A 57,671-nucleotide genomic window follows, 5' to 3' on the forward strand; every position below is an offset into this window, starting at 1 on the left:
ATAACTGAAATATTATTAGATTTAAATATGACTATAAATAACTTTATGTCAAACCAAAGTATAGGAACATATATTTTAATATTTAACAAGTTCTTCTTACTAGGTGCTGGGCTTAATTTTTCTTTAGATGAAATAGAGTCATCTTATTTAAATAAAAATGAAATAAATCACAAAAGGCAAAATGAAGGCTATTAAATAATTATTGCTATATTAGGGCACACTGTTCTTAAGGACGGTGATTTTATGTGGGGCATAATTTTCTCACTGATAGCAGGTATCACTATGAGTGTTCAAGGTGTATTTAATACTAAGCTATCTGAAAAAATTGGTTTATGGGAGACTAATGTTCTTGCCCAAGGTATAGCTTTCTTGGTAGCAATTATTGCAACTTTTTTCATTGGAGATGGTAGCTTCAGAAGTATAAGAAACGCTAATAAACTTTATTTATTAGGTGGAGTTCTTGGTGCTGTTATTACTTTCACAGTTATGAAAGGTATGTCAGCCCTTGGTCCAACGCTTGCTGTTGCCGCTATATTGATAGCACAGCTTACAGCTGCAGCTCTTATTGACCATTTTGGTCTCTTTGGAGTTCAATGTATAAAGTGTGGACTCAAACAATTTATTGGAGTTGCAATAATGATATTAGGAATTGTAGTTTTCAAATGGAAAGGATAATTTATTATCTTTTCTATTTTTTTAAGTATATAAATTTTTATTGTAAAATACTCTACTAACAGAGATAATTATATTAAGATGACATAATTACTCAAATAATTAATTGGGGGGAACCTTATGGATTTTAAGCAACTTGAAGCCTTTATAACTGTTGCTAAACTAAGAAGTTTTTCTAAGGCTGCAAACGCTATATATTTGTCACAGCCAACTATTAGTTCACATATCTCTAGTTTAGAAAGAGAATTAAATATTCAGCTTTTTGATAGAACTTCTAAAGAAGTTAATTTAACTCCTGCTGGAGAATCTTTTTGGCAATATGCAAACGATATAATAAATACAAGAAATCATGCAGTTATGGAACTTTCAAATTTTAATACCAACATTTCTGGTAGTATAAATATTTCTGCCAGTACAACGCCTTGTAATTCTATTTTGCCTACCCTTATAAACAAATTTAATGAGCTTTATTCTAATGTAAAGTTTAATATAAAAGAGCAAGGTTCTGTGGGCATCATAAAGGACATTATCGAATTGAATTGTGAAATTGGGTTAGTTGGTACTATAATAGATAATTCGAAAATTAAAAGCTACAAAATAACTGAAGATGAACTTGTTGTTGTTTCTAGTCCTAATTTAAACCTACCTGATATTATATGTTTAGAAGAACTGATAAAATATCCTTTCATTATGAGAGAAAAAGAGTCTGCTACAAGACATACTTTAGAAAATCAATTACATAAAAAAGATATTGCACATAATAAAATAAAGACTTTTTGCGAAGTGAATAGTGTACATGCTCAACTTAAATTTATTACTCTTGAAGCTGGTATATCTATAATGAGTAGGAGTATTTGCGATGACTACGTAAAAAATAATATGGTAAAAATAAGTACCGTTTCAGATATAGATTTAAAGAGAGATATTTTTTTAGTTATTAGCTCTAAAAGAACCATTACCCCTATAGCTACAGCTTTCTTTAATATGTGCAAAGAACTTTATAATCTTTAACTAAAGTCCTATAAATTAGTTGGACTTCACTGTTTATAATTAATGATATAAAACCTTAATTATAAATAATTTAATTTATCTATAACATTTATTTAATCCTTCTCATATACTAGTAAGTGTAACAGGTATGGGGAGGATTTTATGTTACTTTTTAATAAAAAGATTGATCCTATTCTTAAAGATGTATTAAATAGAAATTTATATAGTAAACATAGAGTGTTAATTAAATATAATAACATTAAAGAATCTATTGAAAAAAAGATTAAGTCAAATAAATGTAAAGTCATTTTTAACATAGAATCTGTTAACTGTTTATGTGCGGTACTTAGTAACAAAGCTATAAAATCAATTATAGAACTTCCCGAAGTAAAATATGTATGCTTAGATGAATTAGCATTTTTGTGTGGTAAAAATGTTTTATTATCCAATGGTGTATATACTCAAGGATCCAAAAGCGAATTATTATCTGAAAAAGGTTTTACAGGCAAAGGTATTGGTATAGGTATCATAGATAGCGGTGTTTATCCACATCCTGATTTGGTAAATCCTATAAATAAGATTAAATACTTTATGGATTTGGTTAACAATTTATCCTACCCCTATGATGACAATGGTCATGGTACTTTTATATCTGGTGTTGTTAGCGGTAGTGGCACTAGTGGAAAAGCAAAAGATAGAGGAGTTGCTATAAATAGTCATATTGCTATGATAAAAGCTTTCAATAGCTCTGGAAAAGGATATATTTCATCTACTCTATATTCACTAGAAATATTGTATGGTCTTATAGCCGAATATAATTTAAAGGTAATTTGTGCCCCTTTTGAAGTTATAACTATGAATTCTTTTATCTTAGATTTATATGACAAATTATTTACTAGTTTTAAAGATAAAAAAGTTGTTGTTGTAGTTCCTAGTGGGCATAACGAAGCTAGTGAAGATACTATTAAAGGCATTGCTATATCAAATAAGGTTTTAACTATCGGTGGAATGAACACTCATTCTTATTATTCTATAAGTCCTTATTCCTGTTGTGGTTCTAATAAGGTACTTCATAAACCTGATTTTATGGCAGCCAGTGACAATATTATGTCTCTTAATTCAGATATATCCTATATTTCTGAGCGAGATGGAGTGAAGCTCTATCCCCACAGCTTTAAAACACCATATACGGAATATAGCGGTACTTCTATATCTTGTGCCTTCATAGCTGGAGTTTGTGCACTGCTATATGAGATAAATAGTGAATACACTTATGAAGATATTTACTCTCTACTTAAGTTAAATTCAATTCTAATAAATGATAAAAAATATAAACAAGGTAATGGATATATAAAATTATATGAGCTGCTGAATATAAAAAAATAAGACATTCAACTTTGTAGTTGTATGTCTTATTTTAAAATTATTATTTATTATTTATTAATTCTCTTCTAAGGGCATCTAATAAAATACTAGTAGTTCTTTCTCGAATTTTCTGTCTGTCTCCACCTAGTTTTAATTCCCTTGTGGTAACTTCACCTTTATAATATACTCCAATATATACAAGTCCTACTGGCTTTTCTTCTGTTCCACCACCAGGACCTGCAACTCCTGTTGTTGATAATCCTATATGTGATCCTGAAGCCTTGGCTATGCCTACAGCCATCTCTTCAGCCACTTCATGGCTTACAGCACCAAACTTTTCAAGAGTTTTGCTTTTAACTCCTAATCTTTGCATTTTAGCTTCATTACTATAAGTTACCATTCCTTCTAAGAAACTTGATGATATACCTGGATAGTTAATAAGTCTAGCTGACACCATTCCTCCAGTACATGATTCTGCAGTTGATATAGTTAGTTGATTTTTTATTAAAATATCTCCTAAAACCTGTTCTAGAGTTACATCTCCTTCTCCATATACATCATCACCTAGTCTTTTCCTTATTTCCTCTTCCACAGGCTCTATTAAAGCTTTGCAATCCTCTTCATTTTTGCCTTTAGCAGTGATTCTAAATGTAACTTCACCATCCTTAGCATAAGGTGCTACAGTAGGGTTTTCATTATCAAGTAAATCTTCTAGTAATTCTGCTGCAGTGCTTTCTCCTATGCCAATTATCCTAAGTACCTTTGACACTAAAATTTCATTAGAGAACTTCTTTAAAAAAGGAATTACCTCATCCTCAAACATAGGCTTCATTTCTCTTGGTGGTCCTGGAAGCATTACTAATATTTTATTATTTTCATTAATAATACAACCTGGAGCAGTACCATTATTATTCTCTAATACTATAGCCTCTTCTGGAAAATATGCCTGTTTCTTATTGGATGCTCCCATAGGTTTTCCTAATTTATCAAAATATCTTTTTATTCTTTCGTAAGATTCCTCATGTAAAATAGGTTCTTTTCCAAAATACTCAAAAGCAATTTCTTTAGTTAAATCATCTTTAGTTGGACCTAATCCTCCTGTTGTTATAACTAGGTCGGCTCTAGAGAATGCAATCTTATAGGCATCTTTTAATCTATCTTTATTATCTCCTATAACTGATTGATGGTACACAAATATTCCTATATCGCTCAATCTTTTAGCTATATATTGTGCATTTGTATTTACTATATCCCCCAATAACAACTCTGTTCCTACTGCAAGTATCTCACACTTCATATCTTTTACCCCTTTAATTAAATACACTATTTATATTTTTAAATACATCCTTATTTTCTTTTATTTTTTTATCGTTTCCTAACACTGCAATAAAGTTCCTTCTCATTACTTCATTTAATAGTTCACTGTAATTATTTATATCTCCTACAGTAGTGCTAAGAACTTCTTCTCTCTCCTTCTGCCTATCTTCTTTTGTTATTCCCCTTATATACATACTTATAGCTCTATCACCTTTCATCGAAGGCGTAAGTGGCATATCAAAATCACTAATAGTTCCTATTATATATTTTGTCATCTCTCTGTCTGTAGTTTTAAAGTCTCGTAAAAATTTATATGCTTCATTATAAGTTTCTAAGGTTTCTTTTAAATTAGGATCTCTATAGGATGCAAATGCTAAATTACCACTTCTTACTATATTAGCAAAGGCACCATATGCACCACCCTGAACTCTAATTTTATTCCATAAATAATCTAATCCTATAACAGTCTTTAAAACCATCATTTTACCACAATATTCGTATCCTAATTCTTTAAAATTATATCCTTGAGCTACATATTGTACATTTGATGGTGTCAATAATCCTTCATTTTTCTTTTCTTCTCTAAAGTTATATTCCTTTAAAGTAACTCTATCATTAGATAATACTCTTTGCACTTTTATAAGATTTTCTTCTAATACTTTTAGCTCTTCTTCTTCCCCTGTTAAGGCCACAGTTAAATTATTTTTATTAAATATAGTCTTCATTATTTCATATAATTTATTTTTAATAAAATCTATTTTTTCATCAAAATTATTTTCTAAATCCTTTAAAAATTTATAGAATTCATAGCCAGATGTCTTTTCTATATATTGAGAAGGAGGCGAAAAATATGATGCTAATCTTGTTATAACTACCTGATGTCCTCTATCAATTAATCTCATTTCTATTCTAGATATTAGCTGTCTAATTAATTCTCTCATCCTCTTAACATCTTCAAACAGTGAATTTTCTATAATCTCACTTAATATATCTAAGGCCTTAGGTAATTTATCCACCATAACTTTGCAATGTCCCTCTAGGTATGGATAATATTTAAATAATTCTTTATCATCTCCATAAACTTCACTTTTAAAGTAAATTCCTCCAGTATTTATTAATACTTCATTAGATAATTCCGAATAATTATAATTTTTAGTATTTACCTTTCCAAGCATTGTACTCAATAAACTTATATATGGAATATCCTCTTCCTTTATCACCTTTGCATCAAACATAAAGTTTATATAAGCTATTTTGCTTGTAAAAGTATTGTGCATTAATATTTTACTTCCTTGAAATTCAAAGCTTTTAACCTCTAGTTCATCTACACCCTTATCTATATCATCTAATGACAGCATAGGAATAGTCTCTAATACTTCCTTAGAATCTGGTGTAGTCTGTCTTACCATTAATGCCCTTGTTTCATCAACAATCCTCTCTAAATCTTCCTCATTTAAATTTTTCTTATAGCTATAAAGCTGTTCTTTAAGTTCTTCCTCTTTTCTATGAGCTAATCCTTTATCAGGTTTTAAAACTAATAAAGAGCTATGAGGATTATTTAGTATATACTTATCAATGATGTTCTCAAAATATTTACTTTCATGAGCAGTTTTTATTTTCTCTAAAATCTTTTCATATCTCATATGAATTAATGGATCTCCACCATAAAGCCAACTATCCATAGCCGTCATATAATAGAATAATCCTTTAGGAAAACCTTGAAAATCTGCCTCTCTTAGCTTAAATTCAGTTATGTTTATACAACCTTCAATAAGTTTTTTATCTATCCCATCTCTAACTAAAGTTGTTAGTGTATCAAAAACTACCTTCTTAAATTCTTCTCTCTTATTTTCCTCACTATTTTTTACTACTATGCTAAAAACAGGTTGAAGAATTCCATTATCAAAGCTTCCATATACATCTTTACCTATTCCTGAATCAAGAATTGCTTTTTTTAATGGAGCTCCTTGAGCCTCTAATAATATATATTCTAGTATATCTAGTGCTAAATATAATTCTTCATCCACTGATTTTCCTGTAACAAAGTTTAATGATAGGAATGTTTTCTCCTCTTCATTATCATCTTCTGATATTGAATAATTCTCTATTACTTCCTTCATCTCTTTGTAAGCCTTTTGCGGATTTATTGTAGCATCTATTTGTTTTTTATCGAAATTAACCAAATAATTGTCATTTATAAAAGAAAGCATCTTATCTAGATTACCATCTCCATATAAGAATATATAACTGTTAGATGGATGATAATACTTTGTATGAAAGGCTAAGAACTCATCATAGTTTAATTCCGGAATGAAATCAGGATCTCCGCCAGATTCAAATCCATAAGTATTATCTGGGAACAAAGTTTCCTGAATCTTTCTCATTAAAACTCCATCTGGAGAAGAAAATGCACCTTTCATCTCATTATAGACTACTCCTTTATAGGTTAAATCACTTTCTTTATCTTCTAAATCATAATGCCATCCTTCTTGCATTAATATTTCTTTTGTATTATATATGTTAGGATAAAATACTGCATCTAGATATACATCCATCAAATTAAAAAAGTCTTTTTCATTTTTGCTTGCTATTGGATATATGGTTTTATCACTAAAAGTCATTGCATTTAAGAATGTATTTAATGATCCCTTTATTAGTTCCACAAATGGCTCTTTTGTAGGAAACTTTCTTGACCCGCAAAGTACACTATGTTCAAGAATATGTGCAACTCCAGTGTCATCACTTGGGGGAGTTTTAAACCCTATAGAAAAGACTTTATTACTATCATCGTTTTCCATATGTAAAAGTTTAGCACCAGTATTTTCATGCTCGAAAATTCTAGCTTTCGAGTTAATCTCTTCAATATATTCTTCATGCTTTAATATAAAACCATGGTAATTTTCTCCTAGTTTATAATTCATAACAAACCTCCTCATATCTTTTATATAATAATTCTACTACTATTCTTTGTTAGTAAGATTTTAATATTCAATTAATAATTTTTTACACACCGTTCTCTTTAAGACTTATAAAATTCATTTTTAAAGGATTAGCATAATATTTGAGTTATGCTAATCCAAACTTGAATTACACTTTAATAAATTTAAAATAAACTTTCCTAAAGTATTTACAAAATTTAATTCATCGAAATTAAATTCTTTCTTTTGAGCAGACACAGATAAATATAACACTGCTATAGTTTTATCTCTATTCTTTAATGGTAATACTATAATTGATTTCCAATCCGGAATATCTGTAATAATATCTTGTTCTAATATATTATCCCAATCTACAATACATATGTTTTCCCCTGTAGTAATAACCTTTTGTATATTATCTAGATTATATATATTATAACTATTCTGCTTTAAATTATTACTCTTAGATAAATACTCATCTACTATATTTGTACCTTCTATAATAAATAACCCTACATCGTCACATTCTATTATTTCTGTAATTTTATCTAATATATATGATATTTTTTTTTCGAATTCTATATCTTCATTTAGTAAATCAATAAATTCTATTAAAGTAGATACGTTTTTGTAATCTTGATTTCCTGTCCCAACTAATATCCCACTTAATTTATTTGTAGTATTTCCCTTTAGTTTGTATTTTTCATTCCACACCTTTACTGCATTTCTTCCAATATTCTTTGCTTCATATAGTGCTTGATCTACCTTTTCTATAAGCTCTTCATAATTAGTACTATGCTCGGGATAATTAGCTACTCCTAAACTTACAGTTACAGGTCTCTTATCACCAAGAATTTTTTTACTCTCTATTTTTTGTCTTATTTTCTGAGCTACTATCTCTGCACTCCTAACATCTGTATCTGGAAGTATTATGATAAATTCCTCTCCACCATATCTCCCTATTATATCCGTTTGCCTAATATTATTTAAAACAACCTCACATATTTGCTTTAAAACCTTATCTCCACTTCTATGTCCAAAGTTATCATTGATATCTTTAAATTTATCAATATCAAACATAACTATAGAGAATTGGTTATTTAGTTCATAAGATCTATCTATTTCATCTTGAATAGATTTTTCTAAGTACTTTCTAGTAAATGTTCCTGTCAATTTATCGATAGTAGAGCTTATTTTTATATTGTGCTTATCTAATATAATCCCTAATATTTTTGATATAGTTATGCACTGTTCTTTACTATAGTCATTTATATTGTGTAAAATTCTATCACTCTCAATATATATATATCCTAGTACATTGTCATTGTATATAAAATCTGAGTTCCTACTTCCATACTTGCCTATATCTCTCTCACTTTCTAAAATTATAGGTATACACATAACTGCTCTAAGATTATTTTTTAGTTTTTTCCACCTATGTATATTTAAATTGTCATTTTGACTCTCATTAAATATGATAGGTTTAACTTTATTTATACATTGCTTTACAATGGTCATATCATTAGGTAACTCCATAGTCTTATTACTACTAGCGATTACATTACACTGATTATCTTTATCTATAATAATGCTTACTCTACTAGCTAATGTAATGTAGCATATATACTGAGATATAAGCTCTAGATTCTTTAAATTTTCATTACCTAATTTTTTTATTAGATCTTCTAAATTATTTATATCCTTTAATGACATGGTAGAGAAATTTTTTAATGACTCAACAAATTCATTATTTAATACACTTTCTTTATTTAGGTTGTTAAATAATAAATTTATATCCTGTTGATTATTAATTTTTAATGGAATTTCACTAATATTTTTAATATGACAATAATATGTTTTTACTTTATTAAATTTTTTAAAAGGTTCCAATAACTGAATATTTTCTTTGAAAAATTTAACTCTATAATCTAATGGTACTTGTCCAACAACATCGCTTATTATGGCACACGCCTCAAAAAAATATATAATAGAGTAGGAATATTCACCTTTATTATAATAGTAATTTCCAATTTCTAAGTGAATTCGCCAAAGCACCTTAAACTGATCTTCTTTTTTACAATAGTCTAATGCTACATCTAATAATTCTTTATTTTTTTCTACTGACAATACATATTCAATGTAATTTAATAGTGGAATATTAAAGATATTGTCCGTTTCTCTTATCCACTCTTTTATCTTATCAAGCAGTTTTTTAGCCTCTATAAAAAAGCCCCTTTCGATGAAGCTTAGGATGCATTGACATATCAGTTTAACCCTAAAGTTTATGTTTAGTATCTTTTCTCCAATGATAATCAAGTTATTTACTATATCTATATCATTATCATTTGGCCTTAAAATGTGCGCCTTGAGTAGCCTAAATATATCTATATTCCATCTTATGATACAATCTATATCCTTATAAACCTCATGAGCTTTATCTAAATATTCATAAGCTTTTTCTATCTCTCCAAGTTCTTTATTAAGTTCCCATAAGAATAGATAATAATCGCCTATATTTTTACCTTGATTTGGAGCCTTTCTTAATTGGTCTTCACACAATAAATAATACTTATAGGCCTCTTCATAGTTACCCATAATAGTCATTATATAACCTAAATAAGTATAACTATAAAATAACAATGATAGATTTTGATATTTATAGGATTTCTCTACAGATTCCTTGAAATAATTATATGCAGATATTCTATCTAAGTTTATAAAGTGTATAAATCCTATATTCGATAATCCTATTACTTCATAGAATGTATTATTGTTTTCTTTACTTAATTTATATACTTTTTCAAACCAAATTAGAGCTTCATCAAAATCTTGTATATAATCACTATATATAACTCCAATATCATTAAGTATTTTATTTATTCCTTTATTATTTCCAAAATCTTTATATCCCTCTAAGAACTCAGTATACATGTCTAATACTTCATATATTTTATCTTCTAACATCAAAGCAGTGCAGTATATTGTTTTAAAATTCACTTCAAAATCTATATTTCTCTTTTTCGAAAGCTCTAATCCTTGGCTACTAATTTCCTTTACCTTTTCATATTGTTGATTATTTAATAACATTCGACAGAGATTTAGTTTATAATGTAAAGTTCCTTGTATATAATCTACCTTATAAACTAGTTCTCTAGCTTCATCTAAATAACTAATAAAAACCTCTTCATCACCTTGTTCTTCATGAATGCCAATAATTTTGAAGATAAAATCAATTTCCTTCTCCTTTAAATCAATTTTTTTACATAACTCTTTACCCTGTAAGTAATATTTTAAGGCTATACTCTTATCACTATTAAAACTATATAAATCTCCTAATTCCATAAATGTAATAATTATTGTATATAAAAAATTATGTTTATCTTCAAAAGAATTTATTATTTCTAAAACTTTTAAATTATATTTTATAGCTTCATCTACATTCTTTAAAAACACTAACCTTTTAGCGTTTTCTGCATAGTAATGCACTAATTCTCTTTTATTATCTGATTGTTCTAAGTGATGTATAATTTCTTCTAAGTACATATACTCATCTTGCTTATAGTTAGTACATAATATTTTAGCTGCTAACCTATGCTTTTCTCTCTTTTCATCTTTTGAAATATCATTGTACATATAATTTTTTAAAAACTTATTATAAAAGTCAAAAACAAATCCATTATCAGATATCTTTCTACACAGTATACCTTTATCCATTAAGAAATTCATTGTATGACTTATACTTAATATATCTGATGTTGTTGTCATACTTTTTATTATTTCTACAGAAATTGGTGTGTAAAATACAGACACTATTTGAAGTATTTCTAGAGAAAAACTCTCTAATTTTTCTATTTGATTTTTACATGTTTCATCCATATTCCTAGGCATGTAAATCTCATTTTCTGAGTCTTTATACCATGATCCTGTTTTGCTATTAATGTATATTTTTTTTCTAGCTAATAAATCTTTAAGAATCTCTTCAACAAATAAAGGATTACCCATGGTATTTAGATATAACTTATCTGTGAATTTATTGGTAATTTTAGATATATCAAGGATTTCCTTTATCATTAAAACCACTTTTTCTTTATTTAGTGGTTTTAAAATTAAGTCTAACTTTACAAATTCTCTTATGTTTGATAAGAGCTCCATGAATTTTTTGTTTTCTAAACATTCTCCATCTCTATAAGACAATATTATCATTAGCTTTCTGCTATCATTAGAAAGCTTTGTTATAAGATATTGTAATAAATCTATAGTAAATTCATCGCATTTATCTATAGCATCTATTATTATTACTCCTTGCTTATCTGCATAGAATTCTCTTATGAACGATGATATTTTTCCTATTATTACGTATTTTTTTTTATTTTCAGGTAATTGTTTATAATCTTGTAAATCTAAGTTCTGTTTTTTTATCTCAGGTGCAAAATAACTTAATTCGTTTTGATATTTTACTACTAACTCTTTATCTGCATTTGGAATCATTTGTTTTAAAATACTAGACACAACATTTGAGACATCTACTGTTGAGTCAAGACGGGTTTGAACTATTTCTCTATTTAATTTTAAAATATAATCCATATGAGTCAGTAATCTAGTTTTTCCTATACCTATCTCACCATGTATAGTTACAATATTTTTACTATCTTCATTTTTAAATATAAATTCTTTAACGCCTATTAGAGAGTTGATTTCCTCATCTCTCCCAATTATAGGTATGTTTAAGTTTAGCTTTTCTACCTCATCTTTTTTATATATTGCATAATCTTTCTCATATAATTTATTTATTTCTAATATAATATCCTCTATGTTTTTATATATGCTATCTTCCTTATTTACTAAACAGTTATATATTATATGATACAGCTTTTCTCCTAACAGCTCAGAATGACTAGTACAAACACTACTATTTTTACAATTTATAGCTTCTATAATATTACTAGCTTCAATGTCATATCTTAAGATTTTTAATGTCAACCTTAATAATATAACTCCTAAGGAATATATATGGTAATGAATCTCATCTATTTTACCATCATAGTTTGGATTTAGATTTAAAAATAGTACATCATTTTCCTTTACGGAAAAATCATTAATATTCTCTAACTTAAATGTTATTAAATCTTTTATTTTTATTTGGCCATTTTTATCTAAATATATATCATCTAGACTTATCAGTATTTTTTCTTTATTGGACATAAAATATCTTTTAGATATTCTACATATGTCTGAAAAATATTCTATAAGTTTCTCTTCATGAATAAATTGCACTTGGTTTTCTATTTTAAATTCATCACTTATATATTGAGTCGTATAGAAATAATTCTTATGCAATATCTTTTTATTATCTATGTTAGATATAACTCCAAAATCTAAAACTTCGATACCACATTCATTATTAATTCCAGTTAGGCGCTCTAATTTGCTAATACAAAAATTCACAAACTCTTGTGATATATAATTAGAGTTTAGAATATATAGCTTTACTCTTAAAAAATCCTTCATAATATCAATACATTCATAGACGGAATACACTCTATTTTGCTCTAAATTTTCAACTACTCTATATCTATTGTTGATTATTTGCACCTAACCACCCTCCTCTGCTTAAAATTTCAAAGTACTTTTATTTTATCATACCTAAAACTAAACTTAAATATTTTATGTAAATATTTTACATTAGAGAGCATGTTATGTTAGTATTTCATAGCCTGTTTCTGTTACTCTTATGGTATGCTCCCATTGAGCTGATAATGAACCATCTTTAGTAACTGCTGTCCAATCATCTTCTAGTACAATAGCTTCTGGTGCTCCTTCATTGATCATTGGCTCTATAGTAAAAGTCATATTAGGTAATAATATCATACCTTCTCCTCTGTTTCCTATATGAGGAACAAAAGGTTCTTCATGAAACTCGTTTCCTATTCCATGTCCGCCATAATCATATACTACTGAATATCCCTTACTTTTTGCATATTCATTTATTACATATCCAATGTCTCCTAAGGTTTTAAACGGCTTTACTTCTTCAATCCCTCTTCTTAGACATTCCTTTGCAGTTTCAACTAAATCTCTTGCTTTTTCTGATCCATTTCCTACAATAAAGGTTCTATTTGAATCTCCATAATATCCATCTAATATACTAGTTACATCTACATTCACTATATCTCCATCTTTTAATACAATATTTTCACTAGGAATACCATGACATATAACATTGTTTATTGATACACATGTGCTCTTTGGAAATCCATGATATCCAAGTGGCGCTGGATATGCTCCATTAGCTACAGTATATTCATGTACCCATGTGTTTATTTCCTCTGTTGTAATTCCAACTTTTATTTTACTCTCAACCATATCAAGAATTTCTCTAGTTAATTTACAACTTTTTCTTATACCTTCTATATCCTTTTCCCTCTTAATCATTTCCTTAGGTATTACATATCCTAATTCTTCTCCTAATCTATCTAAATATTCATCCTGATTCATGTGGCATTTTTTATATTTTAAACCGCTTCCACACCAACAATTATCATTTCTACTTATTTTATTCATAATCAACCTCCAATAATCTTAATGAAAGTACACCTGTTGCGTATTTTCCTATAAGATTCGCTTTTTATTATATTCTATCATATTTATTATTTTTTATTTCTAACGTAGTAAAAGGTCTTATAGAATCATTCTATAAAACCTAATTTACTCTAAAAAGTATATATATAGATATATCTTTCAGCTTTGTTCTGTAATAATTTCATATACTCATATAGAGATACATTTTTTCTATTCGCAGTATGCTGGGCAACAAAAACATCATATTTCCCAGAGGAAATATTATAATGTTTTCCATGAACTACTTGTGAATGATATGGTAAATTATTATTTTTTATATTACCATACTGAATAACATCTCCAATTTGTATAGAATTATATATGTTCTCAAAATTCTTTAGTGCTTCTTCAACTGTTAATTCTCTATAACTTCTTGCTGTATTGTTTCCTATTCCATTTTCATTTCCCCAGTACTTTCTAAAATATCGGCTACTTCTCCATGTAAGAGAAACTTTCCGAAGCAACTTATAGTCATTTGTATAGCAAAACCAATTTGAAAAACTAGTATAATCTTTCCCTACCACCTCTAAACCACCAGCTCTTAACACCTGAGATACAAAATTAGTGCAATCATCTCCATTATAATGTGGATATTCTTTAATATTCGGTGACTCAGCATAGGCTTCAGCATATACTCTAGCCGCATTTCTATCATATCTAGCTATCTTTCTAATAGTTTTTTTATTACTGCGTAGTGGGGTAATTATGCTCTTCTTTATAATAGCCTTTATTTTATCACTTCTCACAATTTACCTCCTACTAAATACAACTTTTGTATTAGTATATCTTTATTAAAATTATACTCATTTATAAGCAAATTGTTTACTATTTTATTTAATTAAGTTTTATTCTCTTCCCTCTGACACAAAAAATAATGCTAATAATCCCGAACCAGTATGACTTCCTATGGTAGGTCCTAAGTAATTTATAATACAATTTTTTACATTGCCATTTTCTCTGCACATTTCTTCTAATACTTTTGCATCTTCATAACAGTCACCATGAGATATAGTTATAGTTTGAGGAATATTTTTATCTGTTCTTTCAATAAACTTTTGTGCTAATGTTGATATAGCTTTCTTTCTTCCTCTTACTTTTGTAAGCGGTATAAGCTTTCCATTATTATCTACATGTAGTATAGGTTTTACGCTTAATAATGTTCCTACCGCTGCTGCAGATGAGGAAACTCTTCCCCCTCTTTTTAAATGATTTAAATCATCTGGAGTAAAATAGTGATTTATTCTAAGTTTTATATCTTCTAAATATTTAACAATCTCTTCCTTAGATTTACCTTCTTCAATCTTTTCATACGCCATATAACATAATAATGCTATACCCATACTAGCACATAAAGAATCTATTACTGTTATATCACTATTCGGTAATTCTTCTTTTATGTTAAGCACAGCTCTCCTAGCATTATCTATAGTTCCCGTGAGTCCAGAAGAAAGTCCTACATATAGAATAGATTTATTTTGCTTTGACAAACTTCTGAATACTTCTTCAAATTTAAATACATTAATTTGAGAAGTTGTTGGCATCTCCCCATTTTTTAATTCCTGAAAGAATTCTACACTATTTAATGTTCTCCCAAAGTCATCTTCAATTTCCTTTCCCTTGAAATTACAATTTATAGGGATACCTACTACATTGGGTTTATTAACAAATTCTAAAGGTAAATCACTTCCAGAATCTACTACTAAAACTAAATCCTTATTCATATATTATCCTACCTTTCTAAACTCTATAAATTTATAGAATCCTATAACTCTATTTTACCACAGCTTCGTTTAATATTATAAATTAATAAAATTAAGACCTGTGATGATAACTAACAGTAAATTAATATATAATACATTCATTTACTATTTATCCTAATAATCTTATAATATACCAAATAATGCTAAATTACAAAGAAAATTTAGGTGTTATCTCACAAGCCTGAAATATAATATTTAACTTTCATTAACAAATTTTCCTATCTTCCTAAACTTATAATATCTTTTTATAAGTAAGGATTCTATACTTTCCGTTTTAAATCTATCTAATGCTGCTATAATATTTCTTTCTATAATATTTGCCATTTTATCTGTATTTATTCTTGCTGAACCTTCTGGCTCTTTAATTACTCTATCTATGATACCAAATTTAAATAAATCATCTGCAGTTATTTTCATTGCCTCTGCTGCTTCTTTAGCCCTTGTAGAATCTTTATATAATATAGATGCAAATCCTTCTGGAGACAATATGGCATAGATTGAGTTCTCTAACATCCATACCTCATCTGCTAAACCTAGTGCTAATGCGCCACCACTTCCACCTTCTCCAATAATGATAGATATTGTTGGTGTCTTTAATCTGCTCATCTCCATTAAATTTCTTGCTATTGCTTCTCCAATCCCTCTTTCTTCTGATTCCATACCACAAAATGCACCTGGGGTATCAATAAATATTATAACAGGTCTATGGAACTTTTCTCCTTGCTTCATGAGCCTTAAAGCTTTTCTATACCCTTCAGCCTTAGGCATTCCAAAGTTCCTCTCTATATTTTCTTTTGTATTATTTCCTTTTTGAACGCCAATTATAGTGACAGATACTCCTTTTAATTCCCCTATACCTCCTATAATTGCTAAATCATCTCCATAATACCTATCCCCTTTTAATTCAATAAAATCACTAAATATTCTATTGATATAATCTAAAGATGTAGGTCTATGGATATCTCTTGCTATATTAACTTTTTCCCATACTGTATTCATATACTAATAGATTCCTTTCTTATTTTTTATGGAGTCTCAATATAGTACCTATAGTATCCTTTAACTCTTTTCTATTTACCACTTTATCAACAAATCCCTTTTCCTGTAGAAATTCTGATTTCTGAAATTCTTCTGGTAAGCTTTGTTTAATAGTTTGTTCTATAACCCTTCTTCCAGCAAAACCTATCAACGCTTTTGGTTCTGCTAATATTATATCTCCTAACATGGCAAAACTTGCTGTTACTCCTCCTGTAGTTGGGTCTGTAAGTACAGTTATATATAATAATCCTTTCTTATCATGCTCTGCTAGTGCAGCTGAGGTTTTAGCCATTTGCATCAATGAAAATATTCCCTCCTGCATTCTAGCACCTCCTGAACAAGTAAATATAATTATAGGTAAGCTTTTCCTTGTAGCTAGTTCTATAGATCTAGTTATCTTCTCTCCAACTACACTTCCCATACTTCCCATGAAAAAATTGCTATCCATAACGCATACTACAGCCACATTTCCCTTAACTTTACCATATCCAGTAACCACAGCTTCTTTTAGTCCCGTTTCAGCTTTTGCTTTACATATTTTGTCTTCATATTGTGGGAACTCTAAAGGATTAGTCGTTAAAACATCCACATCTATTTCTTTAAAGCTATTTTTATCCACAAATTGCTCTATTCTTTCTTTGGCACTAAGTCTAAAATGATATCCACAGTTATTACATACCTTTAAGTTTTCTTCTAAATCTTTTTTGTATAAAATCTTTCCACAACTATCACACTTTACCCACAAACCATCTGGGATTTTAGGTTTTTTAACCTCTTGTTGTGGATTGTTTTTTACTTCTATATATACATTTTTCTTAAATAGTCTCATTAAATTTTTCATATTATCCTCGCTTTAAATTATTAATAACTATAGTTTTAATTCTGTGGATAAAAATGAGGTATTAAAGTCTCCTTGGATAAATTTTTCATTATTTAATATATTAAGCTGTAAATCTATATTGGTTTTAACCCCTTCAATAATAAATTCACTCAATGCTCTCTTCATCTTATTTATAGCTTCTTCTCTATCTCTTCCATGAACTATTACCTTACCTATCATTGAATCATATGTAGGTGGAATTTTATAGCCTTGATAAATAGCTGTATCTATTCTTATTCCATTCCCACCAGGTATGTGAAGATCTTTAATCTCTCCAGGACATGGCATAAAATTATTATACGGATCTTCTGCATTTATTCTACATTCTATTGAATGTCCTCTTATTTGTATATCTTCTTGCTTAAAGGATAGTCTTTCACCGTTAGCTACTTTAATTTGCTCTTTAATTAAATCTATACCTGTAACCATCTCTGTAACTGGATGTTCAACCTGTATTCTTGTATTCATTTCCATAAAATAAAAATCCATATTTTTATCTACTAAAAACTCTATAGTTCCTACACTCATATAGCCTATAGCTTTAGCTGCATTTACCGCTACTTCCCCCATAGCTTTTCTTAAATTTTCATTTATTACCGCTGATGGTGCCTCCTCTAAAACCTTCTGGTTTTTCCTCTGTATTGAACATTCTCTCTCTCCTAAATACACTACATTTCCGTAACTGTCTCCAATAATTTGCATCTCAATATGCCTTGGCTTTTCAATAAATTTCTCTATATAAATAGAATCATCATTAAATGCAACTTTTGCTTCACTCTTAGCATTGTTGTACTCCTTAACTAACTCTTTATCATTATATACAATTCTAATACCTCTTCCCCCACCACCACTGGAAGCTTTTATCATTACTGGATAACCTAAATTTTTAGCTACTTCTAAGGCTTCTTCATAATTCTTAACTATTCCCTTAGATCCAGAAATTATTGGAACGCCTGCTTCTTCCATAAGCTTTTTAGCCATAGCCTTATCTCCCATGTTTTTTATATTCTCTGGAGAAGGACCTATGAATTTTATATTGCACTCTTCACACATCTTTGCAAACTTACTATTTTCAGATAAAAATCCAAAACCAGGGTGTATGGCCTCTGCTCCTTTTAATATAGTTGCACTTATTATGTTTCTCTCATTTAAATAGCTATCCTTTGATGGAGATGGTCCTATACATATGGCTTCATCCGCTAATTGGGTATGAAGTGCATCTCTATCTCCTTCTGAATATACAGACACAGTTTGTATTCCCATTTCTCTACATGCTCTTATTATTCTTACAGCTATTTCTCCCCTATTTGCTATTAATATTTTTTTAAACATACTAATACCTCTTTCACTTTACTATGCTCCTACTGCAAAAGACAGCTCACACTCACAAGCTATTTCTCCATCTACAGTAGCTATAGCCTTACCTATTCCAATTGGTCCTTTTCTTTTTACAATCTCCACTTCTAATCTTAAAGTATCACCTGGTACAACTTTTCTTCTAAACCTAGCGTTCTTTATTCCACCAAAGTAAGCTATTTTTCCTCTACTCTTTTCCTCATGGAGTATAGCAACAGCACCAACCTGTGCTAATGCTTCAATTATTATAACTCCTGGCATAACAGGTTCCACTGGGAAATGTCCCTGAAAAAAGTATTCATTCATAGTTACATTTTTATACCCTACTGCAGATACTCCACTATTAATGGTTTCTATATAATCTATAAACAGAAAAGGATATCTATGAGGAATTATTTCCTGAATTTCACTTATATTTAATGCTATCTTTTTCATTCTCATTTACACTCCTACAGTTTTACTTTAAATAGCGATTCTCCAAATTCTACTATGGCTCCATTATCGACCATAACTTCTATTATAGTTCCCTCTACTTCACTTTCTATCTCGTTCATTAGTTTCATAGCCTCTACGATGCAAACTTCCTGTCCTTTTGTTACTTTATCTCCACACTTTACATAAGGCTCTCCATTTTCAGAAGAAGATGTATAAAAAGTACCTACCATAGGAGATTTTATATAATGAAAACTCTCTTCATCTACTTCCCCTAATTCTTGTATCACATCTGATTTTTGAGCTATATCAGTTTTTTTATCTTCTATTAATATTACTTCAGGCTTGATACTTGATATACTCTCTCTAGTACCTTCCTTTTCAAGAAAACCCTTACTAAGTTTTATTTTTAATTCATGGTCTTCTATCTCTAAATAATTTATAGTAGACTCACTTAGAGTTTTAATTAAGCTTTCAATGCTTTTAAAATCCACCATTATTTTTCCTCCCACTTCTTAAATACTAAAGTTGCATTATGTCCTCCAAAGCCGAGAGAATTAGACATTGCATATTTCATCCTAACTTTTCTTCCATTATTAGCTACATAATCTAAATCACACTCTTCATCTTTATTTGATAAACCTATGGTAGCAGGTATAAATTCTTCTTCTAAAGCCTTTGCACATATTATGCTTTCAACTGCTCCAGCTGCTCCTAATAAGTGTCCCATCATAGATTTTGTAGAACTCACTGGGATTTTATATGAATATTCCCCAAATAAATTTTTTATAGCTAATGTCTCAAATTTATCATTAAATGGGGTACTAGTTCCATGAGCATTTATATAAGATATTTCATTTTTATCAATACCAGCCTCTTCAATAGCTAGTTCCATAGCTCTTTTTGCTCCTTCACCATCATTGCTTGGCTGAGTAATATGATATGCATCACAAGTAGTTCCATACCCAACTACTTCTCCTTTAATATCTGCCTTTCTTTTAAGTGCATGGTTTAAGCTTTCTAAAACAACAATTCCTGCTCCCTCTCCCATTACGAAACCATTTCTTTCTTTATCAAAAGGAATAGATGCTCTTTTAGGATCTTCAGTTCTACTTAATGCTGTTAATGATGTAAAACCTGCTACTGCGGTAGGTGTTATAGGTGCCTCACATCCACCTGCTATTACTATATCTGCTCTTCCTTCTTTTATTAGCCTGAAGGCCTCTCCTATACAGTTTGTTCCTGTAGCACAAGCTGTTACTACGCACATGCATGGACCTTTAGCTCCATATTTTATTGCTACATTTCCTGCTGCAATGTTACTTATTAACATAGGAATCATAAATGGTGAAACTCTATTAGGTCCTTTATCTAGAAGTTTTAAATGTTCATTTTCTAAGGTTTCAAGGCCTCCAATACCAGATCCTACTATTACACTAAATCTATTACTATCAATATCATCTAAATTAATGTTTGCTTTCTTCATAGCTTCTTCAGCTGCTACCATAGCAAATTGACAATATTTATCCATTCTTCTACTTTCTTTTTTTTCAAGAGCTACATCTGGATTAAAATCTTTAACTTGAGCTGCAACTTTCACCTTATAATTTTCTGTATCTAATCCACTTATCAAATCTATCCCACAAACATTGTTTTCTATGCTTTTCCATAGCTCTTCCACAGTATTTCCTATAGGTGTTACAGCTCCCATTCCCGTTATTACTACTCTATTTGACATAAGATTCACTCCTTTATTACATTAGCATTCCGCCATCTACATTTATTACCTGTCCTGTTATATATCTAGATTTATCTGAAGCTAAGTACACTACTAAGTTTGCTATATCTTCACCTTTTCCAAAACTTTTTAAAGGAATACTTTTAATCATTTCTTCCTTTACTTTATCAGCTAAACATTCCGTCATATCACTTTCAATGAAGCCTGGTGCAACGGCATTTACCGTTATTCCTCTACTTCCAACTTCTTTAGCTAATGACTTTGTGAATCCTATTACTCCTGCTTTTGATGCTGCATAATTTACCTGACCGCCATTTCCAGCTATTCCTACCACAGAGGAAATATTTATTATTCTGCCGCATTTTTGTTTTATCATTGACCCAATTACTTCTTTTGAACTGTTAAATATACCTTTTAAATTAACCTCAATTACTCTATCAAAGTCTTCTTCTTTCATCCTCATTAAAAGTCCATCTCTAGTTATACCCGCATTATTAACCAATATGTCTATTGAACCAAATCTTTCTGATACTTCCTTTATAAAATCTTTGCAATGATTTGAATTACTAATATCACCCTTTATTCTTATACCTTTAACTCCTAAAGCTTCTATAGTTTCTATAACACTTGAAGCTTCATTATCACTACTTACATAGCTTATTGCTACATTAGCTCCATTTTGAGCACATGCAATTGCAATAGCCTTTCCTATACCTCTACTACCACCAGTTATAACCACATTTTTTCCTTTTAACATACACTTCTCTCCTAAAATTCTATTTTCAATTCTTTAAGTGTGCTCCTAAGTGACTCTAGATTTTCTATGTTGAACACCTTAATTGACCTATTGATTTTTTTAATAAAACTACTAAGAGTTTTATTCGGTCCTACCTCAATAAAAATTTCAACTCCATCTTCTATCATGGTTCTTATGGTTTTCTCCCATTGTACAGAATTTTTTATTTGATTCATTAAAATTTCTCTTATATCTTCATATTTTTCTAACTTATTACCTGTTACATTTGGAACTATATCTATTACTGGTTCACTAAATTCTATATCCTCTAACTCCTTTAATAATTTTTCTGAAGCTGTATTTAATAATGTAGTGTGAAATGCTCCACTAACTGGAAGCTCTATGACTCTTCTTGCACCTTTTTCTATACATTGTTCCATGGCTTTTTTTAAAGCTTCTATTTCCCCGGAAATTACTATCTGAGAAGGACAATTGTAATTAGCTATAGATATTACTCCCAAATTAGCGCATTCATCACATACATGATGTATCTCTTCAGCAGATAGTCCAATAACTGCTGCCATTTTCCCTGGTCTTAAATCTCCAGCCTCTTTCATAAATTTTCCTCTTTTTTCTACAATATTTATTCCATCAGAAAAACTTATTACTTCACTACCTATTAGGGCTGAATACTCACCTAAGCTAAAACCTGCTACCATGTGAGGTTTAACTCCAAAACTCTTTAATACTTCTAAGGCTGCCATTGACATAGTTACTATAGCAACTTGAGTATTTTCTGTTGAATTTAACTCTTCTACTGGCCCTTTAAAACATAACTTGGTCACATCTCTTTTTAAGATTTTATTAGCATTTTTAAATACTTCTTGTGCTTCTATAAAATTATCATATAATTCCTTACCCATACCTACATACTGGGCACCCTGCCCTGGAAAAATGAATCCTATTTTTCTCATAATAACCTCTTTAATTTTTAAATTCTCTTTTTAAATGTTCTATTACCTCTAAAGTACTACTTACTAAATCTTTTATAATATCTTCACAACTCTCTCTTCGTTTTATCATAGCTGCAATTTGTCCAGCCATCACTGAACCATTATCTACATCACCTTCTACTACTGCTTTTCTTAAAGCTCCTGATCCTAATTTTTCAATCTCCTCAAAAGATTTTTCGCTCTTTTCTATATTTACAAACTCTCTACTTAGTTTATTTCTAAGTACTCTAACAGGATGACCTGTACTTCTACCTGTTACTATAGAATCAATATCCTTACTTCCTATAATCTTTTCTTTATAATTATCATGAACATTACATTCGTTAGCTACTAAAAATTTTGTTCCTATTTGAACACCTTTGGCACCTAATGCAAAAGCCGCCACCATACCTCTTCCATCGCCTATACCACCAGCTGCTATTACTGGTATGCTCACAGCATCTACTACTTGAGGTACTAAAGCCATAGTTGTTAATTCACCTATATGTCCACCTGCTTCACACCCTTCTGCTATTACCATATGTGCTCCACTTCTTTCCATCCTTTTCGCTAATGCAGTTGATGCAACTACTGGAATAACCTTAATATTATGACTTCTCCACATATCCATGTATTTACCTGGACTTCCCGCTCCTGTGGTGATTACCTCTACACCTTCCTCACATACAATCCTAGCTATTTCATCAGCATTAGGGCTTAATAGCATAATATTTACTCCAAAGGGTTTGTTGGTAAGTTCTTTTGCTTTTTTTATTTCAGTTCTAACATTCTCAGGGACATTATTTCCTGCCGCTATAATTCCTAAACCTCCTGCATTAGATACTGCAGCCGCTAAACTACTATCCGCTATCCAGGCCATCCCTCCCTGAATTATAGGATATTCTATACCTAAAATATCACATATATCTGATTTGAACATATTAACCTCCCTATGGTTAAGGTCAGATATTTAAATACCTGACCCTTTAATTAGTTATTTATTCTTCTAGTTATATAATTCGTTATATCTCCAACTGATTTTATATTTTCAATATCTTCATTAGGTATTTCTATGTTAAACTCTTCTTCTAAGCTCATGACAATTTCAAATATTTCAAGAGAATCTACTCCTAAATCATCAGAAAATGTTGAAGTTTCCTTAACTTCCTCTATCTCCATAGATAACTGATCTGCGATTATTTTTTTTACTTTTTCTAATACCATATATAATTCCTCCTTAAATTTAAATACTCCATGTTATTAATCCACTACCAAAAGTTAGACCTCCGCCAAAACCTATAATCATAATTTTATCCTGGTTTCTAAATCTATTGTTTTTTACTGCTTCATCCAATGCTATAGGTATACTAGCTGCTGACGTATTACCTACCCTGTCTAGGTTTATTATAAATTTTTCCATAGCTATATTAGTCTTTTTACTAAAACTCTCTATCATTCTTAAGTTTGCTTGATGCGGAATGATAAAATCTATTTCTTCCTTAGTTAAGGATTGTTCCTTCAATATTCTATTAAATTCTTGCTCCATTACCCTCACTGCAAATTTATATATTTCTTTACCATTCATATTAATCTTAGAATTGTAGGAAATTTTATTTGTATAAGGATTTTCTAAATCTACCCCTCCGCATGTTAGAGATTCTCCTTTGGCTCCAACACTTTTACAATTTATTGAGCATATTCCCCGCTCTTCACTTCTTGTAACAACTATAGCTCCTGCTCCATCACCAAATAATATACAGGTTCCTCTATCCTTCCAATCAATGATTTTAGATAGTACCTCTGCTCCAATTATTAATGCGGTTTTTACCTTTCCTGTAGCTATAAAATTCTCTACTATACTTAATCCAAACATAAACCCACTACAAGCAGCATTTATATCAAAAGCCATGGCATTACTAGCTCCTATTGCTTTTTGAACGTTACATGCTACTGATGGAACTAATGAGTCTGGACTAACCGTACCCACAATTATTAATTCTATATCTTCAGGATTAATTCCACTACTTTCTATAGCCTTCAGAGCTGCTTTAGAAGCTATTATAGATGTATCTTCATCCTTAGATATTCTTCTTTCACTTATTCCTGTCCGTTCGATAATCCACTGATTGGATGTATCTACTAAACCCTCAAGATTTTTATTGGTTACCACATTATCAGGAATATAAGAACCAGTACCTATTATTTTAAAATTTTTCATGGTACTCTCCTTTACTTATTTTTAAGGTTATATTTAGCTTTAAAAAATCTATTTAATTTATCTAAGGACTTCATAAGAACTTCTTCCTCTTCTTCAGTTAGTCCCTCAATAGTAGCTGTTATCATATCTTGATGAAATTTTTCATGTATTCTATAAGCTAATTTTCCCTTTCTAGTAAGGGCTATCATTACTGATCTTCTGTCCTCTTCAGCTCTTTCTCTTTCAACATACTCTTTTTTCACTAATTTATTTATAGCTGTAGTTAAAGTTCCTACTGTAATTCCTAAATCTTGAGCTACTTCAGTCATAGTTCTTGCACTATACATACCTATAGCATCAATTGTATGTACCTCAGTTATTGATAGGTCACTTAAAACCCCATCCTTTAAAGCATTTTGCTCTATCTCTAAGATATCATTAAAGGTTTCAACTAAAAGTTCATTTAATATTTTCTTATTTGAAGAAGGCGGTGCCATAAATAAGTCCTCCTTTAATTTTTGTTTGATATTCAAATTATTTGATAGTCAAAGTATATATTTTATCTTCCTATCTGTCAATAATTTTTATATATTTAATTTGATGATCAAAGTAATTTAACACATTATTCATTTTTGTTCATTATATATATTCTAAAATTTATTATTTTATCAAGTTATTCTTAGTTTCACGTGGGTTTGCTTAATGGATAAACTAAAATCCAAAGAACAAAACGCTCTTTGGATTTTAGTTTTCTATATAAATACTTTTTGTTTAATATTGATAGTCACCTTTATATTCTAATGGATCTATAGTATTTCCATTAATTTTCAATTCAAAATGAAGATGTGGCCCTGTACTGTCGCCAGTATTTCCCACCTCAGCGATTAATTGTCCTCTATTAATATTCTCTCCTGTGTTTACATAAAGTTTATTACAATGAGCATATACTGTTTGCATACCATTGTCATGATCTATTATAACAACCTTGCCATATCCTTTAGCTACTCCTGAATAATTGATAACTCCCGTAAATGCTGCTTCTATCGGAGTTCCTGTAGGGGCTGCTAAATCAATTCCCTTATGTATTGATTCCCCTCTTTTTTCTCCAAATGTAGATGTTAATACTCCACTTGTTGGAGTATGTATCGATTTGTGAAGAAATACTTCTTTGGAATTGTCATTATTATTTTCTCCTCTACTTATTCTTTCTTCTTCTTCAATTGCTTCTGCTATCATGTTCTTCAATTCTATCTTTTCATTTTTTACCTCTATCTTCTCATCATCAATCTTTACTGGTACTTTTTCTTTATTTAACTGAATCTCTTTTGTAGTAACTTTGTTAAAGGCACTTATCATAGTTGAAATGCATACTATCGATATTCCTATAATAATAACCCTATAACAAAAACTTTTATTCATAAGTATGACCTCCTTACCTAAATGATAATATTCCCTGTTTTTAAAATATTAAACATAAGTTTTCTTATATATATTTACTCTAAAATAATTGCTATTATGATATACTAAACTTATAATATAATTTTATTGATAATAATAAGCATTAAATCTATAATGTTTAAGTATAGTCATATAGTAGTTAGAAAGGTAGCGATGTCATGAGTACTTTTATGTTTAAATCCAAAACCTTAGATTATACTCCCGTTAGTAATGTTTTTATTGACAGTTTCATGGCGAAGGCTAGAGGAGAATATGTAAAAGTATATTTACTTGGTCTTAAATATTGTATTAGTGGTGAAATAGGTGCTAGCTCTTCTCTTATAGCTTCTGCATTATCACTTCTCGAAACAGATGTCCTTAATGCTTGGAACTATTGGAATGATGAGGGAGTTATCAAATTGACCCCTATAGACAATATCGGAAATTACAATGTTGAATTTCTTGATTTAACAAATATTCCTCAAGAGGGTGAGCGCCCTATTAATCTATTGAAGGAATTAGATAACTCACTAGTTAAAGATATGCTTCAGGATATAGAAAGACTTCTTGCAAGACCTCTTTCTCCTAAAGAAATGTCAACCTATCTAGGTTGGCAAAAAGACTTTGGTTTTTCTCCAGAACTTATTTTATTACTTATTGAATATTGTGTATCTAAAGGAAAAGCTGATTATAGATATATAGAGACTATAGCCATATCTTGGCATGATTTTAATATAAAAGACATAGATGCAGCTCAAAATTATATAAAGAAACATGAAGATAAATGGATGAATATAAGAAAAATACTAACTTATCTTGGTGTTAAAAATGGTGATGTAATGAAGCCCCAGGAAGAACTTCTAGAAAAATGGTTGAATGTATATAAATTTCCTATAGACATTATATACAAAGCCTGTGATGTTTGTTTTGAGAGATTAAATAGAGCAGATTTTAAATATATAGATGGTATACTCAATAGCTGGTTTAAGGACAATATTAAGACCCTTCAAGATATTGAGCTTAAAGATAGAAAAAAAATTGCTCCTAAATCTATAATAAATAATCCGAATAATTCTAAGGGAAACTTTACTAATTATAACCAAAGAACTTATGATTTTGATGCTTTAGAAAGAAAACTTTTAGGATGGGATAATAATGATTAGTAATCATCATTTACAAGTAATGAAAATTTATGATGAAATAAACTCTAGGCAGAAAAAGTCTCTAGAGAATCGTAAGTCAGAAATTGAACTAAAATTACCAGAAATAAAAAGAATTGAAAAAGAAATAGGGAAGCTTTGTCTCTCTGTTTCTTTAAATACACTTCAAGCTTTAGATAAACGTGAGGAATATCTTAAAGAATTAAAAGAAACTATAACTACTTTGAGAATGAGAAAAGGTGAATTATTAGTTGAACATGGATATCCTTTAGATTATTTACAACCTCAATATGATTGTAATAAGTGTAAAGATACTGGATTCATTGGGTCAGATAAGTGTTCTTGTTACAAAAATAAATTAGTAAAGATATATTATGAAAATTCTGCTCTATGCTTTATGCTGGAAAAAAATAATTTTGATAATTTTAACCTGCAATACTATAGTGATAAAAAAGGACCTGAGAAATATAGTCCTAAAGATAATATAAGAAATATTGCTAGCTCAAGTTTGAATTTTATAAAGAACTTTAACAATAACGATGAGAACTTATTATTCTATGGTAGTTCTGGAACAGGTAAGACATTTCTATCTCATTGTATTGCCAAAGATCTAATTGATAAGGGATATTTCGTCATATATAAAACTGCAGAAGAATTAATTAAATCAATAAGAGATATTCGTTTTAATGGTAACTTAACCTTAGAAGAGTATATTAATAATTGTGATTTATTAATTATAGATGACTTAGGTACTGAAATGTCTTCTGACTTCTCAAAGACTGAGTTATTTAATCTGCTAAACTCTAGATTGTTGAATAATAAGAAGATGATAGTGTCCACTAATTATTCTCTTGAAGAGTTAACTAATATTTATTCTGAAAGAATTACCTCTAGATTGATAGGTAACTTTACTCTATGTAAATTCTATGGTGATGATATAAGACTACAAAAGAAATTTTTGAATAAATAAATTAAAGTGGTAGATAATATTTAAAATTTATCTACCACTTTCTACTTTTAGATTAATATATATTTAAGAAATATCTATTCATAAAATAAAAAAGTCCTAGATTTCTCTAGAACTTTTTTGGAGCTGGCAATAGGAATCGAACCTACAACCTGCTGATTACAAGTCAGCTGCTCTACCGTTGAGCCATGCCAGCAAACTATGGCGACCCAGAAGGGACTCGAACCCTCGACCTCCGGCGTGACAGGCCGGCACTCTAACCAACTGAGCCACTGGGCCATATTAAGTTTATGGTGGTCACAACAGGGATCGAACCTGTGACCCTCTGCTTGTAAGGCAGATGCTCTCCCAGCTGAGCTATGCGACCATAAATGGTGACTCCTAGGGGAATCGAACCCCTGTTACCACCGTGAAAGGGTGGTGTCTTAACCGCTTGACCAAGGAGCCATATGTGAATTATTATGTTTTACTAATTCTTAGTAGACTACCTAAGATTTTTAGTAAATTGGCGACCCAGAAGGGACTCGAACCCTCGACCTCCGGCGTGACAGGCCGGCACTCTAACCAACTGAGCCACTGGGCCATATATGTGGTGGTCACAACAGGGATCGAACCTGTGACCCTCTGCTTGTAAGGCAGATGCTCTCCCAGCTGAGCTATGCGACCACAAATGGTGACTCCTAGGGGAATCGAACCCCTGTTACCACCGTGAAAGGGTGGTGTCTTGACCGCTTGACCAAGGAGCCATATGTCTTTTTGCTTTTGTTTTTGTCGGCTCACCCGACATGTATTATAATACAAAAATTCTAATCTAATGTCAACACTTTTTTAAAAACTATTTTATTTATTTTTTTCAAATTTTTAATCATCCTTATAAAATTTACTTATATTCTAATAATATTTAGAGTTTTTCGATATAATGTAGTATTAATATATGAATATTTCTCGTATTTTTAACATTATTATGTTATTTTACTTTATAATCTATTCTTCGATTACATAATTGATAATACAATTATTTTATACAATATCACCTACCTTGTTGAACTAAAAAAAGTTGGATATACTTATAACTATAATATTTTATATACCTAATACTAATTCAGAACTGAAGGGAGATTTTAATTTGTATCATGATCTTATTATTATTGGTGGTGGCGCCTGTGGTATAGCGGCTGCTATTAAAGCTAAAGATTTAGGTATCGATGTAGCTATTATTGATGGAAATGATAGAATAGGTAAAAAACTATTAACTACTGGAAATGGTAGATGTAATATAACCAATAATCAGCTAAATACTAATAGATTTCACAGCGATAATTCACCTTTTTTTAAAAATATATTAGAGAAATTCAATCTTAATCACACTTTAAACTTTTTTAACTACTTGGGTATTTATACAGTGGTTCTTGATGAAAATAAAATATATCCTATGAGTCTTCAAGCCTCTTCTGTTATAGATATTCTTAGAATTAATTTGGAGGATAGAAATATACCTATATATTTGAATAGCAAAGTTACAAATATATCTAAGGAAAAGAACTTCAAAGTCATATGTAATAATAATGATGTATTTCAATGCAAAAACTTACTATTATGTACTGGCGGAAAAAGTTATACAAAGACAGGCTCTGATGGCTCTGGATATAAACTGGCGAAATCATTAGGTCACACTATAATAAATCCATCACCTGGTCTTGTGCAGTTAAAATTAGAATATAATAGACTAAATGCCATTTCTGGAGTTAAATTTGAAGGAACTTGTAAAATTCTAGTGAATGATGTATTTCAAAAAGAAGAGAGTGGAGAAATATTATTTACTGATTATGGTATTTCAGGGCCTCCTATACTTCAATTAAGTAGAATTGCTTCAAAAGGAATTCTTAATAACAATGAAGTATCTCTTAAAATAAGTCTAATCACATTACCTTATAATGAAATGGTAGATTTTTTAGAAAATCACTTTGAAATATTCTCCTATAGAAGTATCTATACTAATCTTATAGGTATTATAAATAAAAAACTCATACCAGTAATTTTAAAAGAAGCTGGTATTGAAGATATTCATATGTCAACCTATGCTCTAGACTATAAAAGTAAAACCAATATATACAACTTACTTCATGCTTGGAATTTTAAGGTAATTAATACAAATTCCTTTGAGAATGCTCAAGTAACCTTAGGTGGAGTTAATACTAAAGAAGTAGATAGTACTTCTCTTCAATCCAAATTAGTAAAAGGACTTTACTTTGGAGGCGAAATATTGGATGTAGATGGAGATTGTGGTGGTTTTAATCTACAATGGGCTTGGAGTTCATCAAGCGCGTCTATTGAGCATATTCATTCAATACTTAAATAAAATGCTTCATAATTTATTTAAAGGAGGTTTTATGAATAAAAAATACTTATCTATTGGGGATATGGCAAAATTTCATAACCTATCTATACAAACTCTAAGGTTATACGATAGAATTGATTTATTTAAACCTAGTTACGTTAATAAAAACACTGGTTATAGATACTATTCCATAGAACAATTTTTTATTTTAGATGTAATTAAATATCTTAAATTTTCTGGTTTATCCTTAGAAAAAATTAAAGAGATATTATCTAATGGCAGTGATATAAATTTATTTTTCCAAGCATTAAATGAACAACATAATAACATAGATAAAAAAATAAAAGAGCTTCAGAATATAAAATCTATAATTGATAATAAGCTTAAAGAAATAGATGAATATTTTGATTTAGAGGATTTAAATGTGGTTTATATTCAGCATATGGATACTATGAATATTCTTCCTATTAAATCCAATTATAATGAGAATAGTGATTTATATGACTTAGAAATACCCCTTAGAAAGGCTATGAATATCTTTGAAGAAAATGGTATTCCATTTTTAGAGCAAGTAGGCCTTACAGTAAGTTATAATTCTTTTGTAAAAAATAGAACTATTAAATACTTAAATACATTTGTTGAAATGCCCAAGGATATAAAACTAAATTTACCTATTTCCACTTTAAAGGCTGGAGATTATCTATGTCTAAAATATATAGATTCTTATAAAAACAAGATAAAATACTATGAAATACTATACAAATATATAGTAAATAATAATATTGAAGTGGAAGGGAATTTCTATGAAACGGCCTTATTATCTTGGATTCCTATAACTCATGAGGATGTGTCTCTGTTTGAAATAAGTATAAAAATAAAAGATGCAAACTGATAAATCTGCATCTTTTATTTTTATATAATATTATTTTATATTTCTCCAACCATCATTGTTTGATCTCTTCTTGGTCCTACAGAAACTATTGATATTTTAACCCCTGTAAACTCTTCTATCTTCTTTAAGTATATCTTAGCATTCTCAGGAAGTTCCTCATAGTTTCTAGCATCATTTATACTGCTATCCCATCCATCAAACTCTTCATATACTGGTTCACATTTAGCTAAATCATCAAGGCTTGCTGGGAAATAATCTATTACTTCCCCATCTAATTTATATCCAATACATACCTTTAATTTTTCAAGACCTGCTAATGTATCTATTTTAGTTACTCCAAAACTAGTTAACCCTGAAACTCTTGCCGCTGTCTTTAATATAACTAAATCCAGCCATCCACATCTTCTACTTCTTCCAGTTGTAGTTCCATATTCAAATCCCTTTTCTCTTATCCAATCACCAGTCTCATCGTTAAGCTCTGTTGGGAATGGTCCTTTACCAACTCTTGTAGTATATCCTTTTACTATTCCAACTGCGCCATCTATCATAGTAGGGCCTATTCCTGCTCCTGTACATATTCCTCCTGATATAGTGTTAGAGGATGTTACAAAAGGATAAGAACCGAAATCTATGTCAAGAAGTGTTCCCTGAGCTCCTTCAAATAAAACCTTCTTATTAGCTTTAATGCTCTCATATATTTTTACTGACGTATCAGCTACATAAGGCTTTAATCTCTCTCCATATTTTACATAAGTTTCGTAAACTTCATTAAAATCTAAAGCTTTTCCATTATATAGTCTAACAATAGTATCATTTTTATCTTTTAAATACTCTTCTAATTTTTCCTTTAATACATGTGGTTTAATAAGATCACATACTCTTATTCCACATCTTTCAAATTTGTCTGTATAACATGGTCCTATTCCTTTTCTAGTAGTTCCAATGTCATTTTTTCCCCTTGCTTCTTCTTTAAGCGTATCTAATATCCTATGGTATGGCATTATAACCTGCGCCCTATCACTTACAAGCAATCTTGCTGGAGTTATATCCTCTCCTAAGCCTTTTAAGTAATCCATTTCTTTAAATAGTGCTTCTGGATCTACAACTACACCATTTCCTATAATATTAAGTTTACTACTATATAATATACCTGATGGAATTAAGTGAAGCTTATATTGTTTCTCTCCTACCTCAACTGTATGACCTGCATTATTACCACCTTGAAATCTTACAACCACGTCGGCTGTCTCTGCAAGATAATCAGTCATCTTACCTTTTCCTTCATCTCCCCATTGAGCTCCTAATACTACAAATGCTGACATAAGAATACCTCTCTTCCTTATACTGAATTAATTATAATAAATGAAGATTAATTATATTTTTTATTCAAAATTCTAGCTACATAAACACCACTGGCAGATGCCTGTGAAAGTGAATGGGTAACTCCTGAACCATCACCTAGAACATATAGGTTCTTGACTTTAGTTTCTAAATTATTATCTACTTGTACGTTAGAATTATAGAATTTAACCTCTACTCCATAAAGTAAAGTATCTTCATTAGCTGTTCCTGGAGCTATTTTATCTAGTGCATATATCATTTCTATAATGGCATCTAGTTGGCGCTTGGGAATAACTAAACTTAAATCACCTGGAGTAGCCTTTAGAGTTGGATTTATAAAACTTTTATCCATTCTATGATCATTAGTTCTTCTACCTTTTATTAAATCTCCAAACCGTTGTACAAGTACTCCTCCTCCTAGCATATTGCTTAGCTTTGCTATAGATTCTCCATACTCGTTACTATCTTTGAATGGTTCTGTAAAGCTATTGGATACTAATAAGGCAAAATTAGTATTTTCTGTATGGAAATCCGGATTTGAGTAGCTGTGTCCATTAACTGTTACTATCCCATTAGTGTTCTCACTAACAACTTCACCATGAGGGTTCATGCAAAAAGTTCTAACTAAATCACCATACTTTTTAGTTCTATAAACTATCTTGCTTTCATAAACTTCTGAAGTTATATGCTCAAAAACTGCTGCTGGAAGCTCTACCCTAACTCCAATATCTACTCTATTGCTCTTAGTTGATATACCTAGCTTTTCACACATTTTAGATGCCCATTTAGACCCAGAGCGTCCTGTAGCAACAATTAAGTCTTTGCATCTATATTGCTCTTTTTCAGTAGATATTATGAATTCTTCCCCTTGCTTCTCTATATCTATAACTTCAGTATTAAATATCATGTCTACTTCTTCTTTTAATTTATCATACATATTACCTAGAATTTTAACATTTCTATCAGTTCCTAGATGTCTAACCTTAGCATCTAACAAATGTAAATCATTTTTTAGGGCCTCTGTTTTTAGAGAACTATTTGCTGTAGAGTATAGTTTAGCATCACTTCCTCCATTATCACAAAGTACCTTATCAACATAATACATAAGATCTAGAGCCTCTTCTTTACCTATATATTTGTATAAATCTCCACCAAAATTATTGGTGATATTATATTTTCCATCAGATAAACTTCCAGCTCCACCGTATCCATTCATAATATTACAATACTTACAATGGATACATGCTTTGATTTTTTTTCCATCAATTGGACATCTTCTTTTTTCTAAGCTATTTCCTTTTTCTATAATTAGAGTTTTAACTTTAGAATTTAAACCACTTAATTCATAGGCAGCAAAAATTCCACTAGCTCCAGCTCCAACTATAATAACATCATAATTATTACACATGTTAATCACCCCATAAATATCTTATCAAACACATAATTCATTTTCAATAATAATACGAATAATTAACTAAAATATAAAAAAATATTTCGCAACATATTATAAGTATACATATATATCATCAACAATTGCGTATTTTTCATAATAAAAACAGAGTGGAATGTTCGTATTTCCACTCCACTCTTATTATTCCTAATATCTCTATCTTATTATACTCATCATTACTCTTTTTTTAAGCTTTTCTCCAATTGTAGTAACTATACCCATTTTGATAAGATCTAATATTATGAATGGAATTACTCCTATAGTCAATGCCTTACCAAAGCTTATACCTAAAACAAATGACATTTGTAATGTTCCTATAGCATAGCTAATTATTAGAGATACTATCATCCCAATACTTAGTTTAAGTTTATTTATATTACTATCGCTTAGATATCCTATTATTAATGCCATTATAGGAAATGAAATTATGAAACCTCCTGTAGGACCTAATATTTTAGGTATTCCTCCAGCAAATCCAGAGAACACAGGTAACCCAACTACCCCTAATGCTATGTATATAAGCTGTGCTATAAATCCTTTCCTAGCTCCTAGTATAACTCCACATAATGCTACAGCAAGTGTTTGCATAGTAAATGGAACTGGACTAAATGGAATTGGTATAGATATTTGAGATAATACTGATGTTATTGCTGCAAAAAGTCCACACATAATTAAATCTCTTATCGTTAACTTCTTCATATTTCTCCCCCTTATATTGTAAACCTATTTTATTTTAAGGTTTACAATATAATTATAGCTAATACTCCAAAAGTGTCAATAATAAATCCTCTATATCTAAAATAAAAACACCATAGATACACTAAAATCCATGATGTTTTTTAAATTTCTAATTAATAGTCGTTTTATATATACTTATCCCATCTAAACTAAATACTTTTTCTGAAAATTCCCCTTCAGTAGTATCCTTTAAAACTTTTTTCATATCATACATTCTAGCATCTATCATATCTAGATGATGTAGCATTTCTGCCTCTGGAATCATAGGCTTTTTAGGACTTCCGTATTCTGGTTCATAATGATGGGTTAATATCATATGCTGTAATAGCATTACTACTTCTTTATTAGCCTTTACTTCTACTGCTGCATTTTCAATTAAATTAATTCCTTGAATAATATGACCTAAAAGCTGTCCCTCAGTACTATATTTAGAAACAATACCTAGCTCACTTGATTCCATTTCAAAAATTTTAGCTATGTCATGAAGTATTATTCCCGCATATAATAACCCTCCATTTAAATGAGTGTATATTTCTAGCATCTTTTCTCCAGCCTTTAACATAGTGGTGGTATGATATAATAATCCGCCCTTTATAGCATGATGATTGGATTTTGCCGCAGGATAATGCATTAATTTATCACTACATTTTCTTATAATAGTTTCAGTTATATTTTTAATATCTTCATTCTGTATTTTTTCTATATAATCCAGTATAATCTCAAACATATCTTCTGAAGTATAGGGTGCAGAGGCCACAAAATCATCTATATTAACATTATCAGTATCTACTACAGGTCTAACCTTTTCTATCTTTAGTTGTAATTTACCTCTATACTCATTTACTACGCCTCTTACTTTAATCAGCATATTATCTTTAAATAGCTTCTCTATTTCATCATTGCAATCCCATAACTTTGCATTTATTTCACCGGTACAATCTGTAATATTAAAGTCTAAGTATTTATTTGTATTGCTATTATTAGTAACTTTACAGTCTACAGTTTTTACTAAATAATAACCCTCTATCCTATCATTCTTATTAAATTCACTTATCTTTCTACTATCCATATTTATCTCCTTAAAAACATTACTACCTAATATATGAATATTATCAAATTAAATATAAATATACAACATTTAAAAATAGAAGAAAAAGATGTGTTTTTTTCACATCTTTTAATCTTCTTCAGTTATGTTGGATTTTCTCTTTATAACTCTATCATCTTCATCTTCGAAATTATTTATTATAATCCTTATTAAATCTACTAGAGCCCATATACCAAATCCCCCTAATGTCAATAACATTATAATAGCAGTTCCTGCTTTTCCAACATAAAATCTGTGAAAACCTATAATACCTAAAAATATACATAGAAGTAAAGTTACTGACCAGCTCTTATCACTAATACTTTTCTCTTCTTTTATTTCACTTATATTGAATTCTCTCTCACTCATAAGGATATATTCACCTCTCAAATTTATATATATATCCTTATGTAATTTTCTTATCATATATGCACAAATTTAGTATAGAATTTAAAATGAAAGTATAATATATCAAAGAGTCTAAATATATTACAAAAGTTTCTTCAAAATTTTACACTTTATATTACTAATCCTTATGAACTAAGTCTAAATCTCCAAACTTACTGTACTTACCTATCCATGCAAGATTAACTGTTCCAACCTCACCATTTCTATGTTTAGCAACTATACACTCTGCTAAGTTTTCATCTTCTTTTTCTTTACTATAATAATATTCTCTATATAAAAACATAACAAGGTCAGCATCTTGCTCAATTGACCCAGACTCTCTTAAATCTGATAACATAGGCCTGTGGTCCGCTCTCTGCTCTGGAGCACGTGATAGCTGAGATAGTGCTATTACAGGGCATTGCATTTCTTTTGCTATTGCCTTTATATTTCTTGATATTTCTGATACTTCCTGTTGTCTACTTTCTGAATTACTTCCACTCATAAGCTGCAAATAGTCTATTAATATTAAGTCAATACCATGTTCCATTTTCAACCTTCTACATTTAGACCTCATCTCCATTACAGATATACCTGCTGTATCATCAATAAATATTTTAGCCTCTGCCAAAGGACCCGATGCTCTCGCTATATTTTCCCAATCTCTATCATCCAAATCCCCATTTCTAAGCCTAACCATATCTACATTTGCCTCTGCACATAATAGCTTATAGGCCAATTGTTCCTTACTCATCTCTAAAGAGAATATTGCTACATGTTTGCCTTGCCTTATAGCCGCATTTTGAGCTATATTTAATGCAAACGTAGTTTTTCCCATAGATGGTCTTGCAGCAATAAGTACCATATCTCCTTTTTGAAATCCTGTAGTCTTTTCATCTAGTGCCCTAAATCCGCTACCTACACCTGTTAATTGTCCTCTATTGTTAAAGATTTTTTCTATTTCTAAAAATCCTCTCTCTAGTACCGCACTCATGGGTTCAAAATCACTTGTACTTCTCTGCTCTGAAATGTTAAATATCTTTTTTTCAGCTAAATCTATAATATCCTCTACCTTATCTTGTTTTCTATAACTGGCTTCAATTATTTCTGTAGAGCTACGTATTAACCTTCTTAAAGTAGATTTATCTTTAACTATATTTATATAGGAGGATAAGTTCGCAGTAGAAGGTATTGATGTACTTATATCTGTAATATAGGTTATACCTCCAACCGCATCTAATTTATCCTTTGATTTTAAATAATCTACTAAAGTTATCATATCTACTGGTATATCTTTTTGATAGAGCTCTTTTATCACTGAAAAGATAGTTTTATGAACATCTTTGTAAAAATCTTCACCATTTAATATCTCTGCAGCCTCTGCAATAGCATTTTTATCTATAAGCATAGAACCAAGTACCGATTGCTCAGCTTCAATATTCTGAGGCATCACCCTTATTTCGCCTTCCATTTATATCCCTCCTTAAATTTAAATTAACCCCACTATAATTAATAATAGCAGGGTTTTTATTTAAATTAAAATACTAAATCTAATAATTCTTCTATAGTCGATATAGGAATTATTTCTATATCATTAAGATTTTTAGGAGCTTCTTTAAAATTATCTATTGGAATTATAACTTTCTTTATTCCTTTTCTCCTAGCTCCATATATTTTTTCAGCTATTCCTCCTACTGGCTTTACTTTTCCTCTTAAAGATATCTCTCCAGTAACAGCTATATGCTGTTTTATAGGTTTGTCAAGTAATGCACTTATTATACATGCAGTTATTGCAGCTCCTGCTGAAGGTCCATCAATCTTGCCTCCACCTATAATATTAACATGAACATCATAGTCTTTCATATCCTTCTGAGTAACTTTTCTTATCACTGATGCTGCATTAAACACTGAATCCTTAGCCATTGAACCTGCTGTTTCATTAAATCTTACAGAACCTTTACCACTCTCTCTGCTCTCAAATACTGAACATTCTATCTCAATAGTAGATCCCAAAAAACCTGAAACTCCAAGTCCAAATATTTGACCTACCTGTGAGCTGTCTAGATTTCCTAATTCCTCATAAGGCTTTAATCGATTATTAGAAACTACTTCATTAAGAGATTTTATAGTTATTTCTATATCTCCTTCTGGCTCTTCACTATTTAGAAGCGTATAGCCATAAACATCTGCAAGTATATTTACTGCCTTTCTTCCTTCTATAGTATATCTGCTTATTTCACTAGCCACTTCGTCCTCTAGTTTAATATTTAACTTTTTAGCAGCATTTAATACTATATTTTCTATATCTTTTCTAGATAATGGCTCAAAATATACTTCTGTACATCTAGATCTAAGCGCCATATTTATTTCTGATGGCTCTCTTGTAGTTGCTCCTATTAATACAAAGTCTGCTGGAGCTCCCTTATCAAATAAGTATTTTATATATTTAGGAGTGTTTTCGTCATCTGGATCATAGTATGATGATGAAAATTCAACTCTCTTGTCTTCAAGGACTTTTAAAAGTTTGTTTTGAAGTGTAAAATCAAGTTCTCCTATCTCATCAATAAATAATACTCCTCCGTGGGCCTCTGTTACCAACCCTGTCTTAGGCTCAGGTGTACCTGTTTCAGCTAAATCTCTCTTACTACCTTGATAAATAGGGTCATGTACTGAACCTAATAATGGATTTGATATTTCTCTTGGATCCCACCTTAGTGTAGTACCATCCACCTCAACAAACTTAGCATCCTTGTCATAAGGAGTATGCTTCATTTTTTGAGCTTCTTCTAATGCAAGTCTCGCAGCAGTAGTTTTCCCTACTCCTGGAGGACCATATAGAATAATATGCTGTGGATATGGAGAAGCCATTTTAGATATCAGCGACTTAATCGCTCTCTCTTGACCAACTATTTCGCTAAAACTTTCTGGTCTTAACATACTCATTATATTTTTATTTAATTTCTTATCATCTAAACATTCTAAATCAGTATACTTTTTTAAAGTTTTACTATTTTCAGGCCCTTTTTGCTTCTTTATAATTCCTAATCTAACTTCATCTATATACTTGTCCTGTTTTTCAATTATATGTTTTTCAACATCTGCTTCGATTTTATTCTGAACATATCTTTTAGCTAATAACTCACTTAATTTATCTGTAGTATCTTCTAATACTTGATCTATATTAGAACTATTTGGTACTATATCAATACCTTTGCCATCAGTTATTATTTTATTAATAGCAAATAATCTCCTGTATACATCCTTGCTATTCATATGCTTTTGTAATTTAAACTTTACTGTCTTAGACCTAATAGTTCCTTCATCTAAAAGTTTATACATAAGTTCATTTATCACTTCTATTTGAGTATCTATTGGTAATTCCTTATTAATATCGAAAAATTTTGTTTCGCTTGCTGTTTCTATTCTCAAAATTTATTAGCATAGGAAGAATATACTCCTCCCTATGCTTTCCCCCCTTCGGTTTGGAAAATATTACTGTTCTTTTATAATTACTTTAATCCTAGTAGTTATTTCAGGATAAAGCTTTAATTCAACGTCATAAGCTCCCATTGTTTTTATAGTATTTACTACTATTTTTTTCTTATCAATTTCTATTCCTAATTGCTTTACTATTTCTTGAGCAATATCCTTACTTGTTATCGCTCCAAAAAGTTTACCATTATCTCCAGCTTTAGCTATAATAACTATCTCTTTATCTTTTAATTGAGTTCCTAATTTTTGTGCAGCTTCAATTTCAGCTGTTTTTTTCTTTCTTTCAGCTTCATTCTTTTTATTTAAGATATGCATATTAACATCATTAGCTTCCTGTGCTAATTTTTTAGGAAATAAAAAATTTCTTGCATATCCATCTGAAGCATTTATAACCTCACTTTTTTTACCTACACCTTTAACATCTTGTAATAATATAACTTTCATTACTTGTCACCTTCCCTTAAGTATTTATCTATGGCATCATTTAAAAGAATTTCTGCCTGGTCTATAGTTTTATCCTTTAATTTTGCTCCAGCCATAGTTAAATGTCCTCCACCACCTAAAGATTCTAATATTACTTGAACATTTATATCCCCTAAGGATCTTCCGCTTATATAAGCATCATTATCCATTTTAACAATAACAAAGGATGATTTAATACCTGTAATATTTAACAATTCGTCTGCTGCCTGTGCTGTTAATACTCCATTCAATATATCTGGTGGACATTTAGCTATGGCTATTTCATTTTTAACTTTAGCTGTTTTTATTATTTCTGATCTAGTTACATAAAAGTCTAGATCTTCACTAAATATTTTTTTTACATCTATAGTATCTGCTCCTAGTCTCCTTAAAAATGCTGCTGCTTCAAAGGTTCTAACTCCTGTTTTAAAACAGAAATTTTTGGTATCTAAGCATATACCTGCTAGTAACCCTACTGCTTCTATTTCCTTCAATTTAGGCTTATCTGCCATGTATTGTATTAATTCTGTTATTAATTCTGCTGTAGAGGACGCATAGGTCTCTATATAGCTTAAAAGTGTTCCTTGAATAAAATCCTTTGCTTTTCTATGGTGATCTATAACTACAATCCTATCCATAGAATTTACTAGCTCCATTGATAGCACATACCCTTCATTATGAACATCCACTAGAATTAACAAACTTTTATCATCCATTAAGCTCTTTGTCTTTTGTATTGTTATAAAGGTATCGTTATAGCTATTATCTTCATTTAACTTATCTAACATATATTTTACAGCATTACATGGACCATCTAAAACTATATTACACTGTTTATTCAAAGATTTGATAACACTATATATTCCTAGTGCCGACCCTAAACAATCCATGTCAGGGTTTTTATGTCCCATAATAAATATATTACTACTTTCATTCACTAGGTCAAGTAGTGCATGCCCAATAACCCTTGCTCTAACCTTTGTTCTTTTTTCAACTTCTTTAGTTTTTCCACCATAAAAGGATACCTTTTCAAAGCTTTTTACTATTGCCTGATCGCCACCTCTTCCAAGTGCCAAATCCTTAGCAGTAATTGCAAAATCTTGATTTTGAGCTGGAGTTTTTCCACCTCTCCCAACTCCTATACTTAATGTTACTGCTAGCTTACTTCCACTATTTATTTCTCTAACAGTATCTAAGATTTCAAACTTTTTACTCATCTCAGCTTCTATATTTTTATCCTTAGTGGTTAACACATATTTATTTGATGCATATTTCCTTACCATTGCTTCTAAGCTGTTTGCATAGCTATTAATACACCTTTCTATATCCGCTACCAATTGTGGTGCTGTGCCTTCTTCTGAAGCTTTAATTACATCATCTAAATTATCTACCTCTATTAATATTACACTTTCTCTAATTTCACTTATTTTTTCTTCTAATTCAACTCTTTCTGTAACATCATACAAATATAGTAATATAACTTTATCATCCTCATCTAAATTTTCACTATCAATTACACTAGTATAGATATCATAATAACGATTTTTAATTTGAATTCCTATATACTCATTTCTTTTTCTATCTAGGACTAATTTTACATTAAACTCTTTTATAAAATCCTTTATATTCTTTCCTAAAATTTTTTCACCTTCTAGCTTAGAAGCAAGGCTACTATTATACCAAAGTACGTTTCCACTCTCTCCCGCCATTATTATAGGAAACGGTAACTTTGAAAATGCGGTATTGCTAGCTACATCAATTTGTGAAGTAATGTTATCTATATAATTTCTCCATTCCTTTTTTCTTTTATTGATAGTCAGTATATTATATATTATTAATATTACATATACTAGAAAGAATATTGTACCTATAGTAAATTGTTCTACTATAAATAATATAGCTATCAATACACCTATTAATATCATATATAGTTTCTTCTCAACAACATAAGATAAACCATTTCTCAAATTTTTGTTATTCATAAACTACACCTTTCTTATCCTATATGGGTCTAGTTTTCTAAAGTCAAATATCATTTCAATAAATCCAACTAAAAAGAATATATTTCCTAATCCAAATGTCATTGATATTAATATTATAGCTGCGGTTATACTTTTAGTTAGCCCTTTTTTCCTTCTTAAATAATAAGTTATTGCTGCTAATCCATTTAATGTGAAGGTTAACATAGCTATACTAAGAAACATAATTGATAAATATCTTCCTGCTCTAATCCCTCTTCCATTTAATATTATACCTATAGATATAATTGCAATAAATACTGCACCTATTAAATTGGTTACATAAAATTTTGAAAATGGTAATATATCTATTACTTCATATCTTAACTTAGAAAGTACTAATCTAGTTATATAGAAGTTAAAGTAAGCCCCTACAAAGCTAATAAATAGTATTGCTGCTGGTATCATTAATATAAACAGTTCTCCATTAACTGCTTCAAGCATACCTTTGACAATTTGTAATTTTTCTCCACTTATTCCCATATTTTCATACATAGTTATGGTATTATTCTTCATCTGATCCATAGATTTAGTCAACATATCGATGTTAATTTGTATAAAATTCATAAAGGTAGTTTTCTCTATAAATAATACCACTATGGCTAAATTTAATACATAAGTTAAAATAGATACTAATATTAGTAAAATTAATGTGTAATAAGAACTCTTTTTCTTCTTCAAACAATATCCTAAAGTAATCCCGACTCCTCCATAAGTTATTGCTGCTCCAATACTGGTTAATGGATCAAAAATCATAGCTGTTATTATAAAACTTACAAAAACACATGCTGAAGCAATTTTCCCATTTTGTCTTATATATAATATAGCTATTGGTATTGGTAATATTACAGTTCCTATAGTGGATATTAGTGGAACATAAGATGTAATAATTAACAATATTGTAATAAAAGCTGTCATAAGAGCAGCTTCTATTAATCCTCTAGTATTATATGTGTTTTCTTTCATATCTTCCTCCATTAGTTTCTTTCTCTTAAGTGATTATATAACTTGCTCAACTCTTTTCCGTTCCGTTCTAAGGAATCCCCCTCTACTATCCCTACTTTTAATTTTTTCTTCATTGTTTCATCTGTTGCAAGATGAGAGTACCCTAATTTTTCTGCTAAAATATACAAAATAATTATCGCACCAGATATACAATCTAATATAGCATCCTGAGCTATATTACTTCCCTTACTTAAGAGTTTAAAAAAGTCTCCAATGATGCAAATTAATTCCGCCTTTAGACCCTCTATAATTTTTATGTTGGACATAATATTGAATTCATCTTTTTTCATGAGAATCATCCTTTCCATAGGCTATAACTCTATTGTAAATTTTTTTTAATATTTATGCAACATTAGAGTAATATTACCATATTAATATAAAATTAAAAACCTAGTGAAATTAATTCACTAGGTTTTATCTTTTAAGTATTATGCTATGCGCAACGCCTTGCTACTATTCAGTTGTGAATGGTAGTAATGCTATGTTTCTAGCTCTCTTAATAGATACTGTTAACATTCTTTGGTGCTTAGCGCAGTTTCCAGAAATTCTTCTTGGTAATATTTTACCTCTTTCTGTAACATACTTTCTTAGCTTGTTGATGTCTTTGTAGTCTATTGATGTAGCTTTATCTATACAGAATGCGCAAACTTTTCTTTTAGCTCTTTTTCTGTTTCCGCCTTTTCTTCTATCATTAGCCATGGTTCTTACCTCCTCACCTAAATATTAAAAGGGGATATCATCCATATCTGCAACTGGAGTCATATTGTCCCCTCCGAAGTAATCATCTGGAAAAGATGATCCATCGTATAAATTAGAATTTGTATTCGTTGCTGTCGCTGTTGATGAAGCTTTATTTCCACCCCATTCAAGGAAGTGTACCTCATCAGCTATTACTTCAGTAACATATCTTCTAGTACCGTCTTTAGCTTCGTATGAGCGCGTTTCGATTCTACCTGCCACACTTAAAAGTTTACCTTTACTCATGTAGTTAGCAGTACTTTCCGCTTGCTTACCCCATACAACTATAGGAATGAAATCAGCTTCTGGTTGGCCCTCTTTCTTAAATCTTCTATTAACAGCAAGTGTTAAAGTCGTTACGGCTGTTCCACTTCCTGGTGTAAATTTAAGTTCTGGGTCTTTAGTTAATCTTCCGATTAAAACAACTTTATTCATACTTTCACCACCTATATTAGTTCTCTGGATTTATTATGATATGTCTTATAATACTGTCTGTAATTCTGAATACTCTGTCTAACTCTTTAGGTAATTCAGTGTTAGATTTAAAATTGATTAATGTGTAAAAACCTTCGTTAACTTTAGCTATTTCGTAAGCTAATTTTCTCTTACCCCATAGGTCAACGCTTTCGATTTCTCCACCATTGTTTTCGATTACACCTTTAAATTTTTCAACGTTAGCTTTAACAGCTTCTTCGTCTAATGATGGGTGTAATATGAAAATAGTTTCATATGATCTCATTAGTTTCACCTCCTCCCCTCGGACTGACGGCTGTGTTTTACACAGCAGGGATTACATCAATATATTTTATCACTAATACTGATATAAATCAACTAAAATTTATAATTTAAATTTCTACTTACTAATTTCATCACTTTTTATGACCTTTTTTATGCTATTTTCAAATTTTTTTCTCGGTAACATTATTATCCTATCGCAACCTAAACACTTTATCTTTATATCTGCCCCCATTCTTATTACCTGCCACCGATTACTCCCACAAGGGTGAGTTTTTTTTGTCTCAACTATATCATTTAGGTCAAACTCCTTCATATACATACCTCCTATTTAAATTAACTCTAAAACACCCCTAAAATATATTTTATTTAGGGGTGTTTAATATCCTGTTTATCTTTTAAAAGTTTATTTCTGCTAATTTACCATCTTTAAATTGGAAAATTGACTTATATTTTAGTTCCCCATTACATACTATAGATTCTAACTCTTCTTTTACATCTTTATTCAATTTAAGACTTATACCACAACTCTTAGTTATATATGTAGGGGTTGGCATCATAGTAGCTTTAATTTTTTTTTCAATACAAAGACTTTCCCCCTTCATAGCTTCATGAGTATTATTAAAAGTTATTATATAAAAATCATTCATAAATAGCTTCTCCTAGATGAAAATTTATAATTTAATAGTTTTATCACTACTATTCATCATCTCTATTATAGCATACATATTTGTAATTTCTCCAATAGCTAATTTTTCTTTTATTTTGTAAAAATCTAAACACAATCCACAACTTTGTATGTTTACTCCTCTTTCCTCTAATTTTTTTATACTATCTAGAACTAGAGAGTCTTCTACCACTAGTTTAACTCCACCATTTAGAAATAATAAATTATTCGGAATTTCATTAGCTTCTGACAAGGCAAACATATAACTCTTCATTAATGCTTCTCCTAATACATCATCACCATTTCCTAATCTATCTGAACCAACTACTATTGTAAAGATTTTTTTATTTTCTTCTTTTTCAATATTATTAACTTCTTGCTCCATATTTTCACCTTTTGTTATCTTAATATGAAATAAAATTCCTTCTGTAGTTACCTCATGATTAAATCCATTACTTTTAGCAAATTTAACAATATTATTTTTAGCTACTTCATTATCTACTATGGTTGTACTACTTCCCTTGCCTATAGAATCAAAATATTTTTTTGTATTTATAACAGGTAATGGACAATTCATTCCTTTACAATCGATTATATTACTCATAATTTTTGCCTCCTAAAATATATATTATTTTATAGTTTTTTCAGTCCTTATATTTTAAATTTATAGTGTATGTTTTTAGCCTATAGTGTATCATTATTATAGATATAGTTCGTAAATCTAACTTGCCTATATAAATACATTATATCAAAATAGCAAAATTAAATCTTATTTGTAATATAAATAGTTCTATCTATATTCATTGAATAACTTAATAATAGGAGGCGTACATAATGAAAGTTTATTTAGATAATGCTGCTACTTCTTTTCCAAAACCAACTAATGTGTATAATAGCGTAATAGATTATATGACTACTATTGGAGGAAATCCTGGTAGAGGAGCATCTACAGCTTCTTTAAGTGGTAATAAAGTAATTTTCCAATGTAGATATGCACTAGCTGATTTTTTTAATTTTAATAAGGAAGAAAATGTTATATTTACTCCTAACATTACATATTCTCTTAATATGCTTATTAAGGGTGCTGCAAAACAAGGTTGGCATGTAATAACTTCGTCTATGGATCATAATAGTACTTTACGAACTCTTAATGAACTTCATTCTACAGATTTGATAGAGTTGGATATTATAAAATGTAATGAGTATGGTGAAATAGATTTAGATGTATTTAAAAACACTATTAAATATAATACTAAGTTAGTTGTGTTGTCTCATGGTTCTAATGTTACTGGTACCATACAACCTCTTGAAGAAATAGGTGCTATTTGCAAGGAAAAAGGAATTTATTTTATTATAGATAGTGCACAAACTGCTGGTGTTATAGATCTTGATTTTAAAAAATTAAATTGCAATGCACTAGCCTTTACTGGTCATAAAAGCCTTTTGGGACCTCAAGGCATAGGTGGATTTATTATAGATGATGAATTCAATAGTATTTGTAAACCTATAATTGTGGGTGGAACTGGAAGTGTATCTTCTGATATAATTCAACCTAATTTTTTACCAGATAAATTTGAAAGCGGTACCATGAATGCTCCTGCAGTCGCGGGCTTATTAGAAGGTATTAATTTTATTAAAAATCAAAGTTTATCTTCCATTAAAGATCATGAAGATTATTTAACACGAAATTTTTTAGAAGAAGTTCTTAATATTCCAACCATAAAACTTTATGGTTATGTTGATACTAATAAAAGAACTTCAACTATATCTATAAACTCTTCTAAAATAGATAATAGTGAGTTAGGTTTCTTATTAGATAGTGAATATGGAATTATTACTAGAACTGGTCTTCATTGTGCTCCATTAGCACATAAAACTATAGGAAGTTATCCTAATGGAACTTTGCGTTTTAGTTTTGGTTACTTTAATGATATTAAGGATGTAAAGTATACCATTGATGCTATTCATAGTGTTTTAAAAATGGTTTAAAATCTATAAATATGTATATGTATAATTGTTATTGGTAATACTTTCTAATAAATGGAGGTGTTACTATTGCTAAATAAAATTATTATTGATACCTTATCTAAAGATTGTATTTGCAATATAAGGGAGCTTTTATGTTGTGAGTTGTGTAATGTAGTAAAACATGATAGAGATATTATAATCCTTTGTATTGGAACTGATAGATCTACTGGCGATAGCCTTGGACCATTAGTTGGTGATAAATTGAAGTTTTTAAATAGAGATAAAGTTTTTGTATATGGCAACTTAGAAAACCCTGTTCATGCCAAGAACCTCTCTTCTACTTGTGATTATATATTTAATAATCATAATAATCCATTTATAATCGCTGTTGATGCAGCCTTAGGATCTCTACAAAATGTAGGAAAAATTATTATCGACTCAAAACCACTTACTCCAGGTGCAGCTCTTAATAAAAACTTACCCGAAATTGGGGATTTAAGCATAACTGGAATTGTCAACATATCAGGTTCTCTTGAATTTATGGTATTACAAAATACTAGATTATATACTGTTATGAGTTTAGCTGAAGCTATATCTTCTGGTATATATCATTCCATAATAAAAACAATAGGTAGTAAAAAACATTCATCTTTAACTAACAACTTATCATCTTTATTAAATGATTTAGAGATTCAATAGTTTTTTATTCTATTATAAATAATTTTTTTAAAATATACTATACATATTATATTTTAAAAAATCATAAGTACTTAATATTAAATTTATTATAATAAAAAAAAGATAAAATGTTTCACGTGAAACATTTTATCTTCTAGATTGTGAATTCATTGATTGATATAAAACTTTTTCTTCTTCCTCAGATAAATCATATCTAGAGATACCTTTATCAATAGGTTTTGCATAGGTTGTACTTTCATTTCTTGCATATATACTTGTTAATATTACACCATTATTATTTCCATCTAATAATGCAAGTGAATAACTTAAATCACTTCCTACATCTTCAAAAGCCTTATATCTTACTATTGAAAGTTTTTGTATGCATGCCGTAGTTAAACTGCTTGTATGTTCACAAATACCTTCTATTTTATCTGCAGCTTCTTTTATTTCATCTATTTTATCTAAATAATTTAAAAGCAACTCTTCTAAATTTTTATTATTATTTCCTCGCATAAGTCTTCTATATTTCTTTTCAAGCTTACTTAATGATGTAAGACATACAATTACAACAATAATTAATATAAAAACTAAAGCAATAAGTGCAATTGTTATTATTGTTCCATATTCATTTATTAATGCTAATACCTCGTTCACTAGAAATTCATCCTTTCTTTAAATAATATAAAATATAAGCTACATCTTTATTAAATCTAATATTCTTTCTAAATCTTCTTCAGAGTAATATTCAATCTCAATTTTACCTTTATTATTATTATTACTAATATTAATTTTTGTATTGAAATATCCTTCTAATTTTGTTTGTAAATCTTTATAGTGTGGATTTAGCACAGTACTTTTCTTATTCTGATCACTTTTTTGAGGATTGTTTAGAACTTTTATCAACTTTTCTAATTGCCTTACATTTAAGTTCTCATCAATAATTTTCTGTGCTATATCATATTGCAGATTATTATCAGTTATTGCTAACAAGGTTCTACCATGTCCTTCTGTAATAATACCCTCTATTAAATATCCTTGAACTCTAGTATCTAAATTAAGCAGTCTTATAGAGTTAGCAATAGCACTTCTAGATTTTGATACTTGTTTTCCTATTTCATCTTGAGTTAAGTTAAATTCATCTATCAATTTTCTATAGGCACTAGCTTCTTCTATCGGATTTAAATCTTCTCTTATTATATTTTCAATCAATGATACTTCTAAAACTGCTCTATCTGATAAATCTTTAATTATAGCAGGTATTTCCTTTAAACCTATCAGTTTTGCTGCTCTCCATCTTCTTTCTCCAGCTATAATAATGTATGTATCACCATTTTTTTTTAATACTATAGGTTGAATCACACCATGTTCCTTTATAGAATGCGATAATTGTATTAATTTTTCGTCATCAAAAAATTTTCTCGGTTGATCATTATTAGCCTTTATCAAGTTCATAGATATATTTAGAGCTGTATCTTTTTCTTCACTATGATCTTCAAAATTTTCCTCCGGTATTAAAGAGGCTAACCCTTTACCTAGTACAGATGTTTTTTTCACTAATTTCTCACCTCTTGTTTATTTAAAAATTCTTCACATAATTCTTCAAAAGCTTCTGCCCCTTTACATTTATCATCATATAACATTATGGGCAGTCCATAGCTTGGCGATTCTGCCAATTTAATATTTCTAGGAATTAAAGTGTCATAAACTTTCTCTTTAAAGTATTTTTTAACCTCACTTACTACTTCATTACATAATTTAGTTCTACTATCGTACATACTCATTACTACTCCTTCAATCTGAAGGTTTTTATTTAAGGATTTCTTTATTAGCTGTATTGTATTCATTAATTGCCCAACACCCTCTAATGCATAAAATTCACATTGAATAGGTATTAATACTGAATCACTAGCTGTGAGCGCATTTATAGTAAGTATGCCTAATGATGGTGGACAGTCTATAAATACAAAATCATAATCATTCTCTAATTCTTTTATTTTATTTTTTAACAGCTGCTCTCTATTTTTTATTTCAATAAGTTCTACCTCTGTAGCTGCTAGATCCATTGTTGAAGGTGCTATATAAAGATTATCAACAGTTTCACTCTTTTTAATTACTTCTTTAAGATCTATATCTTCTGTCATAACATTATATAGTGATTTCTGCACTTTCTTTTTATCTATTCCTATGCCGCTAGTAGTATTCCCCTGCGGATCAATATCAATAGTTAAAACTCTTTTCCCATTCATAGCTAAATATGAACATAGATTTATATTTATTGTTGTCTTTCCTACTCCGCCTTTTTGATTAAAAACACATATTACTTTCATGTTTGTACCCCCAAAAGAATTAACTTAAAATAATTCTTTCCATAACATAAATTAAAGTTATATTTTTTATTTCTGTATCTATATTATATCTGCATATAAACATTAGTTAAAGTACATTTTATATAAATTTGCACTATTTTCATATTTCTTCATATTTATGATTAATATCTTCTATATATTTAAACGATTTTATTTATAAAATGACTATCATACAATTCTTATAAGTAATCTTACACTTAGATATTTATAATTTAATTATATAGATTTCAATAATGAAACTACATTATACAAATAGTTTTTTATTTTATGAAATATTGAAATTGAACTTCATATTATTGCTGTGAATACCATTTGCAGAAAGCTTAGATTTACTTAGGAACTATAAAAGAAAAAATCGTTAAGAAATACAACCTGTCCGAACGTAGTGAGTTGTTGTATTTTAGATTTTTTCTTGAATAGTGCCTTAGTAAATCAAGGTTTCGAAACGGTTGAGCAGTAATAATATGAAGTTCTAATTAATCTAATTTTATATTTAACCCTATTTGTATAATGTAGAAACTTAATTACAACTTATATATATTTTTTTATGATATATAGATGTAATAATGATACTTCACATTAATTCAACATATATATAAAAAAACATCTTATAAATGTTTCACGTGAAACATTTATAAGATATCAATTATTTTTTCTTTATGGTTATAGTAACTTGAATGCTATCATCTAATTCTTTAGATCTATATCTAGCATCCACTCCATATTTGTCAAAAACCTGTTTAATTGTGTTCACATATATGGCTGGACTGAAAGCACCTTTAATTCTTTTCTTCCCGTCAGATGCAATTTCACTATTAGCAAGGGCTAATAATTCTCTTTCTATTAACTCTTCAGTGTTTTTTACGTTTAAAGACTTTTCAATAACTTTTTTAATTATATCTTTTTGTAGTTCAATTGTTGGTAATTTTAGTAATGCTCTAGCGTGTCTTTCTGTAAGTTTATTTTCTATAAGTGTATCAATAACCTTAGAATCTAATTTTAAAATTCTTAATTTATTTGCTATTGTTGACTGCTTTTTCCCAATAATAACAGCTAACTGTTCTTGAGTATAAGAATGTACTTTTATTAAGTTGTTATAAGCAACTGCTTCTTCATAAAAATTTAAATCTTCTCTTTGTAAATTTTCTAATAGTGCGATTGCTGCAGAATCCTTATCATTAATATTAACTACTATTGCAGGAATAGTAGTTAATCCAGCAACCTTTGCTGCTCTTAATCTTCTCTCACCTGCTATTAATTCGTAATTATCCTCAGTAATTTTTCTTACAGAAACTGGTTGTATTATGCCATAAACTCTTATTGATTGAGCTAATTCTTCTATAGTGTCATCATTAAAAACTATCCTAGGCTGATATGCATTAGGACATATTGAATCTACAGATATGTAATTAACAGCTTTCTCCATTTTGAACCATCCCTCTATTTATTTCCTTATTTTTACATTCTATAAGGTACATGAAAAACCCTCTTTTTTGTAACATAATTTAACAAAAAACTTTTTATATCATTATTTTAAAGGATTTTTAGTTATCATTCCAGCTTTTCTAGGGTATTTTTTAGGAGTTGATTTCATTTTTTTTATAACTAGTAGATTATGCTTTAGATTACTATCTTCAATTTCTACTTCAATTATCTTTTCTATGTTGCCTCCTAATAATTTTATAGCACCCTCAGCTTCTTTTATTTCTTCATCTATAGCTGGACCTTTTAAGGCTACAAAATATCCCCCCACTTTTACATATGGCAAGCAAAATTCAATAAGTACAGTTAAATTAGCAACTGCTCTGGATACAGCAATGTCAAAATTCTCTCTATATATTTCATCCTGCGCAAAATCTTCCGCTCTACCATGTATAGTTTTAATATTTTTTAAGTCTAATTCATTTATTACTTCATTTAAAAAATTTACCCTTTTATTTAGTGAATCTAATAAAACAAGCTCACTTCGTGGATTTATAATTTTCATTGGTATTCCTGGAAATCCTCCACCTGTACCTATATCTATAATAGATTTAGCTTCTATCACTTCTCTAAATTTAAAAACCTTTATAGAATCAATAAAATGCTTTTTTATTATGTCTTCATCTTCAGTTATTGCAGTTAAATTAACCTTTTGATTCCATTCTTGTATAAGTTCTTTATATCTAATAAATTGATTATATTTGTTTTGGTCTAATATTAATCCTTCCTTTTCACAGGCTACATTTAATAAATCAAAATAACTCATCATACCCTCCATTAACTATTAAGTTCTTCTCTTCTAGACTTTTGCTCTAAATATATAAGTAAAACAGATATGTCTGCTGGTGAAACTCCTGATATTCTTGATGCCTGACCTATATTAGTAGGTCTAATATTGTTTAATTTTTGAATAGCTTCTATTCTTAAACCTTTAATATCACCATAAGTTAAATCTTTAGGTAGAATTTTATTTTCATACTTCTTAAATTGATTAATTTGCTCTAACTGTTTATTTATATATCCCTCGTATTTAGATATTATGTTTACTTGTTCGGTTACTGCAAAGTCTAATAATTCTCTTTCAGGGTCAATACTATCCACATTATAATAATCTAATTCTGAACGTTTAATTAATTCATATAGAGAAGTTGGCTTTTTAAGTGGTGCTGAATTCATATTCTCTAAAAATTCATTATTTTCCTTTTTGTTGGTTATTTGTATACCTTTAATTCTCTCTATTTCATTTTCAATAGTTTCTTTCTTATGTATAAATCTATCATATCTCTCTTGTGATACAAGTCCTACTACATAACCCATTTCAGTTAGCCTTAAATCAGCATTATCCTGTCTCAAAAGCAATCTATACTCTGCACGAGAGGTCATCATTCTATAAGGTTCATTAGTACCTTTTGTCACTAAATCATCTATTAGAACTCCAATATAGGCATCTGAACGCTTTAAAATTAATGGTTCTTTTCCTTTAAGTTTTAATGCAGCATTTATTCCTGCAATAATACCTTGACCTGCTGCTTCCTCATAACCTGAACTTCCATTTACTTGCCCAGCTGAAAATAAACCATCAATATGTTTGAATTCTAAAGATAATTTAAGCTCTGTTGGGTCTATACAGTCATACTCTATAGCATACGCTGTTCTCATCATCTCTACATTCTCAAGTCCAGGTATAGTTCTTAACATCTCAAGTTGAACATCCTCTGGAAGAGAGCTACTCATTCCCTGTAAATACATTTCTGTAGTAGATTCCCCTTCTGGTTCCACAAATAGCTGATGTCTGTCTTTATCTCTAAATCTCATAACCTTATCTTCTATAGATGGACAATACCTTGGTCCTGTACTTTTTATAGATCCATTATATAATGGCGATCTATTTATATTATTAAGTATTACTTCATGAGTTTTCTCATTAGTGTAAGTCAAATAACAAGAAACTTGCTCTCTTTGTATATCTCCACTCATAAATGAAAACGGCACTACCTTTTCATCTCCATGTTGCTCTTCCATTTTTGACAAATCTAAAGACCTACTATTTACTCTAGCAGGAGTTCCTGTTTTAAATCTTCTTAAAGAGATTCCTAAATCCAATAAACAACTCGATAATTCATTAGCAGGGAATAACCCACTTGGACCCTCATTTAAAACTACTTCACCAATTATTACCTGAGATTTTAAATATGTTCCACTTGTTAGTATTACTGACTTACATGAGAAATATGCACCATGTTTAGTTAATACTCCCTTTACTACCTTATTTTCTACATCTATGCTTACAACCTCTAATTGCCTTAAATATAAATTGGGCTCTAATTCTAAAACATATTTCATTCTTTCAGAATATCTCTTTTTATCTGCCTGCGCTCTTAAAGAGTGAACAGCTGGACCCTTGGATATATTAAGCATCCTAGACTGTATATAGGTATTATCTATATTTATACCCATCTCTCCACCTAAAGCATCTACTTCTCTTACCAGATGTCCTTTAGCAGTTCCTCCTATATTCGGATTACATGGCATAAATGCCACACTATCTAAATTTAAAGTACATACTAAAGTCCTAAAGCCCATTCTAGCAGTGGCTAGTGCCGCTTCACAACCTGCATGTCCTGCCCCTATTACAATTACATCATAATCTCCTGCAAAATATTTCATCATATCACCTACTTACCTAAACAAAAATCTTTAAATATTTTATCTATTATATTTTCTTCAAGAGAATCTCCTGTTATTTCTCCTAAATAAGTCCATGCATTTCTAATATCTATAGACGCTAAATCTATAGCAAACACATTATTTAACGTATCTATAGCACTAACAATACTATCATATGCTCTAAATAATGCTTCCTTATGCCTAGTATTTGTAATTATTACATTATTTGTTGTAATTTCACCTTTAAAAAATAAGTTCTTTATTGCTTTTTTTACTTCATTAATTCCTTCACCAGTCTTTGCTGATATATTAAATATATTTTCGCAATTTAAATCTATCAAATCTTCCTTTGTAACCCTCGGACTTAGATCACTTTTATTTAATAATACTATATATTTTCTATCCTTTATATAGTCAATAATTTCTCTGTCTTCACTGTCTAATTCTTTACTACTATCTAGTAGTAATACAACCAAATCAGCATCTTTAATTTTTTCTTTCGATTTCTCCACTCCAATTTTTTCAACTATATCCTCTGTTTCTCTTATTCCTGCAGTATCTATTATCTTTACTGGCATTCCAGATATACTTATATATTCTTCTATAACATCTCTGGTAGTTCCAGGTACATCAGTAACTATGGCTCTATTTTCTCTTGTTAAAGTATTTAATAAAGATGACTTTCCAACATTAGGTTTACCTACGATTACAGTACTTAAACCTTCTCTTAAAATTTTACCTTCCTCGGAAGTTTCTATCAAGTTATTTATCTTTGCCTTTATATCTTCTAGTTTTCCAATAGCCATTTCTGAAGTTACTTCCTCTAAATCATCCTCTGGGTAGTCAACAGTAGCCTCAATATGAGCAATAGTAGCTATTAATTCTTCTCTTAAACCTCTTATTTCCTTAGATATTCCACCTTCACTCTGAATCAGTGCAGACTTCATACTTAGCTCAGTCTTTGCATTTATTATATCTATTACTGCTTCAGCCTGAGATAAATCTATTCTTCCATTCAAAAAAGCTCTTTTGGTAAATTCTCCTGGTTCTGCAACCCTAGCTCCTTGTTTAACAACTATCTCTAAAACCTTATTAGTTGCTATAACTCCACCATGACAATTTATTTCAACAGTATCTTCTGCAGTAAAGCTTCTAGGACCTTTCATAAAAGAAACTATAACTTCATCTACGTGATTGCCATCTTGATCTATTATATTACCATATCTCATTGTATAAGCTTTCATATCACTTATAGATTTTCCATTTTTAGCTTTAAAAATCTTATCCACTATATTTAAAGCTTTATCTCCTGATACTCTTATAATTGCTATTCCACCTTCACCTATGCTTGTTGATATGGCAGCAATAGTATCAAAGTCCTTCATATATTTTCCTCCTTTTTAAAGGAACTAAATTCCTTAAAGTAATTTTATGTTATTATAAAAATTTACACTATGTATAGTATTTTAACCTTAAACATATATATTGTATCATTAAAATCTAAATATATATAAAAAAGAAAGCCCTCTTAGGCTTTCTTTAGTTCTATAACAACTCTTCTAAAAGGTTCATCGCCCTCACTATGTGTAATAATATTCGGGTCATTCTGAAGTGTTGCGTGTATAACTCTTCTCTCATATGGATTCATAGGTTCAAGTTTTAAAGTTTTCCCACTTACTTTAACCTTACTAGCCATTTTTCCTGCTAATTTTTTTAAAGTTTCTTGTCTATTTTGTCTGTAATTTACGGTATCTAAGATGACTCTCTTATACTCCTCTTCATGATTCTTATTTACAACTAGGCTAACAAGGTATTGAAGTGAGTCCAATGTTTCTCCTCTATATCCTATCAATACTCCCATATTAGGTCCTACCAAGTTAATCTTAATCTCATTATTTTCTTCAGTCACTTTAATTTCAGCCTTCACATTCATAGCATTTAACACATTAAGTAAAAAGTCCTTGGCTTCATTTGCTTGATTTCTTTTTAAAGTAACCTTAACCCTAGCAGGCTTAACCCCTATTATATTTAAAAATCCTTTACTTCCTTCTTCTATAATCTCAATATTAACCTTATCCTGCGTTACCTTTAATTCTGTTAGTGCATTTTTTATAGCTTCATCAGTAGTTTTTCCCATCATTTCTATAGTTTTCATACTGTATGCACCGCCTTTCTAATATTGCAATAGGTTATTTATGCTCGTTTTGCATTTTTTGTATTCTTTTCATTTTTAGTATTTTTTGATGCATTAGGAACATTTACTTTCATAGTTTTAGCTAGTAACCTTGTCTGAGTCATTTGAATTAAGTTACTAATTGTCCAATATAATACTAGCGCTCCAGCAAACTTTAGAGACATAAATCCAAAGAATATAGACATACCTATATTCATTGTAGCTGTTTTCTTAGCCGCTTCACTATCTCCACCTGGTTGCATGCTCTTAGTAGAAAAATATGTTGTCAAACCTGACACTATTGGTAATATATACAATGGATCTTTTTGTGTTAAGTCAGGTAACCATAAAAATCCTGCACCATGATAATCTATCTTACTAAATACATAGAACAATGCAATCATTATTGGA

At 29.7% G+C, this 57,671-nt stretch carries 55 protein-coding genes and 7 tRNA genes (2 of these 62 running past the window's edge); 10 read left to right on the plus strand and 52 right to left on the minus strand.

Annotation, left to right across the window (positions count from 1 at the left end; translation table 11 throughout):
- The 4 genes from ACI48Q_RS19345 to ACI48Q_RS19360 all read left to right on the plus strand — a co-directional run.
- Positions 1–195: the 3' portion of a dUTP diphosphatase gene (locus ACI48Q_RS19345; protein WP_474920762.1), read on the plus strand. It extends 300 nt beyond the left edge of the window; only the last 195 of its 495 coding nucleotides appear in the window; its start codon lies beyond the left edge, outside the window; it ends in the stop codon at positions 193–195.
- Between the two features lie 48 nt (positions 196–243).
- Positions 244–675, plus strand: a complete 432-nt coding sequence (locus ACI48Q_RS19350; protein ID WP_474920763.1) for a DMT family transporter — start codon at positions 244–246, stop codon at positions 673–675.
- 117 nt (positions 676–792) lie between these two features.
- Positions 793–1,683 carry a selenium metabolism-associated LysR family transcriptional regulator gene (locus ACI48Q_RS19355; protein WP_474920764.1) on the plus strand — a complete coding sequence of 297 codons (891 nt, stop codon included), beginning with the start codon at positions 793–795 and terminating at the stop codon, positions 1,681–1,683.
- Between the two features lie 141 nt (positions 1,684–1,824).
- Entirely contained in the window at positions 1,825–3,048 is a 1,224-nt protein-coding gene (locus tag ACI48Q_RS19360; protein ID WP_474920765.1) for a S8 family serine peptidase, read from the plus strand.
- 40 nt (positions 3,049–3,088) lie between these two features.
- On the opposite strand, the gene ACI48Q_RS19365 is transcribed toward ACI48Q_RS19360, so the two are convergent.
- The 19 genes from ACI48Q_RS19365 to ACI48Q_RS19455 form a co-directional block, all read right to left on the minus strand.
- Positions 3,089–4,324 (minus strand): competence/damage-inducible protein A, encoded by a 1,236-nt coding sequence (locus ACI48Q_RS19365; RefSeq protein WP_474920766.1) that lies wholly within the window; start codon positions 4,322–4,324, stop codon positions 3,089–3,091.
- A 13-nt stretch (positions 4,325–4,337) separates the two neighbouring features.
- A complete protein-coding gene (locus ACI48Q_RS19370) occupies positions 4,338–7,265 on the minus strand; it encodes an insulinase family protein (protein ID WP_474920767.1) in 2,928 nt (975 codons plus the stop codon).
- Positions 7,266–7,415: 150 nt separating this feature from the next.
- Positions 7,416–12,854: a diguanylate cyclase gene (locus tag ACI48Q_RS19375; RefSeq protein WP_474920768.1), complete on the minus strand. Its 5,439-nt coding sequence runs from the start codon at positions 12,852–12,854 to the stop codon at positions 7,416–7,418.
- Between the two features lie 102 nt (positions 12,855–12,956).
- Positions 12,957–13,823, minus strand: coding sequence for a type I methionyl aminopeptidase (gene map, locus ACI48Q_RS19380; protein WP_474920769.1), 867 nt, complete (start codon positions 13,821–13,823; stop codon positions 12,957–12,959).
- A gap of 149 nt (positions 13,824–13,972) precedes the next feature.
- Positions 13,973–14,626 (minus strand): amidase domain-containing protein, encoded by a 654-nt coding sequence (locus ACI48Q_RS19385; RefSeq protein WP_474920770.1) that lies wholly within the window; start codon positions 14,624–14,626, stop codon positions 13,973–13,975.
- A gap of 99 nt (positions 14,627–14,725) precedes the next feature.
- Positions 14,726–15,601 (minus strand): DegV family protein, encoded by an 876-nt coding sequence (locus ACI48Q_RS19390; protein WP_474920771.1) that lies wholly within the window; start codon positions 15,599–15,601, stop codon positions 14,726–14,728.
- A gap of 234 nt (positions 15,602–15,835) precedes the next feature.
- Entirely contained in the window at positions 15,836–16,639 is an 804-nt protein-coding gene (locus ACI48Q_RS19395) for an acetyl-CoA carboxylase carboxyltransferase subunit alpha (protein ID WP_474920772.1), read from the minus strand.
- A gap of 19 nt (positions 16,640–16,658) precedes the next feature.
- Complete coding sequence (gene accD / locus ACI48Q_RS19400; protein WP_474920830.1) at positions 16,659–17,507, minus strand: acetyl-CoA carboxylase, carboxyltransferase subunit beta; 849 nt, start codon at positions 17,505–17,507, stop codon at positions 16,659–16,661.
- 39 nt (positions 17,508–17,546) lie between these two features.
- A complete protein-coding gene (locus tag ACI48Q_RS19405; RefSeq protein ID WP_474920773.1) occupies positions 17,547–18,890 on the minus strand; it encodes an acetyl-CoA carboxylase biotin carboxylase subunit in 1,344 nt (447 codons plus the stop codon).
- Positions 18,891–18,911: 21 nt separating this feature from the next.
- Positions 18,912–19,349: a 3-hydroxyacyl-ACP dehydratase FabZ gene (gene fabZ / locus ACI48Q_RS19410; protein WP_474920774.1), complete on the minus strand. Its 438-nt coding sequence runs from the start codon at positions 19,347–19,349 to the stop codon at positions 18,912–18,914.
- 14 nt (positions 19,350–19,363) lie between these two features.
- Entirely contained in the window at positions 19,364–19,843 is a 480-nt protein-coding gene (gene accB, locus ACI48Q_RS19415; protein WP_474920775.1) for an acetyl-CoA carboxylase biotin carboxyl carrier protein, read from the minus strand.
- Positions 19,843–21,084 carry a beta-ketoacyl-ACP synthase II gene (gene fabF / locus ACI48Q_RS19420; RefSeq protein WP_474920776.1) on the minus strand — a complete coding sequence of 414 codons (1,242 nt, stop codon included), beginning with the start codon at positions 21,082–21,084 and terminating at the stop codon, positions 19,843–19,845. Before fabF ends, accB begins: the two co-directional genes overlap by 1 nt.
- 16 nt (positions 21,085–21,100) lie before the next feature.
- The gene (fabG, locus tag ACI48Q_RS19425; RefSeq protein ID WP_474920777.1) at positions 21,101–21,841 is read right to left on the minus strand and encodes a 3-oxoacyl-[acyl-carrier-protein] reductase; all 741 of its coding nucleotides are present in this window, start codon (positions 21,839–21,841) and stop codon (positions 21,101–21,103) included.
- A gap of 11 nt (positions 21,842–21,852) precedes the next feature.
- Positions 21,853–22,794: an ACP S-malonyltransferase gene (gene fabD / locus ACI48Q_RS19430; RefSeq protein ID WP_474920778.1), complete on the minus strand. Its 942-nt coding sequence runs from the start codon at positions 22,792–22,794 to the stop codon at positions 21,853–21,855.
- 10 nt (positions 22,795–22,804) lie between these two features.
- Positions 22,805–23,752 carry an enoyl-[acyl-carrier-protein] reductase FabK gene (gene fabK / locus ACI48Q_RS19435; RefSeq protein ID WP_474920779.1) on the minus strand — a complete coding sequence of 316 codons (948 nt, stop codon included), beginning with the start codon at positions 23,750–23,752 and terminating at the stop codon, positions 22,805–22,807.
- 50 nt (positions 23,753–23,802) lie between these two features.
- Positions 23,803–24,036 carry an acyl carrier protein gene (gene acpP, locus ACI48Q_RS19440; protein WP_474920780.1) on the minus strand — a complete coding sequence of 78 codons (234 nt, stop codon included), beginning with the start codon at positions 24,034–24,036 and terminating at the stop codon, positions 23,803–23,805.
- Positions 24,037–24,055: 19 nt separating this feature from the next.
- Positions 24,056–25,030, minus strand: coding sequence for a beta-ketoacyl-ACP synthase III (locus ACI48Q_RS19445; RefSeq protein WP_474920781.1), 975 nt, complete (start codon positions 25,028–25,030; stop codon positions 24,056–24,058).
- 11 nt (positions 25,031–25,041) lie between these two features.
- Positions 25,042–25,506 carry a MarR family winged helix-turn-helix transcriptional regulator gene (locus ACI48Q_RS19450; RefSeq protein WP_474920782.1) on the minus strand — a complete coding sequence of 155 codons (465 nt, stop codon included), beginning with the start codon at positions 25,504–25,506 and terminating at the stop codon, positions 25,042–25,044.
- A 274-nt stretch (positions 25,507–25,780) separates the two neighbouring features.
- Positions 25,781–26,428 (minus strand): M23 family metallopeptidase, encoded by a 648-nt coding sequence (locus ACI48Q_RS19455; protein ID WP_474920783.1) that lies wholly within the window; start codon positions 26,426–26,428, stop codon positions 25,781–25,783.
- A 197-nt stretch (positions 26,429–26,625) separates the two neighbouring features.
- Between ACI48Q_RS19455 and ACI48Q_RS19460 the strand changes: the two genes are divergently transcribed.
- Both ACI48Q_RS19460 and ACI48Q_RS19465 read left to right on the plus strand, forming a co-directional pair.
- Positions 26,626–27,609 (plus strand): DnaD domain protein, encoded by a 984-nt coding sequence (locus ACI48Q_RS19460; protein WP_474920784.1) that lies wholly within the window; start codon positions 26,626–26,628, stop codon positions 27,607–27,609.
- Entirely contained in the window at positions 27,602–28,576 is a 975-nt protein-coding gene (locus ACI48Q_RS19465) for an ATP-binding protein (RefSeq protein ID WP_474920785.1), read from the plus strand. Before ACI48Q_RS19460 ends, ACI48Q_RS19465 begins: the two co-directional genes overlap by 8 nt.
- A 118-nt stretch (positions 28,577–28,694) precedes the next feature.
- Here ACI48Q_RS19465 and ACI48Q_RS19470 read toward each other — a convergent pair.
- From ACI48Q_RS19470 to ACI48Q_RS19500, 7 genes are all read right to left on the minus strand, one after another.
- Positions 28,695–28,769, minus strand: a tRNA-Thr gene (locus tag ACI48Q_RS19470).
- Positions 28,770–28,775: 6 nt separating this feature from the next.
- A tRNA-Asp gene (locus ACI48Q_RS19475) sits at positions 28,776–28,852 on the minus strand.
- A 12-nt stretch (positions 28,853–28,864) separates the two neighbouring features.
- Positions 28,865–28,940: transfer RNA gene (locus tag ACI48Q_RS19480), tRNA-Val, on the minus strand.
- 5 nt (positions 28,941–28,945) lie between these two features.
- A tRNA-Glu gene (locus tag ACI48Q_RS19485) sits at positions 28,946–29,020 on the minus strand.
- A 59-nt stretch (positions 29,021–29,079) separates the two neighbouring features.
- A tRNA-Asp gene (locus ACI48Q_RS19490) sits at positions 29,080–29,156 on the minus strand.
- 7 nt (positions 29,157–29,163) lie between these two features.
- A tRNA-Val gene (locus tag ACI48Q_RS19495) sits at positions 29,164–29,239 on the minus strand.
- 5 nt (positions 29,240–29,244) lie between these two features.
- Positions 29,245–29,319: transfer RNA gene (locus ACI48Q_RS19500), tRNA-Glu, on the minus strand.
- Positions 29,320–29,699: 380 nt separating this feature from the next.
- On the opposite strand from ACI48Q_RS19500, the gene ACI48Q_RS19505 reads away from it, so the two are divergent.
- Both ACI48Q_RS19505 and ACI48Q_RS19510 read left to right on the plus strand, forming a co-directional pair.
- Positions 29,700–30,932, plus strand: coding sequence for an aminoacetone oxidase family FAD-binding enzyme (locus tag ACI48Q_RS19505; protein ID WP_474920786.1), 1,233 nt, complete (start codon positions 29,700–29,702; stop codon positions 30,930–30,932).
- Between the two features lie 31 nt (positions 30,933–30,963).
- Complete coding sequence (locus ACI48Q_RS19510) at positions 30,964–31,803, plus strand: MerR family transcriptional regulator (RefSeq protein WP_474920787.1); 840 nt, start codon at positions 30,964–30,966, stop codon at positions 31,801–31,803.
- Positions 31,804–31,838: 35 nt separating this feature from the next.
- Here the strand turns inward: ACI48Q_RS19510 and ACI48Q_RS19515 are convergent, their stop codons facing one another.
- From ACI48Q_RS19515 to yedF, 17 genes are all read right to left on the minus strand, one after another.
- A complete protein-coding gene (locus tag ACI48Q_RS19515) occupies positions 31,839–33,125 on the minus strand; it encodes an adenylosuccinate synthase (RefSeq protein WP_474920788.1) in 1,287 nt (428 codons plus the stop codon).
- A gap of 47 nt (positions 33,126–33,172) precedes the next feature.
- On the minus strand, positions 33,173–34,552 hold the full coding sequence (locus ACI48Q_RS19520) for an NAD(P)/FAD-dependent oxidoreductase (protein WP_474920789.1): 1,380 nt from the start codon (positions 34,550–34,552) through the stop codon (positions 33,173–33,175).
- Between the two features lie 198 nt (positions 34,553–34,750).
- Positions 34,751–35,293, minus strand: coding sequence for a biotin transporter BioY (locus tag ACI48Q_RS19525; RefSeq protein ID WP_474920790.1), 543 nt, complete (start codon positions 35,291–35,293; stop codon positions 34,751–34,753).
- A gap of 148 nt (positions 35,294–35,441) precedes the next feature.
- Positions 35,442–36,401, minus strand: coding sequence for a 3'-5' exoribonuclease YhaM family protein (locus ACI48Q_RS19530; RefSeq protein ID WP_474920791.1), 960 nt, complete (start codon positions 36,399–36,401; stop codon positions 35,442–35,444).
- 108 nt (positions 36,402–36,509) lie between these two features.
- The gene (locus ACI48Q_RS19535; protein WP_474920792.1) at positions 36,510–36,788 is read right to left on the minus strand and encodes a TM2 domain-containing protein; all 279 of its coding nucleotides are present in this window, start codon (positions 36,786–36,788) and stop codon (positions 36,510–36,512) included.
- Between the two features lie 157 nt (positions 36,789–36,945).
- On the minus strand, positions 36,946–38,277 hold the full coding sequence (locus ACI48Q_RS19540) for a replicative DNA helicase (RefSeq protein WP_474920793.1): 1,332 nt from the start codon (positions 38,275–38,277) through the stop codon (positions 36,946–36,948).
- 65 nt (positions 38,278–38,342) lie between these two features.
- Complete coding sequence (gene lonC / locus ACI48Q_RS19545; RefSeq protein ID WP_474920794.1) at positions 38,343–40,235, minus strand: Lon family ATP-dependent protease; 1,893 nt, start codon at positions 40,233–40,235, stop codon at positions 38,343–38,345.
- Between the two features lie 63 nt (positions 40,236–40,298).
- Positions 40,299–40,742 carry a 50S ribosomal protein L9 gene (rplI, locus tag ACI48Q_RS19550; RefSeq protein ID WP_474920795.1) on the minus strand — a complete coding sequence of 148 codons (444 nt, stop codon included), beginning with the start codon at positions 40,740–40,742 and terminating at the stop codon, positions 40,299–40,301.
- Entirely contained in the window at positions 40,742–42,742 is a 2,001-nt protein-coding gene (locus ACI48Q_RS19555; protein WP_474920796.1) for a DHH family phosphoesterase, read from the minus strand. Before ACI48Q_RS19555 ends, rplI begins: the two co-directional genes overlap by 1 nt.
- A 3-nt stretch (positions 42,743–42,745) precedes the next feature.
- Positions 42,746–43,744, minus strand: coding sequence for a YybS family protein (locus tag ACI48Q_RS19560; RefSeq protein ID WP_474920797.1), 999 nt, complete (start codon positions 43,742–43,744; stop codon positions 42,746–42,748).
- A gap of 11 nt (positions 43,745–43,755) precedes the next feature.
- The gene (locus ACI48Q_RS19565; protein ID WP_474920798.1) at positions 43,756–44,073 is read right to left on the minus strand and encodes a MazG-like family protein; all 318 of its coding nucleotides are present in this window, start codon (positions 44,071–44,073) and stop codon (positions 43,756–43,758) included.
- A 163-nt stretch (positions 44,074–44,236) separates the two neighbouring features.
- Complete coding sequence (rpsR, locus tag ACI48Q_RS19570; RefSeq protein ID WP_474920799.1) at positions 44,237–44,482, minus strand: 30S ribosomal protein S18; 246 nt, start codon at positions 44,480–44,482, stop codon at positions 44,237–44,239.
- Between the two features lie 24 nt (positions 44,483–44,506).
- The gene (locus tag ACI48Q_RS19575) at positions 44,507–44,956 is read right to left on the minus strand and encodes a single-stranded DNA-binding protein (RefSeq protein ID WP_474920800.1); all 450 of its coding nucleotides are present in this window, start codon (positions 44,954–44,956) and stop codon (positions 44,507–44,509) included.
- Between the two features lie 16 nt (positions 44,957–44,972).
- Complete coding sequence (gene rpsF / locus ACI48Q_RS19580; RefSeq protein WP_474920801.1) at positions 44,973–45,260, minus strand: 30S ribosomal protein S6; 288 nt, start codon at positions 45,258–45,260, stop codon at positions 44,973–44,975.
- A gap of 114 nt (positions 45,261–45,374) precedes the next feature.
- Complete coding sequence (locus ACI48Q_RS19585; RefSeq protein ID WP_474920802.1) at positions 45,375–45,572, minus strand: DUF951 domain-containing protein; 198 nt, start codon at positions 45,570–45,572, stop codon at positions 45,375–45,377.
- A gap of 82 nt (positions 45,573–45,654) precedes the next feature.
- Positions 45,655–45,906, minus strand: a complete 252-nt coding sequence (locus ACI48Q_RS19590; RefSeq protein WP_474920803.1) for a putative Se/S carrier protein — start codon at positions 45,904–45,906, stop codon at positions 45,655–45,657.
- A 24-nt stretch (positions 45,907–45,930) separates the two neighbouring features.
- The gene (gene yedF, locus ACI48Q_RS19595) at positions 45,931–46,527 is read right to left on the minus strand and encodes a sulfurtransferase-like selenium metabolism protein YedF (RefSeq protein WP_474920804.1); all 597 of its coding nucleotides are present in this window, start codon (positions 46,525–46,527) and stop codon (positions 45,931–45,933) included.
- Positions 46,528–46,757: 230 nt separating this feature from the next.
- Between yedF and ACI48Q_RS19600 the strand changes: the two genes are divergently transcribed.
- Positions 46,758–47,912, plus strand: coding sequence for an aminotransferase class V-fold PLP-dependent enzyme (locus ACI48Q_RS19600; RefSeq protein ID WP_474920805.1), 1,155 nt, complete (start codon positions 46,758–46,760; stop codon positions 47,910–47,912).
- Between the two features lie 66 nt (positions 47,913–47,978).
- The gene (yyaC, locus tag ACI48Q_RS19605) at positions 47,979–48,590 is read left to right on the plus strand and encodes a spore protease YyaC (protein ID WP_474920806.1); all 612 of its coding nucleotides are present in this window, start codon (positions 47,979–47,981) and stop codon (positions 48,588–48,590) included.
- Positions 48,591–48,716: 126 nt separating this feature from the next.
- Here yyaC and ACI48Q_RS19610 read toward each other — a convergent pair whose 3' ends face one another.
- The 9 genes from ACI48Q_RS19610 to yidC form a co-directional block, all read right to left on the minus strand.
- A complete protein-coding gene (locus ACI48Q_RS19610) occupies positions 48,717–49,226 on the minus strand; it encodes a DUF4446 family protein (RefSeq protein ID WP_474920807.1) in 510 nt (169 codons plus the stop codon).
- Positions 49,227–49,265: 39 nt separating this feature from the next.
- Entirely contained in the window at positions 49,266–50,126 is an 861-nt protein-coding gene (locus ACI48Q_RS19615) for a ParB/RepB/Spo0J family partition protein (protein WP_474920808.1), read from the minus strand.
- Complete coding sequence (locus ACI48Q_RS19620; protein ID WP_474920809.1) at positions 50,126–50,899, minus strand: ParA family protein; 774 nt, start codon at positions 50,897–50,899, stop codon at positions 50,126–50,128. Before ACI48Q_RS19620 ends, ACI48Q_RS19615 begins: the two co-directional genes overlap by 1 nt.
- A gap of 685 nt (positions 50,900–51,584) precedes the next feature.
- Positions 51,585–52,364: a ParB/RepB/Spo0J family partition protein gene (locus ACI48Q_RS19625; protein WP_474920810.1), complete on the minus strand. Its 780-nt coding sequence runs from the start codon at positions 52,362–52,364 to the stop codon at positions 51,585–51,587.
- Positions 52,365–52,466: 102 nt separating this feature from the next.
- Positions 52,467–53,186, minus strand: a complete 720-nt coding sequence (gene rsmG / locus ACI48Q_RS19630) for a 16S rRNA (guanine(527)-N(7))-methyltransferase RsmG (protein WP_474920811.1) — start codon at positions 53,184–53,186, stop codon at positions 52,467–52,469.
- Between the two features lie 11 nt (positions 53,187–53,197).
- Positions 53,198–55,087 carry a tRNA uridine-5-carboxymethylaminomethyl(34) synthesis enzyme MnmG gene (gene mnmG / locus ACI48Q_RS19635; RefSeq protein WP_474920812.1) on the minus strand — a complete coding sequence of 630 codons (1,890 nt, stop codon included), beginning with the start codon at positions 55,085–55,087 and terminating at the stop codon, positions 53,198–53,200.
- An 8-nt stretch (positions 55,088–55,095) separates the two neighbouring features.
- Entirely contained in the window at positions 55,096–56,472 is a 1,377-nt protein-coding gene (gene mnmE, locus ACI48Q_RS19640; protein WP_474920813.1) for a tRNA uridine-5-carboxymethylaminomethyl(34) synthesis GTPase MnmE, read from the minus strand.
- Positions 56,473–56,615: 143 nt separating this feature from the next.
- Positions 56,616–57,242, minus strand: a complete 627-nt coding sequence (gene jag, locus ACI48Q_RS19645) for an RNA-binding cell elongation regulator Jag/EloR (RefSeq protein WP_474920814.1) — start codon at positions 57,240–57,242, stop codon at positions 56,616–56,618.
- Between the two features lie 38 nt (positions 57,243–57,280).
- A protein-coding gene (gene yidC, locus ACI48Q_RS19650; protein ID WP_474920815.1) for a membrane protein insertase YidC crosses the window boundary here: on the minus strand, positions 57,281–57,671 show its 3' portion. It continues 320 nt past the right edge of the window; the window shows 391 of its 711 coding nt (coding positions 321–711); its start codon lies beyond the right edge, outside the window — the gene reads right to left on this strand; the stop codon is at positions 57,281–57,283.

The sequence above is a fragment of the Clostridium sp. LXY-7 genome (genome assembly GCF_056172015.1).

Bases quoted from the DNA above. Each gene is read 5' to 3' on its own strand.
- yedF (WP_474920804.1), bottom strand. From the start codon at position 46,527: ATGAGTAATATAATCGATTGTAAAGGAATGAATTGTCCATTACCTGTT.
- ACI48Q_RS19510 (WP_474920787.1), top strand. From the start codon at position 30,964: ATGAATAAAAAATACTTATCTATTGGGGATATGGCAAAATTTCATAAC.
- ACI48Q_RS19585 (WP_474920802.1), bottom strand. From the start codon at position 45,572: ATGAAGGAGTTTGACCTAAATGATATAGTTGAGACAAAAAAAACTCAC.
- ACI48Q_RS19590 (WP_474920803.1), bottom strand. From the start codon at position 45,906: ATGAATGATTTTTATATAATAACTTTTAATAATACTCATGAAGCTATG.
- fabK (WP_474920779.1), bottom strand. From the start codon at position 23,752: ATGTTCAAATCAGATATATGTGATATTTTAGGTATAGAATATCCTATA.
- accB (WP_474920775.1), bottom strand. From the start codon at position 19,843: ATGGTGGATTTTAAAAGCATTGAAAGCTTAATTAAAACTCTAAGTGAG.
- rplI (WP_474920795.1), bottom strand. From the start codon at position 40,742: ATGAAAGTTATATTATTACAAGATGTTAAAGGTGTAGGTAAAAAAAGT.
- ACI48Q_RS19625 (WP_474920810.1), bottom strand. From the start codon at position 52,364: ATGGAGAAAGCTGTTAATTACATATCTGTAGATTCAATATGTCCTAAT.
- mnmE (WP_474920813.1), bottom strand. From the start codon at position 56,472: ATGAAGGACTTTGATACTATTGCTGCCATATCAACAAGCATAGGTGAA.
- ACI48Q_RS19600 (WP_474920805.1), top strand. From the start codon at position 46,758: ATGAAAGTTTATTTAGATAATGCTGCTACTTCTTTTCCAAAACCAACT.
- ACI48Q_RS19530 (WP_474920791.1), bottom strand. From the start codon at position 36,401: ATGGATAGTAGAAAGATAAGTGAATTTAATAAGAATGATAGGATAGAG.
- ACI48Q_RS19515 (WP_474920788.1), bottom strand. From the start codon at position 33,125: ATGTCAGCATTTGTAGTATTAGGAGCTCAATGGGGAGATGAAGGAAAA.
- fabG (WP_474920777.1), bottom strand. From the start codon at position 21,841: ATGTTAAAAGGAAAAAATGTGGTTATAACTGGTGGTAGTAGAGGTATA.
- ACI48Q_RS19555 (WP_474920796.1), bottom strand. From the start codon at position 42,742: ATGAATAACAAAAATTTGAGAAATGGTTTATCTTATGTTGTTGAGAAG.
- ACI48Q_RS19540 (WP_474920793.1), bottom strand. From the start codon at position 38,277: ATGGAAGGCGAAATAAGGGTGATGCCTCAGAATATTGAAGCTGAGCAA.
- fabF (WP_474920776.1), bottom strand. From the start codon at position 21,084: ATGTCAAATAGAGTAGTAATAACGGGAATGGGAGCTGTAACACCTATA.
- ACI48Q_RS19465 (WP_474920785.1), top strand. From the start codon at position 27,602: ATGATTAGTAATCATCATTTACAAGTAATGAAAATTTATGATGAAATA.
- acpP (WP_474920780.1), bottom strand. From the start codon at position 24,036: ATGGTATTAGAAAAAGTAAAAAAAATAATCGCAGATCAGTTATCTATG.
- ACI48Q_RS19350 (WP_474920763.1), top strand. From the start codon at position 244: ATGTGGGGCATAATTTTCTCACTGATAGCAGGTATCACTATGAGTGTT.
- ACI48Q_RS19565 (WP_474920798.1), bottom strand. From the start codon at position 44,073: ATGAAAAAAGATGAATTCAATATTATGTCCAACATAAAAATTATAGAG.
- ACI48Q_RS19560 (WP_474920797.1), bottom strand. From the start codon at position 43,744: ATGAAAGAAAACACATATAATACTAGAGGATTAATAGAAGCTGCTCTT.
- ACI48Q_RS19525 (WP_474920790.1), bottom strand. From the start codon at position 35,293: ATGAAGAAGTTAACGATAAGAGATTTAATTATGTGTGGACTTTTTGCA.
- ACI48Q_RS19355 (WP_474920764.1), top strand. From the start codon at position 793: ATGGATTTTAAGCAACTTGAAGCCTTTATAACTGTTGCTAAACTAAGA.
- fabD (WP_474920778.1), bottom strand. From the start codon at position 22,794: ATGAGAAAAATAGGATTCATTTTTCCAGGGCAGGGTGCCCAGTATGTA.
- fabZ (WP_474920774.1), bottom strand. From the start codon at position 19,349: ATGAAAAAGATAGCATTAAATATAAGTGAAATTCAGGAAATAATTCCT.
- rpsR (WP_474920799.1), bottom strand. From the start codon at position 44,482: ATGGCTAATGATAGAAGAAAAGGCGGAAACAGAAAAAGAGCTAAAAGA.
- ACI48Q_RS19390 (WP_474920771.1), bottom strand. From the start codon at position 15,601: ATGAATAAGGATTTAGTTTTAGTAGTAGATTCTGGAAGTGATTTACCT.
- rpsF (WP_474920801.1), bottom strand. From the start codon at position 45,260: ATGAGATCATATGAAACTATTTTCATATTACACCCATCATTAGACGAA.
- ACI48Q_RS19535 (WP_474920792.1), bottom strand. From the start codon at position 36,788: ATGAGTGAGAGAGAATTCAATATAAGTGAAATAAAAGAAGAGAAAAGT.
- rsmG (WP_474920811.1), bottom strand. From the start codon at position 53,186: ATGAGTTATTTTGATTTATTAAATGTAGCCTGTGAAAAGGAAGGATTA.
- ACI48Q_RS19620 (WP_474920809.1), bottom strand. From the start codon at position 50,899: ATGAAAGTAATATGTGTTTTTAATCAAAAAGGCGGAGTAGGAAAGACA.
- ACI48Q_RS19370 (WP_474920767.1), bottom strand. From the start codon at position 7,265: ATGAATTATAAACTAGGAGAAAATTACCATGGTTTTATATTAAAGCAT.
- ACI48Q_RS19520 (WP_474920789.1), bottom strand. From the start codon at position 34,552: ATGTGTAATAATTATGATGTTATTATAGTTGGAGCTGGAGCTAGTGGA.
- accD (WP_474920830.1), bottom strand. From the start codon at position 17,507: ATGAGACTATTTAAGAAAAATGTATATATAGAAGTAAAAAACAATCCA.
- ACI48Q_RS19395 (WP_474920772.1), bottom strand. From the start codon at position 16,639: ATGAATACAGTATGGGAAAAAGTTAATATAGCAAGAGATATCCATAGA.
- ACI48Q_RS19405 (WP_474920773.1), bottom strand. From the start codon at position 18,890: ATGTTTAAAAAAATATTAATAGCAAATAGGGGAGAAATAGCTGTAAGA.
- mnmG (WP_474920812.1), bottom strand. From the start codon at position 55,087: ATGAAATATTTTGCAGGAGATTATGATGTAATTGTAATAGGGGCAGGA.
- ACI48Q_RS19360 (WP_474920765.1), top strand. From the start codon at position 1,825: ATGTTACTTTTTAATAAAAAGATTGATCCTATTCTTAAAGATGTATTA.
- jag (WP_474920814.1), bottom strand. From the start codon at position 57,242: ATGAAAACTATAGAAATGATGGGAAAAACTACTGATGAAGCTATAAAA.
- ACI48Q_RS19455 (WP_474920783.1), bottom strand. From the start codon at position 26,428: ATGAATAAAAGTTTTTGTTATAGGGTTATTATTATAGGAATATCGATA.
- ACI48Q_RS19575 (WP_474920800.1), bottom strand. From the start codon at position 44,956: ATGAATAAAGTTGTTTTAATCGGAAGATTAACTAAAGACCCAGAACTT.
- ACI48Q_RS19365 (WP_474920766.1), bottom strand. From the start codon at position 4,324: ATGAAGTGTGAGATACTTGCAGTAGGAACAGAGTTGTTATTGGGGGAT.
- ACI48Q_RS19460 (WP_474920784.1), top strand. From the start codon at position 26,626: ATGAGTACTTTTATGTTTAAATCCAAAACCTTAGATTATACTCCCGTT.
- ACI48Q_RS19450 (WP_474920782.1), bottom strand. From the start codon at position 25,506: ATGGCACCGCCTTCTTCAAATAAGAAAATATTAAATGAACTTTTAGTT.
- map (WP_474920769.1), bottom strand. From the start codon at position 13,823: ATGAATAAAATAAGTAGAAATGATAATTGTTGGTGTGGAAGCGGTTTA.
- ACI48Q_RS19445 (WP_474920781.1), bottom strand. From the start codon at position 25,030: ATGAAAAATTTTAAAATAATAGGTACTGGTTCTTATATTCCTGATAAT.